General features: G+C 37.4%; 55 protein-coding genes and 1 riboswitch (2 of these 56 running past the window's edge). Of the genes, 26 read left to right on the forward strand and 29 right to left on the reverse strand.

Annotated elements, in window-relative coordinates; all coding sequences use genetic code 11:
• The 8 genes from R4Z10_RS01140 to R4Z10_RS01175 form a co-directional block, all read right to left on the reverse strand.
• Nucleotides 1–273 carry the 5' portion of a multidrug efflux SMR transporter gene (locus R4Z10_RS01140; RefSeq protein WP_338471414.1) on the reverse strand. The gene continues 42 nt to the left of window position 1, outside the view, so the window shows 273 of its 315 coding nt (coding positions 1–273); the start codon lies at nucleotides 271–273; the stop codon falls past the left edge of the window.
• The gene (locus tag R4Z10_RS01145) at nucleotides 273–614 is read right to left on the reverse strand and encodes an SMR family transporter (protein WP_338471415.1); all 342 of its coding nucleotides are present in this window, start codon (nucleotides 612–614) and stop codon (nucleotides 273–275) included. Before R4Z10_RS01145 ends, R4Z10_RS01140 begins: the two co-directional genes overlap by 1 nt.
• 228 nt (nucleotides 615–842) lie before the next feature.
• Nucleotides 843–941, reverse strand: a riboswitch (guanidine-I (ykkC/yxkD leader).
• A gap of 188 nt (nucleotides 942–1,129) precedes the next feature.
• Nucleotides 1,130–2,890, reverse strand: coding sequence for a glycoside hydrolase family 3 N-terminal domain-containing protein (locus R4Z10_RS01150; RefSeq protein ID WP_338471416.1), 1,761 nt, complete (start codon nucleotides 2,888–2,890; stop codon nucleotides 1,130–1,132).
• 231 nt (nucleotides 2,891–3,121) lie between these two features.
• Nucleotides 3,122–4,018, reverse strand: coding sequence for a glycine betaine ABC transporter substrate-binding protein (locus R4Z10_RS01155; protein WP_338471417.1), 897 nt, complete (start codon nucleotides 4,016–4,018; stop codon nucleotides 3,122–3,124).
• A 62-nt stretch (nucleotides 4,019–4,080) separates the two neighbouring features.
• A complete protein-coding gene (locus tag R4Z10_RS01160) occupies nucleotides 4,081–4,938 on the reverse strand; it encodes a proline/glycine betaine ABC transporter permease (protein ID WP_338471418.1) in 858 nt (285 codons plus the stop codon).
• The gene (locus tag R4Z10_RS01165) at nucleotides 4,931–6,130 is read right to left on the reverse strand and encodes a glycine betaine/L-proline ABC transporter ATP-binding protein (protein ID WP_338471419.1); all 1,200 of its coding nucleotides are present in this window, start codon (nucleotides 6,128–6,130) and stop codon (nucleotides 4,931–4,933) included. The genes R4Z10_RS01160 and R4Z10_RS01165 overlap by 8 nt, the downstream gene beginning before the upstream one ends.
• A gap of 396 nt (nucleotides 6,131–6,526) precedes the next feature.
• Entirely contained in the window at nucleotides 6,527–7,075 is a 549-nt protein-coding gene (locus R4Z10_RS01170) for a GbsR/MarR family transcriptional regulator (protein WP_338471420.1), read from the reverse strand.
• 151 nt (nucleotides 7,076–7,226) lie between these two features.
• Nucleotides 7,227–8,057 (reverse strand): TetR/AcrR family transcriptional regulator, encoded by an 831-nt coding sequence (locus R4Z10_RS01175; RefSeq protein WP_338471421.1) that lies wholly within the window; start codon nucleotides 8,055–8,057, stop codon nucleotides 7,227–7,229.
• A 97-nt stretch (nucleotides 8,058–8,154) separates the two neighbouring features.
• Between R4Z10_RS01175 and R4Z10_RS01180 the strand changes: the two genes are divergently transcribed.
• The 3 genes from R4Z10_RS01180 to R4Z10_RS01190 all read left to right on the forward strand — a co-directional run bounded on the left by R4Z10_RS01180 (nucleotide 8,155) and on the right by R4Z10_RS01190 (nucleotide 12,635).
• A complete protein-coding gene (locus tag R4Z10_RS01180; RefSeq protein WP_338473134.1) occupies nucleotides 8,155–11,244 on the forward strand; it encodes an efflux RND transporter permease subunit in 3,090 nt (1,029 codons plus the stop codon).
• A gap of 288 nt (nucleotides 11,245–11,532) precedes the next feature.
• Nucleotides 11,533–12,036, forward strand: a complete 504-nt coding sequence (locus tag R4Z10_RS01185) for a DUF1648 domain-containing protein (RefSeq protein ID WP_338471422.1) — start codon at nucleotides 11,533–11,535, stop codon at nucleotides 12,034–12,036.
• A 158-nt stretch (nucleotides 12,037–12,194) separates the two neighbouring features.
• Nucleotides 12,195–12,635, forward strand: coding sequence for a flavodoxin (locus tag R4Z10_RS01190; protein ID WP_338473135.1), 441 nt, complete (start codon nucleotides 12,195–12,197; stop codon nucleotides 12,633–12,635).
• A 349-nt stretch (nucleotides 12,636–12,984) separates the two neighbouring features.
• On the opposite strand, the gene R4Z10_RS01195 is transcribed toward R4Z10_RS01190, so the two are convergent.
• Nucleotides 12,985–13,449, reverse strand: a complete 465-nt coding sequence (locus R4Z10_RS01195; protein ID WP_338471423.1) for a MaoC/PaaZ C-terminal domain-containing protein — start codon at nucleotides 13,447–13,449, stop codon at nucleotides 12,985–12,987.
• A 238-nt stretch (nucleotides 13,450–13,687) separates the two neighbouring features.
• Between R4Z10_RS01195 and R4Z10_RS01200 the strand changes: the two genes are divergently transcribed.
• The gene (locus R4Z10_RS01200) at nucleotides 13,688–14,113 is read left to right on the forward strand and encodes an SRPBCC domain-containing protein (protein ID WP_338471424.1); all 426 of its coding nucleotides are present in this window, start codon (nucleotides 13,688–13,690) and stop codon (nucleotides 14,111–14,113) included.
• Nucleotides 14,114–14,500 carry a metalloregulator ArsR/SmtB family transcription factor gene (locus R4Z10_RS01205; RefSeq protein ID WP_338471425.1) on the forward strand — a complete coding sequence of 129 codons (387 nt, stop codon included), beginning with the start codon at nucleotides 14,114–14,116 and terminating at the stop codon, nucleotides 14,498–14,500.
• A gap of 240 nt (nucleotides 14,501–14,740) precedes the next feature.
• On the opposite strand, the gene R4Z10_RS01210 is transcribed toward R4Z10_RS01205, so the two are convergent.
• From R4Z10_RS01210 to R4Z10_RS01220, 3 genes are all read right to left on the reverse strand, one after another.
• Nucleotides 14,741–15,349, reverse strand: coding sequence for a flavin reductase family protein (locus R4Z10_RS01210; RefSeq protein ID WP_338471426.1), 609 nt, complete (start codon nucleotides 15,347–15,349; stop codon nucleotides 14,741–14,743).
• Between the two features lie 15 nt (nucleotides 15,350–15,364).
• On the reverse strand, nucleotides 15,365–16,303 hold the full coding sequence (locus R4Z10_RS01215; RefSeq protein ID WP_338471427.1) for a ring-cleaving dioxygenase: 939 nt from the start codon (nucleotides 16,301–16,303) through the stop codon (nucleotides 15,365–15,367).
• 152 nt (nucleotides 16,304–16,455) lie between these two features.
• On the reverse strand, nucleotides 16,456–16,875 hold the full coding sequence (locus R4Z10_RS01220; protein WP_338471428.1) for a MarR family transcriptional regulator: 420 nt from the start codon (nucleotides 16,873–16,875) through the stop codon (nucleotides 16,456–16,458).
• A 162-nt stretch (nucleotides 16,876–17,037) separates the two neighbouring features.
• Here R4Z10_RS01220 and R4Z10_RS01225 point away from each other — a divergent pair, with 162 nt between their 5' ends.
• The gene (locus tag R4Z10_RS01225; RefSeq protein ID WP_338471429.1) at nucleotides 17,038–17,784 is read left to right on the forward strand and encodes an ATP-binding cassette domain-containing protein; all 747 of its coding nucleotides are present in this window, start codon (nucleotides 17,038–17,040) and stop codon (nucleotides 17,782–17,784) included.
• Nucleotides 17,781–18,530: an ABC transporter permease gene (locus R4Z10_RS01230; RefSeq protein ID WP_338471430.1), complete on the forward strand. Its 750-nt coding sequence runs from the start codon at nucleotides 17,781–17,783 to the stop codon at nucleotides 18,528–18,530. Before R4Z10_RS01225 ends, R4Z10_RS01230 begins: the two co-directional genes overlap by 4 nt.
• 42 nt (nucleotides 18,531–18,572) lie before the next feature.
• Here the strand turns inward: R4Z10_RS01230 and R4Z10_RS01235 are convergent, their stop codons facing one another.
• Nucleotides 18,573–19,553 (reverse strand): ABC transporter substrate-binding protein, encoded by a 981-nt coding sequence (locus R4Z10_RS01235; RefSeq protein ID WP_338471431.1) that lies wholly within the window; start codon nucleotides 19,551–19,553, stop codon nucleotides 18,573–18,575.
• 11 nt (nucleotides 19,554–19,564) lie between these two features.
• Nucleotides 19,565–20,311: a polysaccharide deacetylase family protein gene (locus R4Z10_RS01240; RefSeq protein WP_338471432.1), complete on the reverse strand. Its 747-nt coding sequence runs from the start codon at nucleotides 20,309–20,311 to the stop codon at nucleotides 19,565–19,567.
• A gap of 220 nt (nucleotides 20,312–20,531) precedes the next feature.
• Here R4Z10_RS01240 and R4Z10_RS01245 point away from each other — a divergent pair, with 220 nt between their 5' ends.
• The 4 genes from R4Z10_RS01245 to pdxS all read left to right on the forward strand — a co-directional run bounded on the left by R4Z10_RS01245 (nucleotide 20,532) and on the right by pdxS (nucleotide 24,719).
• Entirely contained in the window at nucleotides 20,532–21,344 is an 813-nt protein-coding gene (locus R4Z10_RS01245) for a phytoene/squalene synthase family protein (protein ID WP_338471433.1), read from the forward strand.
• Between the two features lie 326 nt (nucleotides 21,345–21,670).
• Complete coding sequence (codY, locus tag R4Z10_RS01250) at nucleotides 21,671–22,444, forward strand: GTP-sensing pleiotropic transcriptional regulator CodY (protein ID WP_338471434.1); 774 nt, start codon at nucleotides 21,671–21,673, stop codon at nucleotides 22,442–22,444.
• Between the two features lie 159 nt (nucleotides 22,445–22,603).
• Entirely contained in the window at nucleotides 22,604–23,692 is a 1,089-nt protein-coding gene (locus R4Z10_RS01255) for a mechanosensitive ion channel family protein (protein WP_338471435.1), read from the forward strand.
• 145 nt (nucleotides 23,693–23,837) lie between these two features.
• Nucleotides 23,838–24,719, forward strand: a complete 882-nt coding sequence (pdxS, locus tag R4Z10_RS01260) for a pyridoxal 5'-phosphate synthase lyase subunit PdxS (protein WP_338471436.1) — start codon at nucleotides 23,838–23,840, stop codon at nucleotides 24,717–24,719.
• Nucleotides 24,720–24,857: 138 nt separating this feature from the next.
• Here pdxS and R4Z10_RS01265 read toward each other — a convergent pair whose 3' ends face one another.
• Nucleotides 24,858–26,288 (reverse strand): PLP-dependent aminotransferase family protein, encoded by a 1,431-nt coding sequence (locus R4Z10_RS01265; protein ID WP_338471437.1) that lies wholly within the window; start codon nucleotides 26,286–26,288, stop codon nucleotides 24,858–24,860.
• 198 nt (nucleotides 26,289–26,486) lie between these two features.
• Between R4Z10_RS01265 and R4Z10_RS01270 the strand changes: the two genes are divergently transcribed.
• Entirely contained in the window at nucleotides 26,487–26,912 is a 426-nt protein-coding gene (locus tag R4Z10_RS01270; protein WP_338471438.1) for a DUF2935 domain-containing protein, read from the forward strand.
• A gap of 100 nt (nucleotides 26,913–27,012) precedes the next feature.
• On the opposite strand, the gene R4Z10_RS01275 is transcribed toward R4Z10_RS01270, so the two are convergent.
• The gene (locus R4Z10_RS01275; RefSeq protein ID WP_338471439.1) at nucleotides 27,013–27,405 is read right to left on the reverse strand and encodes a hypothetical protein; all 393 of its coding nucleotides are present in this window, start codon (nucleotides 27,403–27,405) and stop codon (nucleotides 27,013–27,015) included.
• A 236-nt stretch (nucleotides 27,406–27,641) separates the two neighbouring features.
• Between R4Z10_RS01275 and R4Z10_RS01280 the strand changes: the two genes are divergently transcribed.
• The 4 genes from R4Z10_RS01280 (at nucleotide 27,642) to R4Z10_RS01295 (ending at nucleotide 32,865) form a co-directional block, all read left to right on the forward strand.
• Nucleotides 27,642–27,869 carry a DUF1858 domain-containing protein gene (locus tag R4Z10_RS01280; protein ID WP_338471440.1) on the forward strand — a complete coding sequence of 76 codons (228 nt, stop codon included), beginning with the start codon at nucleotides 27,642–27,644 and terminating at the stop codon, nucleotides 27,867–27,869.
• A 24-nt stretch (nucleotides 27,870–27,893) separates the two neighbouring features.
• Nucleotides 27,894–29,144 (forward strand): DUF438 domain-containing protein, encoded by a 1,251-nt coding sequence (locus tag R4Z10_RS01285; RefSeq protein WP_338471441.1) that lies wholly within the window; start codon nucleotides 27,894–27,896, stop codon nucleotides 29,142–29,144.
• Nucleotides 29,145–29,517: 373 nt separating this feature from the next.
• Nucleotides 29,518–30,522, forward strand: coding sequence for a 2-oxoacid:acceptor oxidoreductase family protein (locus tag R4Z10_RS01290; protein WP_338471442.1), 1,005 nt, complete (start codon nucleotides 29,518–29,520; stop codon nucleotides 30,520–30,522).
• 24 nt (nucleotides 30,523–30,546) lie between these two features.
• Complete coding sequence (locus tag R4Z10_RS01295) at nucleotides 30,547–32,865, forward strand: thiamine pyrophosphate-dependent enzyme (protein WP_338471443.1); 2,319 nt, start codon at nucleotides 30,547–30,549, stop codon at nucleotides 32,863–32,865.
• 126 nt (nucleotides 32,866–32,991) lie between these two features.
• Here the strand turns inward: R4Z10_RS01295 and R4Z10_RS01300 are convergent, their stop codons facing one another.
• The 9 genes from R4Z10_RS01300 to R4Z10_RS01340 form a co-directional block, all read right to left on the reverse strand.
• Nucleotides 32,992–33,150, reverse strand: a complete 159-nt coding sequence (locus R4Z10_RS01300) for a hypothetical protein (RefSeq protein ID WP_338471444.1) — start codon at nucleotides 33,148–33,150, stop codon at nucleotides 32,992–32,994.
• Between the two features lie 19 nt (nucleotides 33,151–33,169).
• Entirely contained in the window at nucleotides 33,170–34,012 is an 843-nt protein-coding gene (locus R4Z10_RS01305) for an undecaprenyl-diphosphate phosphatase (protein ID WP_338471445.1), read from the reverse strand.
• Between the two features lie 26 nt (nucleotides 34,013–34,038).
• On the reverse strand, nucleotides 34,039–34,650 hold the full coding sequence (locus R4Z10_RS01310) for a DedA family protein (protein ID WP_338471446.1): 612 nt from the start codon (nucleotides 34,648–34,650) through the stop codon (nucleotides 34,039–34,041).
• Nucleotides 34,651–34,899: 249 nt separating this feature from the next.
• On the reverse strand, nucleotides 34,900–35,880 hold the full coding sequence (locus R4Z10_RS01315; RefSeq protein WP_338471447.1) for an ABC transporter permease: 981 nt from the start codon (nucleotides 35,878–35,880) through the stop codon (nucleotides 34,900–34,902).
• Nucleotides 35,873–36,781: an ABC transporter ATP-binding protein gene (locus tag R4Z10_RS01320; protein ID WP_338471448.1), complete on the reverse strand. Its 909-nt coding sequence runs from the start codon at nucleotides 36,779–36,781 to the stop codon at nucleotides 35,873–35,875. The genes R4Z10_RS01315 and R4Z10_RS01320 overlap by 8 nt, the downstream gene beginning before the upstream one ends.
• Nucleotides 36,774–37,574: an SGNH/GDSL hydrolase family protein gene (locus R4Z10_RS01325; RefSeq protein WP_338471449.1), complete on the reverse strand. Its 801-nt coding sequence runs from the start codon at nucleotides 37,572–37,574 to the stop codon at nucleotides 36,774–36,776. The genes R4Z10_RS01320 and R4Z10_RS01325 overlap by 8 nt, the downstream gene beginning before the upstream one ends.
• A 212-nt stretch (nucleotides 37,575–37,786) precedes the next feature.
• On the reverse strand, nucleotides 37,787–39,472 hold the full coding sequence (gene ilvD / locus R4Z10_RS01330) for a dihydroxy-acid dehydratase (RefSeq protein WP_338473136.1): 1,686 nt from the start codon (nucleotides 39,470–39,472) through the stop codon (nucleotides 37,787–37,789).
• A gap of 184 nt (nucleotides 39,473–39,656) precedes the next feature.
• Complete coding sequence (locus R4Z10_RS01335) at nucleotides 39,657–40,256, reverse strand: DNA-3-methyladenine glycosylase (RefSeq protein ID WP_338471450.1); 600 nt, start codon at nucleotides 40,254–40,256, stop codon at nucleotides 39,657–39,659.
• Between the two features lie 124 nt (nucleotides 40,257–40,380).
• Nucleotides 40,381–43,413, reverse strand: coding sequence for an efflux RND transporter permease subunit (locus R4Z10_RS01340; protein ID WP_338471451.1), 3,033 nt, complete (start codon nucleotides 43,411–43,413; stop codon nucleotides 40,381–40,383).
• Between the two features lie 579 nt (nucleotides 43,414–43,992).
• Here R4Z10_RS01340 and R4Z10_RS01345 point away from each other — a divergent pair.
• Nucleotides 43,993–44,784 carry a TIGR00266 family protein gene (locus tag R4Z10_RS01345; RefSeq protein WP_338471452.1) on the forward strand — a complete coding sequence of 264 codons (792 nt, stop codon included), beginning with the start codon at nucleotides 43,993–43,995 and terminating at the stop codon, nucleotides 44,782–44,784.
• A 58-nt stretch (nucleotides 44,785–44,842) separates the two neighbouring features.
• Here the strand turns inward: R4Z10_RS01345 and R4Z10_RS01350 are convergent, their stop codons facing one another.
• Entirely contained in the window at nucleotides 44,843–45,205 is a 363-nt protein-coding gene (locus tag R4Z10_RS01350) for a metalloregulator ArsR/SmtB family transcription factor (protein ID WP_338471453.1), read from the reverse strand.
• 42 nt (nucleotides 45,206–45,247) lie between these two features.
• The gene (gene sulP, locus R4Z10_RS01355) at nucleotides 45,248–47,017 is read right to left on the reverse strand and encodes a sulfate permease (protein WP_338471454.1); all 1,770 of its coding nucleotides are present in this window, start codon (nucleotides 47,015–47,017) and stop codon (nucleotides 45,248–45,250) included.
• 244 nt (nucleotides 47,018–47,261) lie between these two features.
• Here sulP and R4Z10_RS01360 point away from each other — a divergent pair, with 244 nt between their 5' ends.
• The 5 genes from R4Z10_RS01360 to qoxD all read left to right on the forward strand — a co-directional run bounded on the left by R4Z10_RS01360 (nucleotide 47,262) and on the right by qoxD (nucleotide 53,250).
• A complete protein-coding gene (locus tag R4Z10_RS01360; protein WP_338471455.1) occupies nucleotides 47,262–48,905 on the forward strand; it encodes an AarF/UbiB family protein in 1,644 nt (547 codons plus the stop codon).
• 555 nt (nucleotides 48,906–49,460) lie between these two features.
• Nucleotides 49,461–50,351, forward strand: a complete 891-nt coding sequence (qoxA, locus tag R4Z10_RS01365; RefSeq protein WP_338471456.1) for a cytochrome aa3 quinol oxidase subunit II — start codon at nucleotides 49,461–49,463, stop codon at nucleotides 50,349–50,351.
• Nucleotides 50,352–50,424: 73 nt separating this feature from the next.
• Nucleotides 50,425–52,371, forward strand: a complete 1,947-nt coding sequence (gene qoxB / locus R4Z10_RS01370) for a cytochrome aa3 quinol oxidase subunit I (RefSeq protein ID WP_338471457.1) — start codon at nucleotides 50,425–50,427, stop codon at nucleotides 52,369–52,371.
• Nucleotides 52,371–52,967 (forward strand): cytochrome c oxidase subunit 3, encoded by a 597-nt coding sequence (locus R4Z10_RS01375; protein WP_338471458.1) that lies wholly within the window; start codon nucleotides 52,371–52,373, stop codon nucleotides 52,965–52,967. The genes qoxB and R4Z10_RS01375 overlap by 1 nt, the downstream gene beginning before the upstream one ends.
• 1 nt (nucleotide 52,968) lies before the next feature.
• On the forward strand, nucleotides 52,969–53,250 hold the full coding sequence (gene qoxD, locus R4Z10_RS01380; RefSeq protein WP_338471459.1) for a cytochrome aa3 quinol oxidase subunit IV: 282 nt from the start codon (nucleotides 52,969–52,971) through the stop codon (nucleotides 53,248–53,250).
• A gap of 35 nt (nucleotides 53,251–53,285) precedes the next feature.
• Here the strand turns inward: qoxD and R4Z10_RS01385 are convergent, their stop codons facing one another.
• Nucleotides 53,286–53,501 carry a hypothetical protein gene (locus R4Z10_RS01385; RefSeq protein WP_338471460.1) on the reverse strand — a complete coding sequence of 72 codons (216 nt, stop codon included), beginning with the start codon at nucleotides 53,499–53,501 and terminating at the stop codon, nucleotides 53,286–53,288.
• A gap of 123 nt (nucleotides 53,502–53,624) precedes the next feature.
• Nucleotides 53,625–53,897 (reverse strand): hypothetical protein, encoded by a 273-nt coding sequence (locus R4Z10_RS01390; RefSeq protein ID WP_338471461.1) that lies wholly within the window; start codon nucleotides 53,895–53,897, stop codon nucleotides 53,625–53,627.
• A gap of 360 nt (nucleotides 53,898–54,257) precedes the next feature.
• Between R4Z10_RS01390 and R4Z10_RS01395 the strand changes: the two genes are divergently transcribed.
• The 4 genes in view from R4Z10_RS01395 to R4Z10_RS01410 are tightly spaced (each overlapping or abutting the next) and all read left to right on the forward strand, a layout consistent with a single transcriptional unit that may run on beyond the window.
• Nucleotides 54,258–55,358 (forward strand): ABC transporter ATP-binding protein, encoded by a 1,101-nt coding sequence (locus tag R4Z10_RS01395; protein WP_338471462.1) that lies wholly within the window; start codon nucleotides 54,258–54,260, stop codon nucleotides 55,356–55,358.
• Nucleotides 55,351–56,157: an ABC transporter permease gene (locus R4Z10_RS01400; RefSeq protein ID WP_338471463.1), complete on the forward strand. Its 807-nt coding sequence runs from the start codon at nucleotides 55,351–55,353 to the stop codon at nucleotides 56,155–56,157. The genes R4Z10_RS01395 and R4Z10_RS01400 overlap by 8 nt, the downstream gene beginning before the upstream one ends.
• Entirely contained in the window at nucleotides 56,154–56,951 is a 798-nt protein-coding gene (locus tag R4Z10_RS01405) for an ABC transporter permease (protein WP_338471464.1), read from the forward strand. The genes R4Z10_RS01400 and R4Z10_RS01405 overlap by 4 nt, the downstream gene beginning before the upstream one ends.
• Nucleotides 56,948–57,671, forward strand: the 5' portion of a protein-coding gene (locus R4Z10_RS01410; RefSeq protein ID WP_338471465.1) for an ABC transporter substrate-binding protein. It continues 350 nt past the right edge of the window; only the first 724 of its 1,074 coding nucleotides appear in the window; its start codon is at nucleotides 56,948–56,950; its stop codon lies beyond the right edge, outside the window. The genes R4Z10_RS01405 and R4Z10_RS01410 overlap by 4 nt, the downstream gene beginning before the upstream one ends.

The raw sequence follows: 57,671 nt of genomic DNA on the forward strand, positions 1-57,671 counted from the left end.
TGCGATAAAGACCAGTCTCTTCCAGTCCTTGGATTCCCCGTAAAAAAACATTCCGACTAAGGCGCCGCCAACCACACCGATTCCTGTCCATATCGCATAGGCTGTACCCATTGGTAAAAATTGCATGGAGTAACTTAATAAAGATAGACTTAACCCAAAACCAATAATTAATAAAAGTACAGTCTGCCAATTTTTCGTTTTTGACAATTGATTAATCATTGCTACACCAAATGTCTCCAATAAACCTGCTAAAATAAGCGCAAACCAAGCCATTAGGATGCCTCTCCTTTCTCAGCGTTTTCATCTGTAACTAACTTCAAACCAATCACTCCTATTAGTAACACTAGGATTAAGAGTATTTTTTCCCATCTAAAAGGTTCACCAAAGAAGAGAATTTCTGAGATAACTGTACCTGCTGTTCCTAACCCTACGAAAATAGCATAAACGGTACCGGCCGGGAGGACTTGGGCCGCTGTTATCATTAAATAGTTGCTCACGATGATACAAATAATCGTTCCAGTCCAAGTCCAAAAATCATATGAATGAGATAATCCAATTACCCAGAAAATCTCCAAAAAAGCTGCAACAAATACTTTTATCCAATGTCGATTCATTGATAGACACCTCCAAATATTCAAATTTGCCTTGGCGAATTTGCGCCCAGATTTTCTCGAGATATCCTGAAAAATCTATCCGCCGTAGGCTTTAACTTAACTCAGCATTATAAACTCCTACTAAATTTCGCAAAGGTGGATTCAAATTATTCATAGACAGGACTTCTGCTGGGTTAAATTAATGATAACAAAAACAAAAAAGCCCTGGGTGAAAACTGTTTAATCAGTTTCTCCCGGGCTTTTATCCCTCCGTGACACAGCCATGCACTGTGGGTTTTCTCTCGGACCAGACCAACCATTCGTTGCGGAACCCTAGAAAACGCTAAAAAATGTAATTAACTTTTATTATATACCGTTTGAGTACTTTTACAAGGTTAATGAACTGGAAAATAAATAAATGCTTTGTGAGCTAGTATGTTAAATCTAAAATAAGAATAAATCTACCTCGAATGTTGAAAAAGCCCAACGCCTTGTTTTTTTAGGTGGTTGGGCTTCTTCTTTATAGAATAATTGGATTAGATTCGTGTATCAACAAATCCGCAGAATGGATCTGCTGGGCTTTCGCCTTTAAATTCAGAACGTCCCATTAATTTTTCAACAAGCACTTCTAAGTTCGCTTTTCTGCTGTCATACGCATTGATGTACGTTTTCACTTGAGGTACATCTGGGAGATGATATGGGTATTGAACAGAAACGAAGATTGTCGGAACTTCATGAACATAGAAAGGAATATCTGGTGTTCCTTTACTTGCTGGCCATACGATTCGTTGAACCGTTCCTGGGTTAACGTTGGCAAGGTTGATGATAAGATCATAACTACCAGTTAACTCATGGATCGGTCTCTTTTGAGCATAGACATTTGCAATGGCTGCCGCTCTTTCATCTTCTGGAAGTTTCATGATTCTTTCTTCTGTTGATTCCCAGATCGTCACTTCAAATCCTTGTTCTTCTAATAATTCTTTCATAATATCGACAACTTTTTCTTTACCACCGAGCATTGCGCCGAATCCGCCTTGCACACCTTTTACATCAACTAATAAAACACGTTTATATTTCTCAGGAGTGACAGGCCAAATATCTTGTTTGTCTTTTACTAAAGTGATGGCATGGTCAGCAACTTGTTTGAAAAGTGCTTTGTTTTCAGGAAGGCCAATTTTTGCTAGTGCTTCTTCTTTAGGTAGTAAAATTTCTGTTTTTGACTTTTTGTGAAGACCAAGCATTGCTTTTAGACCTAAAATACGTTCTAATGCTTCTTGCAAACGTTCTTCAGTGATAATTCCTTCTTTATAACCATCCATCATATAACCGAAATCTTCATCTGGATCATTAAAGAATAAGAATAGGTCACAACCTGCTGCAATCGATGTAGGAAGGACTTTGCTTCGCTTCATTGCACCTGTTAAACCAACCATATGGCTGGCGTCTGTAACGACAACGCCGTTAAAGCCTAATTTTCCGCGTAATAGATCTGTAGTGATTTCTTTAGAAAGGGTAGCTGGCATTAGATCTTCGTCTTTTATACCTGGATTAAAATGTCTTTCATATGCAGGTAAATGAATATGTCCAGCCATGATTGAAGGGAGGCCGGCATCAATTAAGCCTTTGTAAACTTTACCAAATGTTTTATCCCATTCTTCTGTTGAATAGCTGTTAACACTAAAGGATAAATGTTGGTCACGCTCATCAACACCATCACCAGGCCAGTGCTTTGCGGCAGGGGCAATTCCGCTTTCTTGGATTCCCTTCATATACGCTAAGCTCATTTCTAAAACTAAATCTGGATCAGCACCGAATGAACGGCTTGAGATAATAGGGTTACGCCAGTTGTAATTAATGTCAACGATCGGGGCAAAGCTCCAATTACAGCCAATCGCAGATGCCTCAACACCAGAAACACGGCCCATTTCATAAGCCCATTTCGGATCATTGGTTGCACCAATTTTTACTTCAACACCAACTTCTGTGCCATCTGTACAAGCTCCATTACCGCCAGCTTCTGTATTAGCTGCAATAAGTAAAGGAATTTTACTTTTTTCTTGAAGAATTTTATTTTGATCATATACTTCTTCGGCTGTACCAGGATTGTAACGAACCGCACCAATATGGTATTTATTGACCGTTTCCGTTAAGTATTCTTCTGTACGACTTGATCCCATATTAACGAATAACTGCCCAATTTTTTCCTCAATCGTCATTGTATTAATCGTATCTTGTACCCACTTTATATCTTCATCAGTAAGATTGAATGGTTTTGCTTTTAAATCAACTTTAGTCATATGTACTCTCCTTTTTAATGAGATAAAAACTCTTATAATGATAGGTTTTCCTATAAACAATGCGTTATTCGCAAAAGCTGCTAGAGTAGTTATAATTAACTAACTCTTGTATACTAGTATATCACAATTTGAAAAGGATATCATTTATCAGCTTAAATGTTAAAATAAAAGTCACAATTTGAAATAAAAAAAGCAAGTAGAGAGCGTGTTCTCTCCACTTGCTTTATCTAATTATTCGATTCCTTCTGTCCACTCAGCTACACGATCTTGGTTAGCTTCAATCCATGCAGCCGCTGCATCTTCTGGGTTTTCTCCATTTTGAACAGCAAGCATGATTTCTTCCATCTCTTCTGGTGACCAGTAAAAGTTATCAAGAATTTGGTAAGCTTCAGGCATGTCTTCTTCTAAGCCTTGACGTACCATTGTATGAATCGATTCCGCTTCACCAAATGTTCCCTTTGGATCTTCTAAATATTTTAATTCATATTGTTGGAATTTCCAGTGTGGAGTCCATCCTGTTACAACAATGTCCTCTTCATTTTTATAGGCTTGACCTAAAGTTGTTGCCATGGCACCACTTGAGGATGTCTGCACTTTCCACCCCTCAAGGTTTGGATATTCTTCTACTGCTCGTTCAGAGGCTGCAACAACCCCAGCACCAGGTTCAATTCCTGTAATTGTTTTATCCGCATGGTCAGCTAGATCCTCAATGGAATTAACATCTTCCATATAGGTTGGAACGACAAGTCCAATTGCTGCACCTTCTAAGTTTGGACCAAGGTCAATTACTTGATCCCCATACTCTTCATATTGAGAAACGTGAGTTCCTGGTAACCAAGCTGATACCATTGCATCTGCTTCACCCTTTGAGACAGCTTCCCACATAATAGCATTATCAAGTGGAGTTAATTTAACATCATAACCCATATCTTCTAATACATGTCCGATCACATGTGTTGCTGCAACTTCTGAATCCCACTCTACATAGGCTAATTCAACTTCTTGACCGTTACCAACAGAATCAGCTTTTTCTGAATTACTTTCCTCAGAAGATGAACAACCTGCGATGAATAATGATAATGACAGGCCTGCTGCCATACTTAGACGTTTCCAATTCCATTTAATCATAAATTTACATTCCCCTTTTCATAATAATGTGAACTGTCTCTTCATCTAGAAAAGATAGTAACTTAGGATTTTTTTCGATTAATGTTTTGGGTTAAGCGGTCAATAATAATCGCTAAAATAACAATCCCAAGACCAGCGACAAATCCTGTTCCGACTTGAGCTCGTTGTAGGGAAGAAAGAACTTCTCTCCCAAGACCTGGAGCACCAATCATTGAGGCGATAACAACCATGGACAGGGCCAACATGACAGTTTGGTTAATGCCCGCCATAATTGTTGATTTAGCCATTGGAAGTTCAACTTTGAACAACTTTTGCACGCCTGTACTACCAAATGCATCTGACGCTTCCACCAATTCATTTGGAACTTGTCGAATTCCTAAATTGGTAAAACGAACGGTTGGCGGTGTAGCGAAAATTAAAGAAGCGAATACACCTGGTACCATCCCAATTCCAAAGAATGCTACAGCTGGAATTAAATAAACAAAGGCTGGCATGGTCTGCATAAAGTCTAGAATCGGTTTAATAATTGCATTGGCTGTATTGCTTTTCGACATTAAAATTCCGATTGGCACTCCAATAATGATCGACAAGATACTAGCAATCAACACAAGAGTTACCGTATTCATTAAATTTTCCCAGTGTCCTTGGTTATAAATTAACCACAATCCAACAATTGAGAAAGCAGCCAATCCAAATTTTTTCCCAGATACAAAAAATGCTAATAAGGCCACAAGTAGGATGAAAATAATAGGTGGAATGGCTAGCAATACGTCTTCTGCCATAAATTCCATAAAGTTACCAAAATGTTTATTGATTGGATCAAATATAAAGGCAAAGGTTTCGGTTAACCAATCGGTTACCTTTTCCGTCGCTTTAGCAATTTGAATTTTGGGTATAAATTCTAATAATCCATTAAGCATGACTTAGATTCACCTCACTCTCACCAGCAAGGGCCCCAATAACCGTCCCCCGAACAATGATTCCAGCTAATTTTCCATCTTCAACAACAGCTACCGGAATAGGGGAGCCATAAATAATCGAGAAGATATCATGGATTGTTGTGTCTTTTTCAACTGTTGGTACATCCGTTTTAATAATCGTTTTTAAATCTGTTACTCCATTGTTTCTTGCATCTAACGCATCATCAGCTGTAACATAACCCATTAGTTTTCGCTGATTATCGAGAACAAAAATGGAAGAAATTCCTTCTTCACGCATTCTTTCCAAGGCAACCCTTGGTCCGTGTCTTTCGATATTGATGGCTTCAGGACGTTTCATAATATGATGGGCGGTCAATACTTTTGAACGATCGACATCTTCAACAAATCGCTCAACATAAGAATTTGCTGGATTGACAAGGATTTCTTCAGGTGTACCGATTTGAACGATCACCCCGTCCCTCATAATTGCAATCCGATCGCCAAGACGTAATGCTTCATCTAAATCATGGGTAATGAAAAGAATCGTTTTTTGCATAGTTGATTGTAATTCGAGGAGTTGATCTTGCATGTCTTTACGAATCAGCGGATCTAATGCAGAGAATGCTTCGTCCATCAAAAGTACCTTCGGGTCATTGGCAAGGGCACGTGCAAGTCCTACACGCTGTTGCATTCCACCAGATAGTTGTCCAGGTTTTTGGTGAAGGTAATGACCTAAACCAACTAATTCTAGAGCTTCTGTCGCTCGTTTTTCCCGTTCCTCTTTTGGTACGTTTTGAACCTCTAATCCATATTCTGCATTTTGTAGAATGGTACGATGTGGAAATAAGGCAAACTGCTGAAATACCATACTTAGTTTTTCTCTTCTCACCTTACGAAGGGAAGCTTTATCAAGTTTTGCTAAATCCTCATCATCAATAAAAATATTTCCTATTGATGGTTCTATAAGTCTATTAACTAATCGGATTAATGTCGACTTCCCACTTCCTGAAAGCCCCATAATGACAAAAATTTCTCCTTCCTCAACGGAAAATGAGGCCTTGTTGACACCGACTGTACAGCCAGTTTCTTTTAGGATGGTTTCTTTAGACTTTCCTTCCTCTAAAAGTTTCATCGCTTGCTTGGTATTCTTACCAAAAATCTTTGTTAGGTCTTTCACTTGTATAATGGGCAAAATCATCACCTCTTCATAAGATTATAGATTATTAATCTATTTTTAACGTAATCTATCGTTTTATCTCCATCTAGATACCCAGGTAGAAATGACTTACTTGATTACTATACATGATTAAAAAAACTTTTTCAAACTGCATATACCGTTCGTAATTTACGTACAGTTTATTCTGTATAAAAAATAATCAGAAATCCTTCACTTTTCGCCAAAATCCTCGTAAATCCTTAGAAATATTATTGTGCAAACATTTAACTACTATGAAAAATGATCTGTTTAAATGGTATTTTGATATTTTTATTTTTTAGAACTTGGAAAAAGGGCAATAAAAAAAGAGAACCGATTTCGTTAAGGACAGATATAACCTGACCTATTAACGTTCAATTCCCTTGATACATGCTATTCATTTTTTGGAACAAATTGAAAAATTTCCCCCGATTCAATGACCTTAATAAAATTCATTAGCCATTCGTAATAGCTTTTTGCATAATAAAGCTTTTCTAAATCAAGATTAATTTTATGAATTAATGATTCATCATCTGTTTCCTGCAATAGTTGTTTTAATTTTTCGATCGCCTCGTCAGCTTCTTCCATATTTGTCTCTGTTTGGTTTCTCCAGCGAATGCCAAACAAAGAGGTGAAAGCTTTATACCAATCCTCTTCGGTTTGATATAAATCTTTACGCACGCCTTTTTTGTGAACGGACTCTACCATCTTCATATCGGATAATGCACGAACACCAGTAGACATACTAGTTTTGCTCATTGACAATGCTTCGCGCATATCATCAAGCGTCATGGCGTGATCTGAAAAATATAAAACCCCATAGAGCCTTCCGACTGATGGGTTAATCCCGTACAAATTCATATTTCTAGCAATGGTTTGTATAAAAGTTTCAACAATATACTCATGCTTTTCCCAGTTCAATGAATCCTTTTCTTCTGACAATAGATGTCCCTCCATCTACATATAATCTGAAAATAGTTTAACACACTTGTCAAGTTATGCGAAAATGGTAAGAAATTGATTGGGATAGGGAAATGCGTCTAAAAATGATCTAGAGGCAAAGCGTTAGCTTAGATTTAAGAAAAAAATAGCTTTAAAATTGATAATATTGAAGCAGTAAATAAGCGAACCATTTGCAGTTCGGGTGGTTCCTGATGTTTTCAATTAATCCTTTTACAATCGCAGGAGGATAGGTATGATTTTCTAAATTATTCTTTAATAAAATCAATGACTCTTTTTCGATGGACTCCTCTAATTCATTAACTTTCTGCTCGATAAGGTCAAGAAGGTAATCTTTTGTTATTTTTCCATTATTTGGCTGAAGTAAAAGTCGCATCTCTTCAGTCATAAAAGGAATACGTGAATGCTTGGCAAGAAGGGTTGTTTTTTCCACAAGTGATTGACACAACAAATGTAAATCGACTGGTACGTTATAATACAAAAATAGCTCAGAGTAAAGGTTTAAAAACCCTTTAATACAGTACATTAAATCAAACTTACACTCAGTTACCTTTTCACCGTATATTCGGTGGATCATTGTCATGATAATCTTTTCGATCCTCTCATTATAAGACCGAAACTTTGTTAATACTTCTTCGTTTATGGATTTCATTTGTTCATTAATAAAAATTCTTGCAAAATCTAAATGCTGTTGAAAAAAGCGGTAAGAAGTGTAATAAAAATCAAAGAGGATATCTTGTTCATTTTGTGAACGGTTGACTATATAGTCAATATCAGAAATAATTTGGATCATAAATTGATCGATGAGTGTCTCTATCAATTCATCCTTTGACTTGAACGATAAGTAAAAGGCCCCTTTAGAAATGCCGCAATAATCCGTTATTTGTTGAATGGAAGTAGCCCCAAAACCCTGCTTGGCAAATAGTTCTGTTGCTTTTTCCATAATTAATTGTTTCTTAGTCATCTATACATTCTCTCCTAGTATCATTCGTTGACAAATGACTGGCTAGTCATTATTATAAAAAAGTGAGTCAAAAGAGTCAATAAGGGTAGGTGTAATGGTGAGAGGTTTAGTTGATTTTGTTTTGAAGAACAAATTAGCCGTTTGGTTGCTTACGATTATTATAACCGTTTCTGGGATTTATTCTGGTACTAGGATGAAAATGGAAACGATACCTGATATTTCAATTCCATATTTAATGATTATGGACGTGTATCCAGGGGCAACACCAGAAAAGGTAATGGAAGATGTGTCTATACCAATTGAGAAGGCGGTTGAAGGGCTTGAGGATGTAAAAGCCGTGTACTCGAATTCATACTCGAATATGTCAAATATTCAAGTAGAGTATGAATATGGCACAGATATGGACGAGGCAAAACGGGCATTGCAGTCTGCGTTAGAAGTAGTCGAACTGCCTGAAATAGCACAAGAACCAGTAATTACTGCACTTAGCATGAATATGATGCCAGTAGTGGCCTTAAGTGTAAGTAGTGGTACCGAGGACATTGTTGAATTAACCTCGACAGTTGAAGAGGTTCTTTTGCCAAAAATTGAAAAGTTAGATGGTGTCGGAAATGCTACGATTACTGGACAGCATATTGAAGAGGTAGAACTTCAATACAACCAAGAAAAGTTAGAAGAGCTTGGCTTAACAGAGCAAGATGTGAAGGATATGATCCAAGCGAGTAACTTAGGTGTGTCACTAGGATTATATGAGTTTGAAGAAGGGGAGCAAGCTATAAGAGTTGACGGGAAGTTCATGACTGAAGAAGAATTACAAGAAATGCTCATTCCAGTCACACCAAGCGAAACAAATCCTGCTCCATTTGTTAAATTAAGTGATATTGCCGCAATTGAATTAGTCGGTAAAGTAGAATCTGTCGCAAGAACAAATGGCGAAGATGCCATAGCGATTCAAATAGTGAAAGAACAACAAGCCAACACAGTAGATGTCGTAAATGATGTTAAAGAATTAGTTGCAGATGAAGAAGAAAGAATTGAAGGCTTAAAAGTCGATATTTCTCTTGATCAAGGAGAACCGATCGAAGAAGCTGTGTTTACTATGGTAGAAAAGGCCGTATTTGGTGGTTTAATCGCTGTATTGATCATTCTTTTATTCCTTCGTGATTTTAAATCAACGATTATTTCAATAATTTCCATCCCGGTATCAATCTTTATGGCATTCTTACTTTTAAATTGGCTGGATATTACGTTAAATATTATGACATTAGGTGCAGTCACAGTAGCGATTGGACGGGTGATTGATGACTCGATTGTTGTTGTTGAAAATATTTATCGAAGACTCCATTTAAAGGGAGAAAAATTATCGGGTCGTGCATTAATCCGTGAAGCGACCATTGAAATGTTTAAACCCATTTTATCCTCTACATTAGTAACAGTAGCTGTATTTGCTCCATTAATTTTTGTAGGTGGGATGGTCGGCGAATTGTTCAAGCCGTTTGCATTAACAATGACATTTTCATTAGGTGCATCTCTATTAGTTGCAATTACAATTGTACCGGCTTTATCACATACTTTATTTAAGAAAAAGCTATACAGTGAAAAGACTGAAATTAAGCATAAGGAAGCTGGGAAACTAGCAAACTCGTATAAGAAAGTCTTGAAATGGTCATTAAACCATAAAGTGATTACCTCATTGATTTCGGTCATTTTATTAGGCGGAAGCATTGCGTTAATGCCATTAATTGGTTTTAGTTTCTTAGGTTCTGAAGAAGAAAAGGTTATGTATTTAACCTATACTCCTGCAGCTGGGGAGCTTGAAGAAGAAACATTGAAGAATATCTCTATAGTTGAAGAAGAATTGCTTAAACGAGATGATATTGAAATTCTTCAATTATCGGTTACAGACAGCAGTGATCCGATGGCTGCCATGATGGGTGGAGGAGCAAACGGTGCACTCATGTACCTGATTTTTGATGATGAATTGGAAAACTTCCCAGAAGTACGCAATGAAATAGAAGAGTATGTCTTTAATATGGAACAATCTGGGGAATGGAAAAACCAAGACTTTGCTTCTATGGGCTTTGCTTCAAATGAGGTAAGTTACACATTTTACAGTGAAAATTTAGTTAGATTAAATGAAGCTGTGAAAATGGTTGAAGAAGTTATGAATGAAAATAATCGCTTAGAAGATGTATCATCAACCGCAAAGGATGCTTTTGTAGAATATACCTTTAAAGTGGATCAAGAAGAATTACTGCAATATGGTTTAACAGCAGGCCAAATTGTCATGATGCTAGCTCCAGATCATTCAAAAGATGTATTAACTACCATTGAAAAAGACGGCGAATCTTTAGATGTTATAGTGAAGAAAGAGCAAGCTGCTGGAGAACAGCCTAAATCAATTGATGAAATGCTGGAAAAGCAAATACCAACTGCATTAGGAACAATGATGCCGTTAAAAGAGCTTGTAACCGTTGAAGAAGGGACAACATTAAATACATTATCTCGGAGTGCTGGAGAGTATTATGCAACCGTTTCAGGAAAAATTTTAGACAAGGATATTTCAAAAGCGACAGCAGAAGTGGATGCAGCGATAGAGGAACTTGATTTACCTAAAGGTGTAACAGTGGGTATAGACGGGGTTGCTGCAGATATGCAAGAAACCTTTACACAACTTGGAATTGCTATGATCGCAGCAGTAGCGATTGTCTACTTTATTCTCGTTGTTACATTTGGTGAAGGACTTGCTCCATTTGCCATTCTTTTCTCATTGCCATTTACAATCATTGGTTCATTTGTCGGGTTATGGATTACAGGGGAAACCATTTCTGTACAGGTAATGATGGGTCTCTTAATGTTAATTGGGATCGTTGTTACGAATGCGATTGTACTGGTTGACCGAATTATCCGCATGGAAAAGGCTGGAATGAGTATGCGTGAAGCCATCTTAGAAGCGGGAGCAACCCGTCTGCGTCCAATCTTGATGACGGCGATTGCTACAATTGGTGCATTGCTACCACTAGCATTCGGGTCAGGTGGCGGAGGTCTCATTTCCAAAGACTTAGGAATTACGGTTATAGGCGGATTAATCAGTTCAACTGCCTTAACATTGATTATCGTACCGATCGTTTATGAAATCTTATCAAAGCTTTTAAAGAAAAATCGTAAAGAGGTTCAGGAGAATTAATTGTGTTGAAAGCCTGACAAGAGGGGGACTTCTTGTTGGGTTTTTTTGTTAATATGGGCAAGTGTTTGCTGGAATACGATTAGTTTTACTAGAAATGGTGAAAAAGTGATAGTATTGGTCGGGAATACGATCAATTTTAATCGAAAAACGGGGAAAATGATTGTGTTAGGGGGAAATACCATTGTAGTTAATAATTAAAAAACGGTGATGTAACGGAGGTCTAAATTAAATTTAATTTTGTTAACTATTAAAATTAACTATATGAATGCAGTTAAAGGGGAGGAAAATATGAGTAAAACTTGGAATCGCTCCAAAATCAATATTCCAAAAACAAAGAGTGAATGGGTTTGGGATATCATTGGAGTGACTATTTTCGTGGTTACCACATTCTTTCTATTTTATGTTTGGAATCTCCTTCCAGATAAAGTGCCAGCTCATTATAATGCAGTTGGTGAGGTGGACCGTTGGGGTTCAAAGGCCGAGTTGCTTATTTTGCCTGGTATTGGACTATTTATGTTGCTATTTATGGGAGTACTTGAGAAGTTTCCCGAAATTCATAATTACCCAAAACGCATCAATGAATCAAACGCTGAACAATTTTATCTACACAGCCGGAAGTTATTAAATCAATTGAAAAATATTTGCCTAATTATCTTTTCGATTATATTATTCGAATCTGTATCTATTGCCTTAGGATGGAGTGGCTTTGGTATTTGGCTTATGCCGATTATCCTTGGAGGCACATTTATCCCAATTATTATTGGGTTAGTTAAGCAAAGAAAAATTAAATAATACCTTTAAAAAGAGGGAACGAATCATCGTCTTAATCTCACCCTATTCCAAGAAACATTGATGTAGGTCAATTTATCCAAACAAATATTAAAGTATGATCATTTTGTGAGATTTGAATGTTATTAACCTATTTTTGGGGTGAGGATAAAGTGAAAACGATGATTGTTTATGCAAGTATGACAGGGACAACAGAATTGATGGCGCAAACGATCGCTGATGAACTAATTAAAGCGGGGGATCAAGTGATCATAAAGGATGCCCTGGCGGTTTATGCAGAGGAGCTGCAGTCCTATGAGAGAATTCTAGTTGGGAGCTATACATGGGGGGACGGGGGTTTGTCCGATGAAATTCTTGCTTTCTATGATGAGTTAACGGAAGTTGATTTAACCGGGAAGGTTGCGGCAGCATTTGGTTCAGGTGATTCGACTTATGAACAATTTGCGAGAGCGGTGGATCTTTTAGAGGAAGCCCTTCAAAATCAAGGATGTACAATCCTAACAAAAGGTTTGAAGGTGGATAGTGGATTGGAGGACGAAGTAGAAATTGAATTGAAGTGTAGAGGATTTGTTAATAGGCTAATAGGAATGTTAAGTGCGTGAATGTTCCGGTTTGATGGTTGGAGTGATGAGAAGTTGAAATGAGTAGCGCGGGAACGTTCCTGTTAGCGATAGGAGTAATCGAAAGAGGTAATAATGGGAGCGTGAACATAGCCGATGGGCCCTCGTCAAAGATCCGTTGGACGTAGATTTTAAGGAAAAGAATAAGTGAACAAAGAAACTAACAATGGCACACGATCAAGAAACGAGATAATCTATGAGAGTTTTTTTATTGTGAAATATAAAACAGTTACGAAAGAAGTGGCGGTCTCCAAAAAAGTGAAAACATACATTTTATGGGATGGATTACTTTTTTGGAGATCAACTTTCTTGTGCCAAAAACAATACTAGATTAGTAGGATGGAGATGGTTCTAGTTGGGTAACCTTTGTTTTTAATAGGGCGTTTAGTTGGGCTAACATCACAACTTCATCTTTCTGATTGGTTACACTAAACTTTATGGTAACCTCCCCGCGGGTTGGTTTAGATGTCGATCTTAATCCAACAATTTCTATTTCAGGGGTTAATTCATCATTTGCCCTTACTGGATTTGTAAAGTTTATGTAATCAAAGTTTTTACCGACAATAAATTCATTTCCAAATACCCCTGAGCGAATCCACTGTCCCCACACAGCACTCACAGTTAAAAATCCAGAGCTAATAATCCCATTGAAAATAGAATGTTCATTGGCATAGTGTGAATCAATATGAATCGGATGAGGATCATATTGACTAGCAAAGGTATGAATTTCTTCAGCCGTCACAATAAACGGTTGACAACGGAATACTTGTCCTACTTCAAATTCTTCAAAATACATCCTTTTTCTCCTCCAAGGTTATTATAATTTCTATTTTTTCGAAATGTACAATAATTTTAAGGGATGCCCTTTCCATTGTAAATAAAAATACACTTTGAGAAAGTTAAGAGAACAGGGTAATTTTTGGGTTGGTTCTAGTGGCCTAAAGGCATTGTATGTTTGACATATAACCAAAAGGTGTTATATTAATTAAGGTAAAACCAAAAGGTGTTATTATGTAGCGATTAGGAGGAAGAGAATGCATACTAATGGACAAGAACTACCAGATATTAAACAAACGATTGTTTTAAATGCTCCTATACAAAAGGTGTGGGAAAAAGTATCAACTTCAGAGGGAATTTCCGCTTGGTTTATGCAGAATGATTTTGAACCAAAGGTTGGCCATGAGTTTCATGTACAATCACCATTTGGCCCTTCACCATGTAAAGTGTTAGAAATTGATGAACCAAATCTCATCAAGTTTTCTTGGGATACAGATGGTTGGGTTGTATCACTTATCTTGAAAGATTTAGGCGATCAAACAGAGTTCACGCTAATCCATGGAGGTTGGAGTACTGAAATGATTAGCAAGGCAAATAGAAAAGCTGCTGAGATCCGTGAAACGATGGACAAAGGCTGGGAACAAATTGTTCATGACAGGCTTAAAAAGGTTGTTGAGGGATAATTGTCAGCGGTTAAGCATGATGTCTTTCAGGCTATTGCCGATCCAACGAGAAGGAAAGTACTTCAGTTACTGGCTCAAGAGGAATTGTCTATTTCAAAAATAGCGGAGAACTTTTCAATAAGCCGTACTGCTGTTGTCAAACATTTAAATATCCTATCTGAAGCCAATTTAGTTCATGGACGTAAAGAAGGAAGGGAAAAAATTTATCAGTTAGACCCGAAACCTTTACAAGAAGTACAAGATTGGCTTACGTTTTACGAACGGTTTTGGAATAACAAGTTGTCGATTCTAAAGCATCTTGTTGAGAATGATGGAGAGAATATCAAGTTAGCAACTGTCCATTCTGAAAAGGTCAAAGCCAAGAATTATCATAAAGATAAGCACTAGCAAGAAGCCAATAAAATAAAAGCCTATTTCCTTGGTTTTATCCCACTCTTTACAGGCAATAAGAGCCTACTTCAAGTTTTCGAGTAAGGAAGTTGGGAGAATCAACTGCCAGTAAAGGCTTGAAAGTTTAACAAAGACTAAATAGGCCTGTGGCAGCGTCTGTGTGACTAGCATCCTGTGGGCTAAGGCTTCCATCAGTGGGGAATGGATGAAATCCTCCACTGATGGAAGTTTTCTTACTTATTTTGGTCGTTGGATTGAGAAAATCTCTCCAATTTTAGCATAGTTTGTTCCTGCCAAGCGGCTTACAGCTCCTAAGCCGACTGGGTCGATTCGGCCTTCTTCATAGATTTCATGATCGATATGAAACTGTACAATTTTGCCAATGATTAAGTCACAACCAGGAGATTCTTCTCCACCTAATACAACAGAATGCTCTAATTGACATTCAAAGCGAACCTTTGCTTCCTTAATTCCTGGAACAGAGATCTTGCTGCTAGGAACTGGAGTTAAACCTGCTAAATCAATTTCACTTTGGTTAGGAGGGAGACTTGCCGCTGTTTGATTGATCGGATCCACATTAAGATCGTCGACAATATGAATAACAAATTCCTTCGTTTCTAAAATATTTCGAGCGGTATCCTTTTGAATCCCCCCAGATCGTTGGATTGAGATAGACACCATCGGCGGGTTAGAGGAAACGATATTAAAGTAGCTGAAAGGGGCACCATTAAGAACCCCGTCTTTTGACACAGATGTTACAAATGCAATCGGTCTAGGGATAATACTTCCAATTAATAGTTTATAGTTTTCTCTTTCTGTATTTTGAGTTGGATCAATGGCTATCATCGTAATCAGTCCTTTTTAGTCTAATTTTCGCACCTCGAATGGCAGAATCGTACGCTCAATTTTGTCACGATGAGATTCATACTGAGCTGGTAACATTAATTTTTCACCCATCGTTTGCTGTGACTCATCATGAGCAAATCCTGGAGGATCTGTCGCAATTTCAAATAAAATATCACCATGTTCTCTGAAATAAATCGCATTAAAGTAGTTTCGGTCCTTAACAGGAGTAACGCCGTACCCATGTGTTTCTACATACTCTCGCCATTCTAATTGATCTTGATCATCACTCGCTCTCCAGGCAATATGATGAACAATGCCAACGCCCATCTCACCGCGAGGAAGGGTGGTCATGTTTAGGTCGATGATGTTGCCGATATCTGCAGTCGAACGGAAACGGGCAATATTTTCTTCTATTCCCACTTTTTCAAGTCCCATAACATCTTCTAATGCTTTTGCAGTCCCAGTCGGGTTTGCGGAAAAGAGAATGGCCCCTCCAAATCCTTTGATGGCTACCTCTGGTGTAACCTCACCAAAGCTCCAGGTGTTAATTTTTCCCGCTTTTCGTTCAACTAATTCTAAGTGTAGTCCATGAGGATCATCAAAGCTTACATATTGTTCACCAAATCGCTCCGTTTTTGTATAGGCAATATTGAATTTTTTGAGTCTATTTTCCCAGAAGGACATCGCTCCCACAGGGATGACATACGTTGTAACCCCAACTTGCCCGCCACCGTTCTTCCCTTTGTGTGCATTTGGCCAAGGGAAAAATGTAATAATGGTTCCTGGTTCCCCACCTTCATTGCCAAAGTATAAATGATAGGTTTCAGGGTCATCGAAATTAACGGTTTTCTTAACTAATCTTAATCCTAGTACACCAGCATAGAAGTCAACATTTTCTTGTGGATGCCCAACGATGGCGGTAATATGGTGAATTCCGGTTGTTTTTTTCTTCATCATGCTCGCTCCTTTAAAGTATTTTTTATTATTAGAAATAGCAAGTGCAAATATAGTGTAAAGCTTTCAAGTCGGCCGTATATCTTGAACTCAAGATATATGGTCGAAAAAATTTGAAAAAATTGACCCATGAACATTTTTATGAATCAATTTTATTCCTGTTTTACCTTTTGTAATAGACTAACCAATGACTGGGCTTCCTCATGATTTAAAGAATCGAACATTTTATTAATAAATGCCTGATATTCAGGCATGATTTTATCCATTAATTCTTCACCGGTTGGTGTTAATGTAATAAAAATAGCTCGTCTATCATTTGGGCAGTCGGTCCGTTTTAACAATCCTTTTTTCTCTAATTTATCAATAACATAGGTCATCGATCCACTCGAGATTAAGATGCTTTTGCCTATTTGGTGGATCGTTTGTTGTCCTTTATGGTAAAGAGTTTCCAAAACGGAAAATTCCGTAATATTTAAATTATGCTTGCTTATTTCAACTTTAATTTGGTCTTGGACATGTTTGGACGTTTCCATCAATAGTTTAAAAGGCTCACTTTTACAAGCTCTTTCCATTGAGAATCACCTCCTAAAGGTTTGTATCTCGAATTAAAATATCTTGAATATAAGATAATAATATAATGGATTATTAGTTTTGTCAATCGTTATCATGATTCCTGTTAAAATCTCCTAAAAACTTTGTTATCATGTAGCTATTCAAAATAAAGGATGGGTTAAATGAAGCAGAATGAAGAATTTGTAAGGTTAAAAGCGGTCACTTTTAAATTTAAAGAACAGACTGTCATAGAGAATGTAAATCTTTCGTTAAAACAAGGTTCATCATATGCACTAGTTGGTAAATCGGGAGTGGGAAAAAGCACGTTATTAAATTTGATTTCAGGCTTTTTGCACCCTAGTAGTGGGGAAATCAAGATTAATGGGAAATCGGTTAATAAAACGAGCAATGGGATTGCCTTTTTGTTTCAGGATTTAGGTCTTTTCCCGTGGCAGACTGTGTTTGAATCTGTATCCATGCCACTGAAGTTAAAGAATGTTCAAGGGATTGAACAGGAGATAATCGAGCTTTTGCAGGAGATGGAGTTAGATCATTTGAAGGACAAATATCCTCACGAATTGAGTGGAGGCCAAAAGCAGCGGGTTGGGATTGCGCGGACGTTAATCGGGAAACCACAACTTTTATTAATGGATGAACCGACCTCTGCTTTAGATGCAATGACAAAGGAATATATACAATTTCTGGTTTTGAAGCAGCAGCAAAAGCTGAGGACGACCATGTTATTTGTGACTCATGATATCGAGGAAGCTGTATTTCTAGGCAGAGAGGTCTTAATTTTAAAAGAGGATGGGAGCATTCAGCAGGTTGAAAATCCTTATTTTGCCCAAACGAATGCTAAGGAACAGCTTGGCTTTTACGAGGCTTGTATTAACATAAGGAAATTAATGAATGTGGGGATTCCTAAATGAAGATCTATAAAAAAATAGTAAATAGTCAAATTGTGATCGGATTTTTTAGTTTTGTACTATTCTGGGAAATCCTCCATCTTGCCATTCCTACTCATACGATTCCATCTCCATTGGAGACCTTCAAATACTTAGGGACGGTAGCAGGGGAATTAGTACTTCATTCACTAGGAAGTGTGTTGCGGGTATTGACAGCGATAAGCATTTCATTAGTTATTGGAATTCCCCTTGGCATTTTACTTGGTGTTAACAAGAGGTTCAATCGGATTTTTTCTCCCTTCTTATATTATATGTATCCGATTCCAAAGGTCGCATTCCTACCAGTGTTCATGCTTTTGTTTGGACTTGGGAATGGATCAAAAATTTTGTTGATCATTTTTATTATTATTTTTCAAATCATTTTATCGGTTCGTGATGGGGTTATGCAAATTCCCTCAACCTACTTTAAAGTCATGGACAGTTTCTCCGCGTCCAATAAGCAGCAATATCGGTATTTAATCATTCCGGCCGTCCTGCCACAAGTGTTCTCAGGGTTAAGGGTCAGTATCGGAATTTCACTTGCCACATTATTTTTTGCTGAAAACTATGCGACAACTTATGGAGTTGGATATTTTATATTGAGCGCCTGGTCGAAAATGAATTATCCAGAAATGTTTTCGGGAATTGTCGTCTTAGGGTTTATTGGATTGTTATTTTTTAAATTATTGGACTGGTTAGAGACACATTTTACACCATGGAATCAGAAATAAATGGAGGTTGTCCCCGGTTTGGATAACCTCCATTATTAGTTTTTACTTAATAAATGAGTAATCGGTTAATTCCTCATACGTATACTTATTTTTAATTTGGCCCTTTTCTTGTGTCCAAGCAATAATGCTGTCAAATTGTTGTTGGTCAATTTTACCAGCATGTTCAATATCATACGGCAAGTTCGTTAAATAGGTACTCATAGCTTCAGGGAATTGATAATCAGCCAAAATATCGCTGTATTCAGTAGCTTCTGTTTCATTTATATAATCGACAGCTTTATTATAAGCGCGGTAAAAGGCTTTAATATCTTCTGGTTTCTCCTTAATCATTTCTTCCGTAAATGAAATGGTTCCGCCTTTAATTCCAGCCTCTTTAGAACTTCCTAGTAAGTGTGCACCTTGTTGGACTAATAAACCAGCCTGTGGCTCTGTGAAAACAACTCCATCAATTCGGTCTTGAAGTAGTTGTTCGAATCGATCAGAGAAAGAGGCAATTTCAACAATTTCGTATGAGAAATTACCTTTCTTTGCAAATTCGTCCATGATGTATTCTAAAATGAAGTTTGGTACAAGTGAAACTTTTTTACCATCTAATTGATTCATTTCTGTAATTCCTGAATTAGGAGAAGAAAGGATTTTGAAATCTTCACTAATATCAGATGTGATTTTCATGTTAATGCCATTTTGTTTAAAAGAAGCGACTGTCATTACATCGCCAATCGTAGCGTCTAACTGTCCAGCTTGTACAGCAACATTTCGGTCCATCGGATTTGAAAAGGGTTGAATTGCTACATTCACACCTTCGTCTTCAAAAAAGCCTTTCTCCTTCGCAAGGATAATTGGAATCCCTGATTCTGCGGCAAGTATGCCGATTGCAAACTCCTCACCAGACGGTTCTGAACCTTTGTCTTGTTTTTTTGTGTCTGTTGGTTCGGACGTATTTTCATTTGTATTTCCATTTCCACATGCAGCTAGGAACACCATTGTTACCAGCATCATTAAAGTAACTAGTTTCTTTTTCATCTTAAAATTCCTCATTCTCCTAAAATTTTTGTAAAAGCATCCATGTCGATAAAATATGGAACCACATTTCTTCTTAAATGAAGGGGATCAGTTTCCTGCGTATTAGGTCCAGTTTCTGTAGTAAATGCCAACTTAAAGCCTTTTTCTTTTAGAACATTGACATTTCGATCATTGAATAATCCAAATGGGTAGGCAAATACATCTTTCACCGGAACATATTTATTACACTTATCCAAATCTTGAGCAAACTCTTCATCGGTTGTAGACATCATCATACTTGTCTTCACATCTGTTCGTTGATGAAAGGAATCGGTATGGTTTGCATATTGGAAGACGTCTGTCATTTCAGTTAAATCCTCTTTCGTTAAACAAACGGACCGTTCGGGGGTAAACCCTTTCCCGACCTCGTGAAGCCAGCCTGTTACGACAAAGGATACCGCATGAAATCCGTATTCCTTTAGAATAGGATAAGCATATTTTTTCATAGATTGGTAACAGTCATCAAAAGTAATTAATACAGACTTTTCGGGAATATCTATTCCAGCATAATAGTAATTCTTCACTTCATCCACGGTTAAGATATGAAAACCTTCATTATGTATATATCTCATTTGTTCCTCAAAATGTTCTAAAGTGACAAACAGTGGCGACGGGAGAATATCGTTATAATCTTGTGTTACATCAATGGCAGATGGGCTTTCTGGATTAAACTCTGCTTTTTTCCTAATTTCGTGATAGACTAATGTAGTAAATCCCATAGTTTGCTCCTTTTTAAAAAAGTTATATTAATTGATTTATTATATGGATTTACTTTTTTATAAGTCAATGAACAATTTAAGAACTTTTACATTGGAAAACATAATAATATTGAAAATGTCCTAAATGTCACTTTAATATGATATGACAAAAAGTAAACTTTCTTATAAAATAGAATTTAAAAGATTTTTTGTAAAATAGGATTTATAGGAGGCAATCAGGGTGAGTGAAGCAAAATTTATTAATAAAGAGGCAAGACAGGCATTGAAGAAGACCAGCCGGACATTCTATATTCCAATTACTCATTTAAGTAAAGGATTACAAGAAGCGGTTGCGTCTGCCTATTTATGTATGAGAGCGATTGATGAGATTGAAGACCACCCCCAGCTTCCAGCCAAGGATAAAATTGATTTGCTGCTCTCCGTCCACAAAATCCTTCAAAAACCTACTCACGAGGATTTAGCAAAGTTATTTGAACCTTACGAGTCTATCCTTCCAGCTGTTACTTTAAAATTATCTGATTGGATTGAAGTTTGCCCGTCTGGTATTGTCAATAAAATGTTGGAAGCCACTGCTACAATGGCAAAAGGGATGGCTAAATGGGTGGAAAAAGATTGGGTGATCGAATCAGAAAATGATTTAGATGATTATACTTACTATGTGGCTGGTTTAGTAGGTCTTATGCTTAATGATATTTGGAAATGGTATGATAACACGGAAACAGATGAGCATTTAGCGATTGCGTTTGGTCGTGGCTTACAAGCAGTTAATATCCTCCGTAATTATAAGGAAGACGAAACCCGAGGTGTAAGCTTTTTTCCAAAAGGGTGGGGTTTAGAGGAAATGTTTGCATACGCACAGAAAAACTTAGAAATGGCTGACCTCTATATAAAAGATCTGCAAACCGATAGCATTATCAAATTTTGTGAAATTCCATTGGCGTTGGCACACGGAACGCTCAAAGCCCTTATGGAAGGTAAGGAAAAAATGAGCAGAATTGAAGTCTTAAAAGTCGTCGGTCGAGTAGTGAACTAAATATAAGGGTGTAAGGAATCCTCAGAAGAGAAGATACCTTGCACCCTTTTTTCTTTTGACTACGTTTTTTTTTCTATAGTAATATTCGGGAATTAACAAAATATAGAATTCTGATAATTGCAAGAAAAAAATCAAATGAACATAAAATAGTTAGGGAATTTATTAACATTTTGTAACAATTTGTAGAATTTTGTTGAAAATTGTATAATATCAATTATGATGTTATTATAGATATTAGAAAAGTTATATATTTTAGAACATTAAAGGTAGTTAAGCCTAAATAATAAAAAAGATGTCGAAAATGACTTTAACTATAGGAGGAAACTATGGAATTATTAGCGAAGGTTAGAAGAATAAATACAATGTTACAAAATACAAGAGGTACTTCCGTAAACTTCACAGATGTGGCTGAGCTATTAAGTGAAATCATTGATACCAATGTTTTTATCATCAGTACGGACGGTAAAATTCATGGCCATGCACTTGCTTACCAAATTGAAAGTGACCACATGAAGCAAGTATTAGAGAGCGGAGAGGCGTCCGAGTCTTATAAGAAAGCATTATTAGATCTTAATGAAACAATTGCTAATGAAAATGTTGATAGTGAATACAGTGCATTCCATGGCGAAAATAAAGACTTATTTGCGAACGGTCTGACCACTTTAGTACCAATTATTGGCGGTGGGGAAAGATTAGGGACACTTATTTTATCCCGTGTTGATAAAGCGTTTGATAATGATGATTTATTATTAACGGAATACAGTGCAACAGTAGTTGCGGTTGAAATTATGCGTGAGCGCTCAGAGGCGGCAGAAAAAGAGGCACGCAGTAAAACTATTGTACAAATGGCAATCAGCTCGCTATCCTATAGTGAGTTAGAAGCAGTAGAGCATATTTTTGAAGAGCTAAATGGAAATGAAGGTTTGCTCGTTGCATCTAAAATAGCCGACCGCGTGGGAATTACTCGATCTGTTATCGTAAATGCTCTTAGAAAGCTAGAAAGTGCAAGTGTTATTGAATCTCGTTCACTAGGAATGAAAGGAACCTTTATCAAAATCCTTAACGACAACTTCCTTGCTGAACTTGAAAAAGTGAAATAAGACAGTCTCAATTAGTATTTGGTCTTAAAATGTAAAAGGCCCAATCTACTTTCTTGGAGAAATAGATTGGGCCTTAGACTTTATTTTAACGGATTTCTATAGCGTGATTACTTATTAGGGTATGATAAAGGATAGTTTTTATTTTGAGGTGAATCTGTGATGACATATGAGATATTTATTTCAGAGTATTTAACAGAGACAGCTATTGCGATTGGGATCTTCCTTTTATTTTTAGTGTTAAGGAAGCTATTTGCAAAATATGTGTTTAATTTACTATTAAGGTTTAGCGACAAGATAAAAACAACGGTGTTAACATCAATTTTTACAGCTTTTGAAAGACCTGTTCAATGGTTATTTGTTGTAATTGGATTGTATGTTGCTGTACGCTATTCTTCAATATTGGATCATAATAATATACTGTTTTTAGATATCGTGCGCTCAGGGGTTGTCATTATCATTAGCTGGGGATTATACAACTTAACAGCGTCTACTTCCAATATTTTCGACAAGCTTACTAATAGATACAGTCTTGAAATTGATAAAATACTAATTCCATTTATTTCAAGAATTTTAAGAGTCATTATTGTTTTAATCACAATTAGTATTGTTGCTCAAGAGTTTGATTACAATGTGTCAAGCTTTGTAGCGGGGCTTGGCATTGGAGGCCTTGCGATTTCCTTAGCTGCCAAAGATGCAATCGCAAATTTGTTTGGTGGCTTTATCATTATTACAGAAAAGCCGTTTACGATTGGTGATTGGATTAAAACGCCTGCAGTCGAGGGGACCGTTGAGGAAATCACTTTTCGTAGTACAAGAGTTCGAACAGCAGCAGATGCTGTTGTGACCGTGCCAAATGCGACATTATCAAATGATACGATTACTAACGTGAGTAAAATGGAAAAAAGACAAGTCAATTTTCAATTAAATATTTTATACAATACTTCAAAAGAACAATTAGGACGGGTCGTTAATAAAATCAGGGAATTGTTGATGAATGACCCAGGGATTCATCAAGATGCGATTACAGTCTCTTTTGACCAATATCAAGAAAATGGATATGGAATCTCTCTTAATTTCTTTACCATAACAACAGAATATGTTGATTATGTAAAAGTGAAGGAAGAAATTAATTTTAAAATTATGGAGATCCTTGAGCAAGAAGGTGTTAAACTGGCCATTCCAAGTAGGAATCTAGCATTAGGCGAGGAATTAGAGAAGCAATTGAAAAAAGGAAATGTACAAGGTTAAACCTCTTTCGGTTATTGAAAGAGGTTTTTGTTTTGAAAAATATGGACTGATTTATTATTTAGTTATGGATATAGTGGAAAGTCCATATTCCTGATATATTATTTTTACACAATTAAGTGAAGAAAGAATAATTGGGGGAATAAGAATGTTACAAACAAGTACAGACAGAGAAAAGCGTGGAGTAGAGATACAAAAGGGCGGCGTAATTATGGATGTCGTAAACGCTGAGCAAGCAAAAATTGCTGAAGAGGCAGGCGCAGTTGCGGTTATGGCGTTGGAGCGTGTCCCTTCTGATATACGTAAAGCAGGCGGAGTCGCTAGAATGGCAGATATCTCAATTATAGAGGAAGTTATGAATGCGGTAAGTATCCCGGTTATGGCAAAAGCTAGAATCGGTCATATTGTTGAAGCTAGAGTCCTTGAAGCTTTAGGGGTTGACTATCTTGATGAATCCGAAGTATTAACACCAGCGGATGAAGAATTTCATTTAAATAAAAAGGATTTTACGGTTCCATTTGTTTGTGGTTGTCGTGACCTAGGTGAAGCCGCCCGTCGAATTGGTGAAGGGGCATCCATGCTTCGTACGAAAGGGGAGCCTGGAACAGGTAATATTGTGGAAGCCGTTCGACATATGCGCAAGGTAAATGCTCAAGTTCGTAAATTGGTGCATATGAATGAAGATGAAATTATGACCGAAGCAAAAATACTTGGAGCTCCATATGAGGTCCTTTTACAAATTAAAGAGCATGGGAAGCTTCCTGTTGCCAACTTTGCTGCAGGTGGAGTAGCAACACCTGCTGATGCTGCGCTTATGATGCAATTAGGTGCCGATGGGGTCTTTGTTGGTTCTGGAATTTTCAAATCGGACAACCCGGCTAAATTTGCAAAAGCGATTGTCAAAGCAACGACTCATTATCAAGATTATAAGCTAATAGCTGAGCTTTCAAAAGGATTAGGTGAACCAATGAAAGGGCTAGAGATCTCATCAATCGCTCCTGAACATCGCATGCAGGAACGCGGCTGGTAAGGAATTTTCAAGGATATAAAAGTACAGGTTGTTATGTATTAATATAAGTAGACCCGCCATGCTATGCCTGGCGGGTTATGTTTGTTAATCAAACGTTTGATTGAAAATTATTTTAGAGATGTAAAAGCAAAAAATGAATTAATTTAAAGCTTTAGCCAAACGCTCAACCCCTTCAATGATCTGGTGTGATTCTAGGTGAGCAAATCCCAGTAATAAACCTCTTCGGTTACTATTTAAACAATAAGGACTGAGAGGGAAAACGCCAACGCCAGCTCTTAATGCAGTTTGAACGGCTTTATACTCATCAAAGCCTTCATTCGCTTCTAAAAGAACATGAAGTCCTGAGTCGGTTCCTTGTATTTGAAATTCTTGTGATAAGCTAGATGTGTTTAATGTTTGAATAATATCACGATGGCGTTTACTGTAAATCGAACGCATACGTCGAACGTGTTTTAATAACTCACCTGTTTCAAAAAATTGTCCTAGTGTGAGTTGTTCCATAATCGGAATATGGCGGCACACAAATTCCTGTACCTTTGCCAATCTCTCTATTGCTTCCTTGGGACCAATAACTGCTGCTAAACGAATTCCAGGAGCCAGAAGCTTGGTAAAGCTTAGGAAATACAAAATATTTGTCGGCATTTGTGAGTATAAACTCGGTATTGGACCACCACGGTAACGGAATTCTCCATCATAGTCATCTTCAATAATCCACGTTTGATTTTGGCGGGCAAATTGAATTAATTCTTGCCTGCGATTAGCTGACATTAATACACCGGTAGGGAATTGATGGGATGGTGTGGTAAAGATCATTTTAGTGTGTGGTGAAATTTGGTCAACACAAATTCCTTGTTGGTCAACAGGAACCGGTTCAATTTCCATTTTGCGATATTGCATGGAGGACCAAGCAACTGGAAATCCAGGATCCTCAACGGAGACTAAATCTCCTTCTTGAAGCAGAGCTTGTGCAATAATATCCATAGTTTGTCTAGCACCTAGTGTCAACAAAATTTGGTCGGGTTCTACATGGATTCCCCTTTCAATTGCTAGATAACGAGAAATTTGTTCTCTTACAGAATACAGCCCATATGATGAGCTGTAGCCCCAATCAAATAAGCTGTTCTCCTTCAAAGCAGTATTGGATGCCTGCCGCCAAGCCTTTTGGAAAGTAGAATCAATAAATGGGGCATGGAGACGGAAATCAATTTCTGCCTTTTCTTCTGCTTTCATATCAGGCCAGTGTTCCGCTTGCCTCGACTTATCCTCTAATAGAGGATTACTTGGAATAACAGGAGGATCGTCCTGGGTATCAGCTGATACATGATCTCCCATGATATCACAGACCCTTGTTCCGCCACGTCTGGATGTAGTTACATAGCCCCGTGATTGCAGCTCTTCATAAGCAATTTGCACACTGGATCTAGAAATCGATAATTCACGAGCCAGTTGACGAGTAGGTACTAATGGATCACCTGGTGAGAGTTGTCCTTCCTCGATATATTCAATAACATGGTCAACAATCTGTAACCAAAGCGGACGCTTATCCTTTTTGTCAATTTCTATATACATTGCTATAACTCCTATCGAAATTATGGATTACTATTTTTATAGTAATATAGTAGTAGGGATAAGTCCATAAGTATATTAAACAATGAAATGCTAATGGTGCCTATGACATCTAGTAGATCCCTTTAAACCCCAGTAAAAATCATAAATACTTGTTCCCTCCCATATATTCTTATGAATAGAAAAAGGGAGGGATCTGCTTTGCAATTTTATTACGGTGGACAAATGCCGTTAAGGATTTTAGATGAGGCTGAGTTTTGGAAGCATCAGGAGGAAGAACATACGGTTGTCATTAGAGAGTTGACCCCTGATCTAGAAACAGAGTATGTGAATGCATTACATGAGTGGGAACGAGCTTTAAGTGAAACACATAAACAAGTGATTCGTTTTATTGAATCTGTTATTCGATCAGGCTACCAGCTCACAAATGCACTCTATCAACAGGTACTGCAATTGGTTACCTTTTGCTTACAACAAAGCTTGGAGTTTATTAAGCTTTGTCAACTAATAAAAACAGAAAGTGTAGCCGTAAGCGCAAATCCAACGGCTAAAGTAGTTATCGACCATATTATTCGTGAATCGGAGTATTTTGTCGGGATTGCTCAAGCGCTTTTATATAATCAATGAGAGGATAGAGGCTGTCTCAGATGTGTTACATACTTTAACGATCTATCTAGGGTCAAAGAAGACCCTGGAGAGATCGTACACAAGTGAGACAGCCTTGTTTTCATTGTTTATTATAATAACGCAAATAATCAAAGTTGGAGGTTGGAACCGATTTAATAATCTCTCCATCTAGACCTCGATACACTTCGTATTCACGATATTCCTCAATGATATAATCCCCATCAACTGTTTTTTCCTCTAAAAGCATTTCTAACGTATAATCTGCAAAGGCTTTTTCGACTTCCTCTAGATTTTCAGCGCCTTCATTCTCTTTGGAATCAGAAGATACCGTTTCCGATACTTCTTCCAACGCTTCTACTTTTGCTAGAATAACTTCATTCGGAATACTTGTTACTTCAACGTACTCCTTATTTAGTAGTGAATAAGGCGAATCTAAATAAATCATCATCATAATTACAATAATAAAACCAAAGAGGGGAAGTATTTTTCTCACGGTCTCCTACTCCTTTAAAATCATCCTTACACTCCATATATATCTATGCATGTCCAAATAGCGATAGAACTGAGCCTTAAGCATTTTGTTCACAAAAAGGATGCAATTTATTGTGAACAATAGTGATTAATATCACATTGTTAATTTCATAAAACACTATACTTCAAGTATGATAATCATTCTCAACTTAGGAATGAATCAGACAACCTAAGTCTCATTATAAGAGGTGGGTTTAAATGAAAAAGATGGTTGATATGACAAAAAGTGTTTATGAATTATGTACAGAAGACCCTTTTATTATAGAAATTATGAAAGAACTAGGTTTTGAAAGAATTACCAGACAAGGAATGCTACAAACTGCAGGACGGGTAATGACGATCCCAAAAGGGGCCCGCATGCAAAACATGGAACTCTCTACGATCATTGAAAACTTTGAGAAGAATGGATATACGGTCAAACATTAATCGACCTTTAAGGGGGAGAAATACATGAGCGAACTAATTAATAATCGTGAAAGCTTTACAGAAACGAAAAATGAACGTCAACAAATGTTAAAGGAAATCATTAAAGAACTTCACGCAGGAAAAGATGTTGATGAGGTAAAGGCGAAATTTGAGGAAGCGGTTGGGGATGTAACAGTTGCGGAAATCTCACAAATGGAACATGACTTAATGGTCGAAGAGGGGATTCCAGTTGAAGAGGTGCAACGTTTATGTTCCGTTCATGCAGCGATATTTAAGGGGTCGATTGAAGAAATTCATCGTTCAGAAAGGCCAGAAGATGAACCAGGACACCCTATTCATACATGGAAAGTAGAAAATAAAGAATTCGACATGCTCGTTAACTTCAAGCTTCAACTTCATAAAGAACGTTTTGAAAAAGATGATTCTGATGAAAATCGTTTTAAGCTATTAGAAGATTTAAATCTGTTAATGGATTTAGATAAACATTATTCAAGAAAAGAAAACCTTCTCTTCCCATTCCTTGAGAAGTATGGAATTGATGGTCCCACTAAAGTAATGTGGGGCGTTGATGATGCGATTCGCCTCGCCATTAAAGAGACAAAAAATAATTTAATAGAATATCATGGAAATAAAGAAGAGATAATTGCTGATTTAGAACTAGTCATTAAAGAAGTAACGGAAATGATTTTTAAAGAGGAAAATATTTTATTTCCAATGGCTCTTGAGACATTAACTGAAGATGAATGGATAAAAATTGCTGCAGAAAGTGAAGAAATTGGTTTTTGCTTAACTGCCCCATCTGGAGTATGGAAGCCGGAACGCCATCCATTAGCAATTGAAGAGACAAAGGAAGAGGTCAAACCAGAAGATGGATTTATTCGATTTGATACAGGGATTCTATCAATTAAACAATTAGAATGCATCATGAATCACTTACCAGTTGACCTTACTTTTATTGATAAGAATGATGTAGTACGTTACTTCTCACATGGACCTGATCGAATCTTTGCGAGAACGAAAGCAGTGATTGGACGCACGGTTCAAAACTGTCATCCCCCTCAAAGTGTTCATGTAGTTGAAAAGTTATTAAAAGATTTTAAAGCAGGGGTAAAAGATACTGAAGATTTCTGGATCCCTGTAAAAGGTATGTTTGTCTATATTCGTTATTTTGCTGTTCGAGATGAAGAAGGAAATTATTTAGGCACACTTGAATTTACACAAAATGTCAAGGGCATTCGTGAATTAGAAGGGCAAAAACGAATTTTATCAGAATAATAGACAAAAACCCCCTAATTTCCAGGGGTTTTTTGTTACATAATATTGCATGATATCTTGAAATCAAACTGTCCTAGCTAAGAAATTTTTCTGTTTTATAAAAAGTTTGTTTAAAATGGTTAGTCCGCTAAATAACTTTGTAATGGTAGGAATAAAGCCGATATATTTGATTTTATTTTGGATATCTTGCTTTTCTATTTAAAAAACTTTTAATAGAAAAATAAACTTAATGCATTTAATAAAAAACTGTTGTACTAATTTTTAGATGTTGTTACAATAAAAATAATATTTGATGAATATTCTAAATTTTAGCTGTTTATTACAAATTTCTCACTTTATCGACAAATATACTGTTTAGAACGGAGGAATTACTTTGACAAGGTTACCCAAAGTAAATGAATTAGGATTTTTTGAAATTCGCCTCGAATCAATCGGAGGCTTAGGTGCAAACTTAGCTGGAAAATTACTTTCAGAAGCTGGTGTTGTTGGAAACGGATTTAATGGTCTTAGTTTTTCATCTTATGGTTCTGAGAAAAAGGGATCGCCAGTAAAAGGTCATATTCGTTTTTGTGAACCTTATACAAATATTCGGGATACTACACCTGTTGAGCGTCCGCATGTAGTGGCAATTTTCCATGATGAGCTTTATAAAACATTAGATTGTACAAGCGGTACTTATCCAGATAGTACGATTCTAGTAAACTCTAAGAAATCACCTCAAGAGCTGAAGGAATTAATGGGAGTAGATGGCGGAGTTATGGCCGTCGTAGACGCTACAAAAATTGCATTAGAAGAAAAAACAAAGGTTAATACGGCAATGTTAGGGGCACTCTACCGTATTCTAGATTTCCTAGATGCAGATTCCATGAGAGACACCATTCGCCGTACATTTGAAAAGAAATATCCTCATCTAGTAGAATCTAACATTCGTACATTTGATAGAGGGTATAACGAGGTTGAGTTTAAAACAATTGAGTCAAGTCCAGATGCAGCATCAAAACCATTTGTTCGTGAAGAACCGGTTCTTGGTTATGAAACACAGCCAATGGGTGGACTTGTTATCGATCCAGGTAATAGTATTTTCAAAGATTTAAGTATTTCCCGTGCAGGGATGCTGCCGCATTACCATGCAGACAGCTGCATTCATTGCGCTGCTTGTGATACAGCGTGTCCTGACTTTTGTTTTGTGTGGGAAGAAGGAGCCGATAAAAGGGGCCGTCCACAAATGTTCCTTCAAGGAATTGATTATCAATATTGCAAAGGCTGCTTAAAATGTGTACATGCCTGCCCAACAGATGCATTATCAAGTGAAGTTGAAACAAACGATGGTTATGCAGAAGCAAACCGAGTGCCACATCTATTTGAACTTGTAAAATAATCTATAGTGAAAGGTGAATACGTCATGTCAAAAGAGATCATTATTGATAAAGAAAAAGCAGGGCTATCAGAAGGCTCAGTTGAACAAGCAATCGTATTTGAATCAGGAAATGAAATGGCGGCCTATGCGGCCCACCAAATTAATTATCATATTATGGGGTACTACCCAATATCCCCTTCAACAGAAGTAGCTCAATTCCTTGATGGAATGAAAGCAAGAGGACAGCACGATATTAAATTAATTGCTGCTGATGGTGAGCATGGTTCTGCAGGGATTTGTTATGGCGCAGCTACTGGTGGCGGCCGTGTATTCAACGCAACTAGTGCAAATGGTTTCTTATATATGATCGAGCAATTGCCGGTTCAATCAGGAACTCGTATGCCAATGGTTCTGAACTTGGTTAACCGCTCTGTATCAGGTCCGTTAAATATCCATGGGGATCACTCCGACCTTTACTTTGCTTTAAATATTGGCTGGCCAATCTTAATGGCTCGTGACCCGCAAGTTGTATACGATATGAATATCATGGCCATTAAACTAGCAGAAGATCCTGAAGTTCGCTTACCGGTTATTGTTTCTTATGATGGTTACTTCACTTCTCACCAAAAGAGACGTGTACAAGTGGTTAAAGACAATGATGAAATTCGGAAATTTATTGGCCCAGTTCCAACGAACTATCCGCATGCATTAGATCGTGATAACCCAGTATCAATCGGTGCATATATGAATGAGCCTGATACGATTAATAACCGTTATCAACAATCTCAAGCCATGTATAATGCAGAGAAAGTATTTGAAAGAATTTCAAAAGAATATGCTGAATTAACAGGTCGTGAATATCCAATTCTAGATCTATATAAAATGGAGGATGCTGAAGTAGCTGTATTTATGTTAAACTCCGCTACTGAAGTATGTAAGGACGTTGTCGATCAATTACGTGCAAAAGGGATTAAAGCAGGGGTTATTTCTCCAAATATCCTTCGCCCATTCCCTCAAAAGCAAATTGCAGAAGCATTGAAAAATGTAAAAGCCATTACAGTGGGTGACCGTGGAGATTCATACGGTGCACACGGTGGAAATATGGCACTTGAAGTAAAAGCAGCACTACACACATATGGAAATACGGATATTAAAGTAATCAACCGTGTTTATGGTTTAGGTGGTAAAGACTTTTATGCAGATGATGCAGAACAGTTCTTCCAATTAGCGATTGATGCAGTAGAGGCTGAAAAAGTAGAAGTTCCATTTGATTATTTTGGACATACTCCTGGTAATCCTGAATTTGCACCAAAACGTCGTGTAGAACCGTTGAAAAAAGAAGATGTTCGTACAGGTCTTATCACTGTAACACCTGATGAAGAAACCGGCGAATTAAAAGTTAAGATTCCACCACTACGTGCATTAACGAAGAAACCAAAACGTATTTCTTCCGGTCATGGAGCATGTCCTGGTTGTGGAATTTTCTCCGGACTCGAATTATTCTTTAAAGGAATCGAAGGAGACATTGTTGCTCTATTCCATACTGGCTGTGGGATGATTGTTACAACTGGATATCCTTACAGTTCACATAAAGCAACTTATATTCATAACTTATTCCAAAACGGTGCCGCTACTCTATCTGGACTTGTTGAAATGTTCCATGAAAGAAAACGCCGTGGTGAATTTGAAGAATTAGGCCTAAGCGATGACTTTACATTCGTTATGGTTACTGGTGACGGTGGTATGGATATTGGTATGGGACCTGCAATTGGTACAGCTTTACGTAACCACAAAATGATTATCCTTGAATATGATAATGAAGGTTACATGAATACAGGAAGCCAATTATCTTATTCAACTCCACTTGGCCATATGACAAGTACATCTGGGGTTGGACCGGAACAACAAGGTAAAACGTTCCACCATAAGGACACCGCTCAAATTATGGCTGCAACACATATTCCTTATGTGTTCACTGGCTCAGAAGCATTTGACCGTGACCTATTGAAAAAGGCTGCTAAAGCACAATGGTATGCAAACAATGTAGGATTGGTTTATGGTAAAATCCTAATTGCTTGTCCGTTGAACTGGAAGTCTAATGAAACATTAGGTCAAGAAATTGTAGGTGCTGCTGTTAACTGTAATTTCTTCCCGCTATATGAAGTGGAAAAAGGAATTACAACGATTACTCATGATCCAGAAGCTAAAAAGAAAAAGGTTGAAGTGCGTGATTGGCTGAAACATATGGGTAAAACAAAACATATGTTAACAGAAGAAAACAGCGAGCTATTAAAAGAGTTTGAAAACGAAGTAGAACGCCGTTGGAACCAATTAAAAGCAAAACACGAAAGTCCATATCTATAAGATTAATACAAATGGCCCCAGTTTTTGAAACTGGGGTTATTTTTAGTGATAAAACTAGGTGCTTTCATAGGAAAGGGGACCATCACTCTTACTATAAGAGGTAAGTTAAATGTAAGACTTTCGATCTTACATCAAAATCGGAATAATTGCACTAGAATCGAGGTTAATTGCACCAAAATCGGAGTTAATTGCACCAAAACTGCGGTTAATTGCACCAAACTCCACTCGAATTGCACCTATCCCCTTTCTTCTGGAAAAAGCCACAATAAAAAGACGGTTCTGCAAGGGAGAACCACCTTAGATTTTACAAATATATAATAAAGATCAACAAAGCCACAATGATCCGATAAATCGCAAATGGGACGAGTTTAATTTTATTAATCAACTTCAAGAAGAAACGAATCGAAATTAAAGCAAAAATAAACGCGCTTATAAAACCAGCAATGAAAAACGGTAAAGCATCCATACTAAAATACTCTAGGTTTTTAACTAGTGAAATGAAGCTAGCACCGGCCATAATTGGCACAGCCATAATAAAAGTAAAATCAGAGGCGACACGGTGATTTAAGCCAGTTATCACCCCACCTGAAATGGTTGCACCAGACCGCGAGAATCCGGGCCATAATGAGAAACATTGTATTAAGCCTACAATCATCGCATGCTTATATGTTAGCCCATCTAGGCTATGAACCGTAGGAGGGTGTTTTTTACTCTGAATATCAGCATAAATCATTAGAATAGCACCTAGAACCAATCCGATTGCTACGGTTTCCGTAGAAAACAGGTACTCATCAATATAATCTTCAAATAGCACACCAAGAATACCAGCTGGAATGAGTCCTACAATCACATGAAGCAGTGTAAAGCGGCCTTCTCCAGGCTCTTGTTTACGCTCTTTATGGAAAACGCGATTTAAGCCAAGAATATCGATAAACCGATCTTTAAAAACAATGACAGAAGCCAAAATCGATCCAAGTTGAATCATTACCTTAAAGGTATTTGCCGGATACTTTCCTAGAAACTCTTCTGATTGCAACCATAAATCATCAACAATAATCATATGACCGGTAGAGGAAACAGGAGCAAATTCGGTTAATCCTTCAACGATCCCTAAGATAATGGCTTTTAATATTTCAATAAAATCCATTGTATAAAGTTCTCCTCACTAAATTATTAAGATTTCTTTCTTTTTTTGCTAAAAAAGTAGAATAGGAAAATAATGATCCCCATGCCAATAATCGCATAGGCAAAGTTAGAGTAAACATCCATGAAGCTTAAAATGGAAGCCCAGTTTTCCCCTAATGTAGCACCAACAGAAACGAGAATAATATTCCAAATTAACGTTCCAATCGTGGTGAAAATAAGGAATAATCCAAATTTCATGTTTGACATCCCAGCCGGAATGGAAATCAAGCTGCGAATCAATGGGATCATCCGACAAAATAATACAGTCCAAATTCCGTATTTATCGAACCATGCATCAGCTTTATAAATATCTTCTTTTGTTATCCGTAAAACATGACCGTATCGGTCGATAATTTTTTCCAAACGTTCCACATCAAGTAACAGCCCAATCCCATATAAAATGACAGCTCCAACAACCGATCCTGCTGTTGAAGCAATTACTACACCTGTTACAGTCATACTCGTATAGGTCGTCATAAAGCCACCAAAAGTAAGAACAACCTCTGATGGAATCGGGGGGAAGACATTTTCCAAAGCAATCATGAGGAATACGCCTAAATAGCCATATTGCTCCATAAATTGTGTTATCCAGTTTTCCATTACGAACCTCCATTACTATGTAAATACTTTAGCTATAATCTATTGCCAAAGATTAGGTTGTCCTAATCCATTATATGTTCAATAAAAAAGTCCATGCAGAAAGATTACCATAAATTATGGATATTGCCCATTCCTTTTAGAATAATAGGCAGTTTGTCATCATAAAAAATGGAGCCCAATCTTATATAAACTGGACTCCAAATATATGGAAGGAATGATGTTATTCAACAGGGTGGAAATCTTTGCTATTTAATAAACATCCTGTCTTGTAAAAACAAGGAAGGAGCCAGCAAGTCCTATTAGCCACCAAACAGCTAAGATTATAATGGAGAATTGTAATGTCATGCCTTCAACAGGTGGGGCAGTTCCATTTAAATAACCAGTTAAGTTCAAGTTCACCATAAATAAGTATTTGGCAGAATCCCAGGAAGAGACCATTGAACTTAAAATTGAACCTGAAATTAACGCAGCAAGCATAATCCCCATGCCAGCGGCTGTGCTGCGGATTAACACTGAAATCATAAATGAAAGTGTTCCGACTACAACAGCGACAAACCAAACAAGGCCAAAGTCCATTAGGAGAAATTCCCATTGGCTAATCATCCTTACATTCGATAAGTCTAATTCTCCATTTGCAGCAGTGAACCCTGTAATCACGGGTGCGTTCAATCCTTTATATCCGAACACTAGCCCTGAAATAAGAAAGGAGAGGACGCCTACAATGGCAACGATGAGCGAGACCGCCATAATTAAAGTAATATACTTGCTCAGGAGAATTCGCCATCGTTGGACAGGCCTTGTTAGCAGTAGTTTGATTGACCCTAATGTATGTTCCGAAGAAACTAGATCGCTAGCAATAACCATGACCAGTAATGGAATAAACATGGGTCCAGCGTTCTCAATGAACATTCGAACAAAAGTTGGCGCGCCTGGTTCTGCTGGATTAATGTCATGATCCAAATAATATTGTTGTTGCTGTAGTGTTATTTGAAATCTCTCACGCTGTTCATCTGACATTCGATTGGAACTCAAGCGATTCGTAAGATCGATAATTCGAGTCTGTACAGCAACCCGCCAATTAGTTGAGCCAAGCTTTTCTTGTTGTTCTAACGTTTCCTTAAATTGTGCATATGTAAATAAACCAACGAGAACGGAAACGATAATCGCGATAACAATAAATCTTCTTCGTGCCATCAGTTTCATCATTTCATTTTGTACCAGCTTAATCATGGCTCTCACCACCTGTCAGCTGTAAAAATAGTTCCTCAAGGACAAGAACTTTACGATTCATTTCAAAGATAGAAACTCCTTCTTCGATCAGTGTCTTGCTCCATTCCGCTGCTTTTTTTTCATGGTATGAAGTAATGAGGGTTTCACCATCGACGATAACATCTGTGTACCTTTCCAAAATTTGTTTACCCGTTGATAAGGGAGAAACTCGCCAAACAATCCTTTCCTGTTTAGTCAGTAAGTTTTCTACAGAATCGACTTGAATAATCTCGCCATTTTTCATAATAGCGACACGGTCGCATAGAAGTTGAATTTCACTTAACAGATGACTAGAGACGAGGACACTTAATCCTTCGCTCTCTGCCAGGTTTCGGATGAATTCACGCATCTCCCGTATCCCTGCAGGATCAAGACCATTCGTAGGCTCATCTAAAATCAAGACTTGTGGACGATTCAGCAGCGCTTGAGCAATGCCAAGTCTTTGGCGCATGCCTAGAGAATAAGTTTTTACTTTATCGTGAATTCGTTTATCAAGCCCCACAAAATCAACCGTTTCTTTTATATCCTTCTCTGTTACGTTTTGCAGCATATTGGCAAAGTGTAAAAGGTTATTCCAACCAGACAGAAAGGGATACAGTTCTGGATTCTCAACAATGCAACCTAAATGTTGCATCGCATTCGTAAAGTCTTTTCGCACATCGTATCCACAGATCGAAATCGTTCCTTTTGTCGGCTTTATAAGTCCTGTTAGCATCCGGATTGTTGTTGTTTTTCCAGCTCCATTTGGTCCAAGAAAGCCAAATACTTCTCCTCTTCTTAACTCAAAATTTAAGCCTTTAATAATTTCCTTCCGGCCGATAGTTTTGCGTAAATTTTTAACAGAAAGAGTTATATCATTCATTGCTTTCGACTTCCTTTTCCCAAGTAATTAGCGGGGCTAATCTTTCGCCAATTAGTTCATACCCGGCTTGGTTTGGATGGAAATAATCCGTATATAAATAGTCGTTCACCGACAACTGAAATAAATCAAAGGTTGGAACAAACACGATGTTTTCAAACTTTCCAGTCAGAGCTTCTGTCGCATAATTCCATCCACGGACGACATCGTTCGTAACTTTTGTTGAATCCAGCTCAATAAATGGATTATAAAGACCAAGTATAAAAATCGTTGCTTGTTCATTATGAGTCCGAATCGTTGAGAAAATTTGTTCGAGGTTTTGTATATATTGATCCTGCAGCCCTTTAATTTTTTCAACGTTTAAATCGACAAGAGTGTCTCCGCCTTGGAAAAGGTCATTACCTCCAATTGTCATTAAAATAACATCTGCTTGTTGTATTTGATCTACGACATTTTTTTCACTTAGTTGCTGGAGTAATTGGGTGGATGTTTGGCCGTTAATGCCCAGGTTTTGGACGAACACATTGTCTAGTTCCTCTTTTAATTGCTTAGTTACAAGACCAACATAACCTTCTCCTGTTTCATCCCCAGTACCTCTTGTCAAGGAATCTCCTAGAGCCAAGACTGTTAAATCTAAATTTTCCTTTTGCTCCAATTCAGATGCCGACTGATTTTCTTCAATCCCTTCAGCCTGTCCAAAACTGGAGTCCTGAATCGTCCAAGCAAATCCAAACAGCCACAAAAAAGAGAGCAAAACTGCGATGATGGTTGTAATTCGCACGGCCGTATTTTTCAAACAATCATCTCCTTGAAATCATATATAGTCGAGTCTACTATATCCAATTTAATTATTTCTATTGTTCATTAAGATTAGACTAGTTTAAATAAGGAATTTAGAAAAGGAGTACATGGTGTGGGAGTCTGCGTGAGATTATAGTTATTGTAACAAAGTAATTAACCAGTTGTACATAAAAAATGAACCTCTCAAGAGAGAGGTTCATTCCAATATTAGATTTTCATTACTCCGCCTGAACTTGCATTCGTTACAAGTTTAGAATAACGAGCTAAGTAACCTTTTTTCACTTTCGGTTCAAAGCCTTTCCAATTTGCCTTACGTTTTTCCATTTCTTCATCAGAAACTTCAAGGGTAATCTTACGGTTGTTCATATCTAATTCAATGATATCACCGTCTTGAACGAATGCGATTGGACCGCCTTCAGCCGCTTCAGGAGAGATATGGCCAATTGAAATTCCGCGAGAGGCACCTGAGAAACGACCATCTGTAATTAATCCAACTTTAGCACCTAAGCCACGACCAACAATTTGTGAAGTTGGAGCAAGCATTTCTGGCATTCCCGGACCGCCTTTAGGACCTTCATAACGGATAACGACAACATGTCCTTCTTCAACTTTACCAGTGATAATTCCAGAAAGAGCATCTTCTTGAGAATCAAAGCAGATTGCTGGTCCTCTGTGGTAACCACCAACTGATTCATCAACGGCACCGACTTTAATAATTGAACCTTGAGGAGCGAGATTTCCAAATAATACAGCTAGTCCTCCACGCTCATCGTGTGGATTATCTAATGGACGGATGACATCTGTGTCCTGAATTTCAGCGCCTTCAACATTTTCGCGTAATGTTTTACCTGATACAGTTAAGCAGTCTCCATGCATAGCACCTGGCTTTTTCAATACCTCATTAATGATCGCACTTACGCCACCGGCTCTATGAACATCTTCAATGTGATAGTCTGAAGCAGGAGCGATTTTTGCAAGATGTGGTACGCGTTCTGCTACTTCATTGATACGTTCGATCGGGTAATCAATTTCAGCTTCATTTGCTAATGCAAGAGTGTGAAGAACCGTGTTTGTTGAACCACCCATAGCCATGTCCAATGCAAATGCATTATCGATTGCATCAATTGTTACGATATCACGAGGCTTAATATCTTTTTTAATAAGCTCCATCAATTGTTTTGCTGATTTTTTCACAAATTCACGACGCTCTGGTGCAACTGCTAGAATCGTACCGTTGCCTGGTAGTGCTAGTCCTAATCCCTCTGCTAAACAGTTCATAGAGTTTGCTGTAAACATACCAGAACATGATCCACATGTTGGGCAGGCAACTTGTTCGATTTCTTGTAATCTTTCAGCTGAAATGTTACCAGCTTGATAGGCTCCCACGCCTTCAAAAACGGAAGTTAAGTCAAGTGCGTTACCTGCAGCATCAGTACCAGCCATCATTGGGCCACCGCTGACAAATATTGTAGGAATATTCACACGAAGGGCCGCCATCATCATTCCAGGTGTAATTTTGTCACAGTTTGGAATACATACCATTCCATCAAACCAGTGTGCTGAAACAACTGTTTCAATTGAATCAGCAATAATTTCACGGCTTGGTAATGAGTAGCGCATACCGATATGGCCCATTGCAATTCCATCATCTACACCAATTGTATTAAATTCGAAAGGTACGCCACCCGCTTCACGGATTGCTTCTTTCACGATTTTTCCAAATTCTTGTAGGTGAACGTGTCCTGGAACAATATCAATATATGAGTTACAAACCGCGATAAACGGTTTACCGAAATCCTCCTCTTTAACGCCGGCTGCTCGAAGCAAACTACGATGCGGCGCACGATCGACACCTTGGGTGATCATACTACTACGTAATTCTGTCAATCTAATTCCCTCGCTTTCTTTTAACAAAAAAATTCTAAGTGAATTTTTGAACTTTTAATTATTTTAGCACTAGATATAAAAATTTGGTAGGTTTTTTGATTGGTAGAAAGTGGGGAGATCCATTTTTGAGTAGATATATAGATAAAATAATGATTATATTAGGGTAAACAAGGCTTTTAGAGGTTTTTCTCTAAAAGCTTTGTTTTTTCCGGGTACGGGAAACATAGGGATTCCCTTCAATGAAAAAACGCCATGGGTAATCTTTGGCTTCACCAGTATTTTCAATGCCTATTCTAGGGCTTGTAGAAATATCTGCTGGAATGATTCCAGAAGCAATATAAAGCGGCGGAGTTATGAATGAATGTCCGTAATCTTCCATTGTAATACCAAGGGCTTTTGAAAGTTTTCCAGGACCGTTCGTTAAATTTATTAGATTGGGTAAATTACGCCTTCTTTGCATTAAATCAATTCCAACTTTTGGTTCAATTGCTCTAATGAGGACCGCTTCCGGCTTTTCAATTGCACCGCTGACTACGTTGACTAATGTATGGGTATGCATTTGGTATGTATAGACAAGACCAGGCTCATGAAACATAATTTCCGTTCGTTTCGTCCTCCGGTTCCCAAAACTATGGGCTGCCCGATCCTCCGGTCCCATATAGGCCTCAGTTTCAACTATATAACCTGCAGCAGTACCTTCATCTGTTTCTTTAACAAGAAGACAACCTAATAGACTTTTAGCCAGTTCCAATGTTGACTTTTGATAAAAGTTAAGTGGTAATGGTTTCATATCTAGACACTCCCAAAAAGTTGTTTTACCTAGTTTAACAAAGAACATAATTGTATCAAAGTGAGGAAGGGGATTCATATGTTTGTTCAAAATGAAAAAAAACGAGCCGAAGCCCGTTTTTTTGCTACATCGTAATTTCATTTTCAATATTTGCAGCCATTCGTTGCTTTTTCGACTTCCTGAAATACAGCAGTTCATAAACACAAGGAATAACAATTAAGGTTAACATTGTTGCCATTGCCAAACCACCAATGACAACGATCGCTAGACTTTGTGAGACGAGGCTACCGGTTTCTGTTTGTTTAAGTAAAAGCGGGAGCATTGCACATATGGTTGCAATAGCTGTCATAAGGATTGGCCTTAATCTTGTCGCTGCTGCCTCAACAATCGCATCACGAATAATCATTTTTTGTTCATTCTGTCTGACGCGGTCTAATAAAACAATTGCATTAGTAACAACAATACCGATTAGCATTAATGCACCTAGCAGGGCTGTAATATCGACTGAAATTCTGCTAATTACAATTCCTAAGATCGCTCCGATTGCTGCGAGTGGGAGGGAGCAAATAATTGCAATGGGTGCTCTTATGGATTTGAATGTAATGACCATGATTAAAAAGACAACCCCAATCGAGACGAGCATGATTAAGAATAAGTCGGTAAAATCTTCAGCCTGTTGGGTGCTTGCTCCTCCGATCGCTACTTCAATATCTTTGGGAATATCGATCCCTTTATTATTAGCCTGATCACCAAATATAGCTGCATTTACCTTCGTAGTTATTTCGGAAAGCTTTACAGGATCAACGGATGCCGTTACCTGAAGATAAGGTTCTCCATCTTTATGAAATTGGGTTGTAGAACGGCTTTCGCTCTCAAGTGTGGCAACCTGTGAAACAGGAACCATTCCCGTATCGGTCATTACAGGAATATTTTTAATATCCTCCGGTGTTTTTGTATCTAGTACTGGTTCTAAGATAACTGGTGTTTGTCGGTCATTCAGGTTGACGGTACCAATTGGGGTTTTATTTAACATAACAGCTAACTGTCCAGCCACTTGTTCAGTATTTCCTTTTGTCGGATCAACTACTAAAGAATAGACGGTTTTCTTTTCATCCTGGTTTGTCGTAACCTTTTCAACACCATCAATCTCTACAACCTTTTCTTTAATTGTACCCGCTACTTCTTCAAGTTTAGCAAGATCATCACCAATAACGTCAATCGTAATGTTCGTACTTGAACCACCCATCATGAACGAAGCAGCTGTTACTTCTAATGTAGCATCAGAATATTGATCTTTTTTCTTCTCGATTTCTTCAATGACCTTATCTGTATCCTTTTTGTTACTTAGTAAAATACTGAAGCTTGCTTCTGTCGGCGATCCAACCCACCCGTATTGCGCAGCTTCTGAAGGAGAACCAACCTGCATGAAGAGATCTTTCACCTCATCCATATCGCTAATAGAAGCTTCAAGTTCGATTGCATTTTCTTTTACGGTTTCAATAGGTGTTTCGTTTGGATAACTTAGTGTAGCTACCACATAGTCAGCGGAAGAATTGTCAACTGCACCCTTTGGAATTGCGAAGTAGGTTACAATCGATCCAGCAAAAAGTAAAATCGAAATCGTGAATACAATCCATTTATGGTTTAAAGACCAAGTCACCATTTTAGGAAAACGGACCGCTGGTTTAGGTTCGCCCAGTTTTGTGTTTTTCAGTAACCCTGCACTCATTAGTGGAACAACAGTTAGAGCAACAAGTAAAGATGCAAGCAATGAGTAAGTAACTGTTAAAGCAAATGGTAAAAGAAATTCCTGTAAGCCACCATTTAATAAACTCATTGGTAAAAAGACGGCAACCGTTGTTAAAGTGGAGGCTGTAATCGCTACACCGACTTGTTTTGTGGCATCAATGATCATTCCTACTGAAAGCTTCTCTTTTTGCATTTTACGGAAGATGTTTTCAATAACAACGATTGAATCATCAACAAGACGACCGACAGCTACGGCTACTCCACCTAGTGTTAAAATGTTCAAAGTGACTCCAGACAGCGATAATAAGAATAATGTTAAGCAAAGTGAAAGTGGTATAGAAATAATGGTAATAAAGGTAGACCGTATATTTCGTAAAAACAGCATAATGACAATGGTTGCGAAAAAGGCGCCAAGAAGCACTTCTTTAATCATGGTGTGGACTGAATTCTCTACTAGATCGGCAGAGGAAACATAAATAGTTGATTCTTGTAGATCGTATTTCTCGTTGATTTCATCAGTTAGCCGTTCTACTTCTTTACTCACGTCTACAGCATTTGAATTACTGTCCTTCGTAATGCTGATATCTAAACCTTCTTTTCCATTAAAACGGCTAATGAAATTAGCATCACTTGTTTCTTCGACAGATGCAATATCTCCAAGTTTCACATCAGGGGCAATCGTAAGACTCTTTAAAGCATCAATGCTAGATAAGTCCCCAATCACTTTGATATTACTTGTTTTTCCATCAATCACTTTTTCGCCAATAGCTAAGGCAGTATTTTGTCCTTGTAATACACTCATAATAGTTTGAAGAGGAACTTGTTTTTCTGCTAATTCATCATTATTAATTTTTACAGAAACAACAGAATCTGTAGCCCCGTATATATCAACGTTTGCTACCCCCTTGATATCATCATATAAAGGCTTAATTGTTTCTTGCATAAATTCTATATTTTCGGTTGTTAATCCATCGGAGAAAGTGACCGCAATGTTTGCGATCGGAATCATAGAAGTATTAAGTTGAGAAACGATCGGTTTGGATATGTATTGCGGCAGGTTGGTAGAATTTAGAGCTTCTTGTACGTCTAATTTTGCTTGTTTCATATCAGAGCCGGCTTCAAAGAATAAATCCACCTTTGAAAAACCATCACCTGTTGTAGAAATAACAGATGTTTTTCCGTCAATCCCTGCAACAGCCCTTTCAATAGGTTCGGTAACTTCATTTTCCATTGTCTTTGAGTCTGTGCCTTGTCCCATGGAAATAATCGTAACCTGAGGGTTATCAGCACTAGGCAAAAATTCCATCGGGAGTCTAAAATAGCTGACAACACCAATAACTAAAATTAGAATCGTCATTAATGAAACTGCGGCTTTATTACTAAAAGCCCATTTTGTAAAAAATGACATGAACAAATCCCCTTCCTTAGCACTAATTGAACACTGCTTAAAATCATAGCACAACTTAACGGAGAATTTTGTAATTATTTGACTTAATTTAAATTTTACAAATATTTAAAAATACAAATATAAAAAGTGTTTTATCCCTTCCTTTACTAGATCCATTCTAAATTCAATTCGGCTTTTCAGAAATGAACTTAAAGCGTATTTAATGTGAGACTTAAGGCTGATAAGGAAAAGAATAAAAGCAATCGAAAGTGTAATTAACAAATAATTTACAAAAATATCCACAATGAGATTGAAAGGGAGAATAGCCTTCCGTACAATGGTTATAGATCTAACTTCATTCAGCAGAGCTTTTTGTACCAATAATTACGACAGGTATAGAAGGACCCACTTCTATAAGAGGGGCTCAGCTTGGCTGAATAAGTTAAACCTCCTGAGAATGCCGCGGCTCTATTTAGGAATTTATCAGGCGAGCATGAAAGAGTCTGGTGCGAATTCGGCAGGCGAATTCAGAGGGGTGAACGCCCTCATTGGTGGAAGTTTCACTTTATAATAGGTTGAATCGAAACGGAGGAAAACCATATGAATAATCATGAAATTGATTACAAGATTCATGGAGACGACATGCAGTTTGTTGAAGTGGAATTAGATCCAGGCGAGACCGTCATTGCAGAGGCTGGCGGGTTGATGATGATGGAAGACGGTATTAAAATGGAAACGGTCTTTGGGGATGGCTCCAATGCTAGTGGCGGATTTATGGGTAAGCTTATTAGCGCCGGGAAAAGAGTGGTTACAGGTGAAAGTCTGTTTATGACGACTTTTACAAATGAAGACCACAGTAGCAAAAAGCACGTATCCTTTGCCTCACCATACCCAGGAAAAATCATCCCGATGGATTTAAGTGAGCTCGATGGGAAAATTATTTGTCAGAAAGATGCATTTCTTGCAGCAGCCAAGGGAGTATCGGTTGGAATTGAGTTTCAACGAAAAGTTGGAGTGGGTTTCTTTGGTGGTGAGGGCTTTATTATGCAAAAGCTTGAAGGGGACGGTCTATCCTTTGTTCATGCAGGCGGAACAATTATTAAAAAAGACCTTTCACCAGGAGAAGTTCTTCGTGTAGATACGGGATGCTTAGTTGCAATGACAAGTGACGTAAACTATAATATCGAAATGGTTAAAGGGATTAAAACTGCTTTATTTGGTGGAGAAGGGCTGTTTTTTGCGACACTCCGCGGCCCGGGTTCCGTTTGGGTTCAATCGCTGCCATTTAGCCGATTAGCAAGCCGTGTGTTTGCTGCTGCTCCACAAGGGGGAGGGTCCTCAAAAGGTGAGGGCGGGATCGGTGGTTTCTTTAATATGTTTAGTAATGATTGAGTAACATTATATAATAGAAGAAAAAGGATGTACGGCCAAGCCCACACATCCTTTTTCTTTAAGACAATTCATCTGTTGTTTCTTTCACATCATCTTCATCATCTTGGAACTTATCTAGTATTTCAATGGTGTCGATAAGATGGTTGTTAAATATCTGTTTCGCAACAGCAAGCAAATCAATAATTAATGGATCACGTAAAGAATAAATGACACGATTTCCATTTTTAGTACCAACAACAATATTTTTATTTCTTAATACCATTAATTGTTGAGAAACAGTAGACCCTTCACTGCCTATTGCATTTTGAATTTCATTAACACCAAATTCACCTTGTGTCAGTACTTCTAATATTTTAATTCTCAGTGGATGGGCAAGAGCTTTGAAAAATTCTGCTTTAAATTGTTGCAATTCCAGATTCATATATCCAACTCCTTAAGAGATGGACGTCTAATATTGAACGTCCTAATATTGACTAATTGAAGTATATCCCTTTTTACCTTCAAGTACCAATTCTTTCGTGCTAGAAAGATCTTTACACTCACTAAAAGCAAAGTGTTTGCAGCTTTTACATTTGGTTGTATCCAGTAGGTTGAGGGAGTATTGAATAGCATGACCAGTATTTTGGAAAAATTTCTCTTCACCTATGATATCATATAAACCAGTTTTCTTTAACATCTCTTTTGGTTGTTCATTTAAGCCCGATATCAGGACCGTTCCGTGTTTTGAAAAGTTTTTAACGATACTGGCTAAATGAGCCTCTCCGGTAATATCAATAAATGGTACTTTTCCCATTCGTAATAGAAGAACCTTTGGCTGATGATTGATTGTATTCATGACCGTTTGTTGAAACGATTGCGCTACCCCAAAGAATAAAGGTCCCTCAATATTATATATGGTGATTTGTGGGCAGTCATGCCCATCGGCAACCATTTGTGTTTCAATCTTTTGATTGACTGTATTTAAGTTAGGCAACGCTCTTTCCACGACTTGTGAATCCACCATTCTTTTTGTGAAAAGAACCACAGCGAGCAGCAGGCCTACTTGTACAGCGGTAGTTAAATCAACAAGAACGGTCAATAGAAATGTGACAACTAATACGAGTGAATCAGATGTTTTTGTTTTTAAAATATATGAAAACACATATCTCTCGCTCATATTCCAGGCAACAATCATTAGAACAGGAGCTAGACTTGCCAGTGGAATATGGGAGGCGTATGGTGCAAATACCATTAGTACAATTAAAACAACGATCCCATGAATCACCCCTGATAAAGGTGAAACGGCTCCGCTTTTAATATTTGTAGCAGTTCTTGCGATGGCTCCAGTAGCTGGAATTCCACCAAACAGTGGTGTAATTACATTGGCGATCCCTTGACCGATAAGTTCTTTATTACTATTATGGCGGCTATTTGACATTCCATCCGCTACAACCGCAGACAGTAAAGATTCTATACCACCTAATAGGGCTATCACAAAAGCTGGTCCAAGGAGTTTACCGATTGTTGCTAAATCAACCTCAGGAAATGAAATCTGCGGCAATGAGTTTGGAATTTCACCATAAGCAGTACCAATTGTCGCAACTTCACCAGGATAGAGAATGGCTGCAACAAAAGTCGAGATCAACAAGCCAATTAAGGGTCCAGGTACCTTAGGGAATAGTTTTGGTGTAAGTAAAATGGTAACTAAGCAGATGACGGCTGTAATGATGCTGTATAAATTAACTGTATTTAAATGTACAAAGATTTCCGCCATATTTTCATGGAAGTATTCCTTTTGCTCAATTCCTGTAAGGCCTAGGAAATTGGTAATTTGTCCAGTAAAAATTGTTACGGCAATACCAGTTGTAAACCCTATTGTTACAGGGCGGGGAATATATTTAATGAGTGATCCGAGTTTGAATATTCCCATTAAGATTAGGATAACTCCGGCCATGAATCCGGCAATTAGCAGGTTTTCATAACCATAGGTAATGACAATGCCGAAAAGGATCGGAATGAACGCACCAGTTGGCCCACCAATTTGGAACTTGGAACCACCAAAAAGTGATATGAGAATCCCTGCAATGATTGTTGTATAAATACCATACTCAGGTTTCACTCCAGATGCGATCGCAAAAGCCATGCCTAAAGGGATTGCAATAATTCCAACAATAATACCTGAAATGAGGTCCTTTTGCAAAGACTTCCAATTGTAATGTTGAAACCTTTCATCGATAAGAAGTTTTCCAAACATTATTTACCTTATCTCCCTTTTATATATATTTATATATTTATATATTTGAATATAACAATATATAAGATACATTGATTTTATTTCTTTGTCAAAGGTTTTATCCCAATTAGACATAAGTTACAAAATAATGACGTTTTTCGATAAAAATCGAATAGAAATTTAAACATAAATTATATTTGAAAAATGCCATTAACGTTATAATGGTTTAAAATGAAGGTAATATCATTTAGGAAGGGGCATAATTATGAAGTATTTCTCCCTCTATCGGATTTTTACTATTGTATGGATGGCCGTTAGAATTTTTATAGAGATCATTTCGTTTCGGAAAAAACATCGTCGCAATTGGACCGATCAAACGGATAAGCGATGGGAAGCTCTGCTAAGGAGACAGGCAAAGAGATATAAGGAGAAGGCTCTTTACTTAGAAGGTGTATTAATAAAGCTCGGTCAATACTTAAGTACACGTAAAGATATCATGCCTGATGCCTATTTAGAAGAACTTACGGACTTACTTGACCAAGTTCCAGCCGTTTCCTGGGAGAGGGCTAAAGTGGTATTGGAAGAGGAATGGGGAGAGCCTTATACAGCAGTATTAAAGGATATTAGTAAAGATCCTATTGCCTCAGCTTCAATTGGTGAAGTTTATAAAGGGATATTACATAATGGACAATTAGTGGCGGTAAAAATCCAGCGGCCTAAGATTGGAAAAATTATTTATAGTGATTTTAGAGCGGTACGTATTGTTTTATGGATGCTAAAACGTTTTACTAAATTGGAAAACTCAATGGATCTTTCTCTGTTTTATCGTGAATTTGTTCGTACAATCGGGGATGAACTTAACTTCGAACTCGAGTTACAAAACGGACTTTATTTTAAAAAGAAGTATGAAGACTTCCCAGGTATTGAGATACCAGACTATTACTCCGAGTATTCTACAAAAAGGGTACTTGTTATGGATTGGATGGAAGGAAGCCGGCTTACAGATATCAATTTTTTAGCAAAACATCGCTTAGATCGGTATAAAATAGCCAATGTTTTATTGGAGGCTTTCTTAGGACAACTTCTTCAAGAAGGGAAATTCCATGCGGATCCACATCCAGGTAATATTATGGTCAAGGCGGATGGAACGATCGTGCTGATTGATTTCGGAATGGTTGGAGAGATTAAAAAGAAAGATGCGATGCATATTCGTGATATTGTCATTGGAATTATGATCAAAGATTATGATCGAGTCGTGCATGCGTTGGAAGGGATGAAATTTCTACTCCCTCACGCAGATAAAGACGAAATTGCTAGAATCATTAAGATGTTAGTAGATACATATAGTGACAATGGAATAAAAGCAGGGGATACAAGAGTTGTCGAAGAGATCATGACCGATATTGAGAAACTCGTAAATGAACAACCCATTCAACTTCCAAGTGAATATGCATTTTTAGGACGAGCGATTTCTACCTTCATTGGAAATTTATACACATTAGATCCTAAAATGGACCTATTGGCTATGTGTAGCCCGATTATTAAGAAATGGCTAAAGGAAAATATGGGAAGTGCAAAGGATACCGTCTTAAACTTTGCTAAGTCTACTCTTAAACCGCTAGTATCTTTACCTAATCAATTGCAACAAATTTTGGACGAACCAAAGAAATATCGAGAATGGCAAAAGAGTAGTCAATTACTCCGTATGAAACATGAAATGGTGGTCTCTAGAAAAAGAGATGCCTTTCTATTAGTTTTATTAAGTCTCATTCTTACCTATGTAAGTTACTTTTTAAATCAAACTTACCTTTTATATGGAAGTATTGGAGTATTTGTGATTAGTTACCTTTATTATTTAAGAATGCTTTTACGGCATCGTAAATTAGTCAAACATGGATTTAAATCATAAGGCACAACAAATCGACGATATATGTCATATTATTTACTACATTGAAAAACATGATGATAAGAAGGTGTAAACAACATTAGTTGGTTTCATCTTCTTTTTTTCTAGAAAAGTTAAAAAGAGATGTTGAGATTTTGTAAAGCGTTTAATTTCCATTTTTTTAAAGTTTCTGTTTAAATAAATGTGAATCATATATTAGTATATTTATTAAATTATGAAGATACCATATGCGAGAAAGTTTACAAATTGAGAATTAAGTTGTTTAATATAGAAGGTGACCCTACTTTGCAGAAAACTCGAAAAATATAAATTGGTAAATTTTTATTCACAAATTTGTAACAAATATCTTCGGTAAACTGTGTTATCATCGTAACTATAGTGTTAATATAGATGTGCGAAAGGAGCAGGTTCAACATTTGTGACAATTATTTGAATAATATTTGTATAATTTGTGAACTTTTCAACGAGGTAAGGTTACGAATCTAGCTTAACATCTTAGTTTTGCTTTCAGTATAACCAAATAATTATTTTAGTATATTTAGGGAAAGGGGTATTCTAATGAAGTTAAAAGCGGCTTTCCTCATGGTGTTATTCACGATAGCCACTATACTTTCAGGTTGTGAACCGTTATTAGTACTAGATCCTAAAGGTCCACAGGCTGAGAGGCAAGCTCACGACATTATGATTTCAATTGGAGTTATGTCGTTTATTGTCATTTCTGTATTTATTGCTCTAATCATTATCTTATTTAAGTATCGTGCTTCAAAACAAAGCCCGGATTACGAACCACCTGAAATTGAGGGACATCCTTGGCTTGAGGCTATTTTATTTGGTATTCCAATTGTAATCGTAGCTTATTTATCTGTCGTAACTGTACAAAGTAACTACATCGTTGAGGCAACACCTAAAGGATATGAAGATCAAGAACCATTAGTTATTTATGCATCTTCTTCTGACTGGAAATGGCATTTTAGTTATCCTGAAGAGGATATTGAAACAGTAAACTATCTATATATTCCTACAGACCGTCCACTTGAGTTTAAATTATATTCATATGGACCAATCACAAGCTTCTGGATCCCACAATTAGGTGGACAAAAATATGCGATGGCAGACATGTTAACAACACTTCATTTGGCAGCTGATTCTCCGGGTGAAATGGTGGGCCGAAATGCGAACTTTAGTGGTAAAGGATTTGCTGAAAATACATTTAATGTCACTGCTATGACTCAAACTGAATTTGATGAATGGGTTGAGGAAGTGCACGATAGAGCGGAACCTTTAACAGAAGAAAAATTCGAGGAATTATTAGAGCCTGGACATCTTGGACAACTGACCTTTACAGGCACGCACTTAGAGTTTTCACCACCGCCAGCTCCTCATAGCATGCACAATGATTCTGAGGAAATGGATGAGGAGAATATGACTGAGGGTCATAATAATCATTAATAACTAGTTTTATATTGAATGAGATTGTACGAATATAGATTTATAAATTTCTCTCGAAAGGAGTTCTTTAAGGATGGAGTTCTTTGAACGATTTGCCGTACCACATCCAAGTCCTGCGATTTATGCTTCAATGGTTGCCATTGCCTTAACAATGATTGCGATTTTTGCAGGGTTAACCTATTTTAAAAAATGGGGTTACTTATGGCGTGAGTGGTTGACAACGGTTGACCATAAACGTATCGGTATTATGTATATACTTTCCGCCATATTAATGTTATTCCGTGGTGGAGTTGATGCGGTTATGTTGCGTGCACAGCTTTCAGCACCGGAAGCTAAATTACTAGATGCACAGCACTATAATGAGATTTTTACTACACACGGGGTTGTCATGATTATATTCATGGCTATGCCATTCATTATGGGTTTTATGAACTATTTGATTCCCCTACAAATCGGAGCGCGTGACGTTGCGTTTCCACGAATGAATGCTATTAGTTTCTGGTTATTCTTCTTTGGTGCAATGTTATTTAATATTTCGTTCGTTGTCGGTGGTTCACCAGACGCTGGTTGGACATCATACTTCCCACTAGCAGGAAATGATTTTAGTACATCTGTTGGGACGAACTATTATATGTTGTCAATTCAGATTGCAGGTCTTGGTACATTATTGACAGGTATTAATATGATCACCACGATTGTTAAAATGAGAGCACCTGGTATGACATTGATGAGAATGCCAATGTTTACTTGGACAACATTCATTACAAATCTAATCATTGTGACAGTTTTCCCGATCTTTGCTATTGCATTAGGAATGGGAACAATGGACCGTTTATTTGGAACAAACTTCTTTACATCAACAAATGGCGGTATGGACATGCTTTGGGCCAACCTATTCTGGATTTGGGGACACCCTGAAGTATATATCTTAATCCTACCCGCTTTTGGATTATACAGTGAGATTGTTCAAACATTCTCAGGACGTAACCTATATGGTTATAAATCAATGGTTGGTTCGGTTGTAATTATCTCAGTTTTATCCCTACTTGTTTGGGCGCATCACTTCTATACAATGGGTCAAGGAGCACTTGCAAACAGCTTCTTCTCAATTACAACAATGATGATTGCTGTACCAACAGGGGTCAAGATCTTTAACTGGCTACTGACGATGTGGAAAGGAAAAATCCGCTTGGCAGTACCAATGCTTTACACTGTAGGATTTATTCCGTTATTTACAATTGGTGGGGTAACAGGGGTTATGCTAGCGATGTCAGCTGCTGACTATCAATACCATAATACAATGTTCTTAGTTGCTCACTTCCATAATACAATTATTCCTGGTGTTGTTTTCGCAATGCTTGCTGGACTAACGTATTACTGGCCAAAAATGTTTGGATTTATGCTAAATGAAAGAATTGGAAAGTGGACGTTCTGGTCCTTAGCAATTGGATTCTGTCTATCTTTCTTCCCAATGTACATTACTGGTTTAGACGGGCAAGCTCGTCGTATGTACACATATTCTGAAGCAACTGGCTTTGGACCATTAAATATGCTTTCGTTTGTTGGAGCAGGAATTATGGCTATTGGATTCGTGTTGCTTGTATACAATGTATATTACAGTATTCGTTACTCACCAAGAAATGTTGGAGCCGATCCATGGGATGCTCGAACACTTGAATGGGCGACACATACGCCAGTTCCAGTTTACAACTTTGCGATTGAACCACAAGTTGCTTCAAGACAGCCATTATGGGATGAAAAGAAAAAGGGACACGAACTATTCCCAGGAGAGTATAAAGAGATCCATATGCCAAATAGAAGTGGCGCACCATTTATATTTGGAGCAATCTTCTTTGTATGGGGCTTCTCGTTCGTATTTGCGATCTGGCCGCTAGTTATAATCAGTACAATTGCCTTCTTTACAGTTATGGCTATCCGTTCATTTGAAAAAGACGATGGACATCACATTACTGTGGAAGAAATTGAAGAAACTGAAACGAAATTGCGAGGTGCTAACTAATGAAAATGGATCACTCGCTCCCACTTGAATATAGTACACATGAAAACGATCTGAAAATTTTCGGGTTCTGGGTATTCCTTGCAGCTGAAATTATGCTGTTTGCAACATTATTTACCGTTTATTTTACGTTAGAACATCGAACAGGATCTGGACCGTCAGGAGCGGAGATTTTTGAAATTACTCCAATACTAATTGAAACGTTTCTTCTTTTAACTAGTAGTTTTACGATTGGTCTTGCTGTTCATGCAATGCGCCTAGGAAGAAAAAAGGCAATGATGACATTCTTTGGAGTTACACTTCTATTAGGCTTAACTTTCTTAGGTGTTGAGATTTATGAATTTGTTCATTATGTAAATGTAGGTGCAGGACTTCAAACGAGTGCCTTTACAGCAATTTTGCTGTCAACGTTAGCAACACACGGCGCCCACGTTACATTTGGTTTGTTCTGGGGTGTTATGATCATGATTCAAGTGAGAAAGTACGGTTTGACTGCTAGAACGACGAATAAATCATTCATTTTCTCACTATATTGGCACTTCCTTGATGTTGTCTGGATCTTTATCTTCAGTTTCATCTACTTGAAAGGACTGATGTAGAATGAAAGAGTTATTTCCGGTTAAACAGATAAATGGCTTTGTTGCATCGATCCTTTTGACAGTAATTGCACTATCCGTGATTTACTTTGATCTATCATTTAATACGGCTATGGCAATATTACTTATTACTGCTTTTACTCAGGCTTTCCTTCAATTTGTTGTGTTCATGCATGCTGGGGAAACGGATGACAAAGGATTTATTTTTGGTAAAGTTGCCTTCATGATGTTTGCTTCCATTGTTACAATTTTAGGTACTTTACTTCTCTTCCTTTGGGACATGTAATGAGAAACTAAGAGAGCGTCTACTAGACGCTCTCTTTATTTTTTGCTCTTAGTTAACATTTCTTCTGCTGCAATGAGGAACATGCTAATAATGAAGATAAAAACAGCCCCCATAACCGCTCCGACACCAATACCACTAATAAAGACATAATCGTTTACAATCATACCGTATAGAAAAGTAGCAATTCCAATTGTGAGAATAATTGCACCTACCGTTTTTGTTGCAGTTAACATTCTAGCAAATGGATTCATTCGTTCATCCCCCCTATAGAATATGGTATTCAAATATGTTCACAAAATTGTCAAAAATTTAGTGGATTTTTCATAAATACTTGAACTTATGCAATATTCTAAGGCTGGAAGTAGAACCTTTATTTATCTTTTTACTAAATATAAGTGAGGCCGCTTTTCCTTTGCGATAGGGCTGATTACAACACCTTTGTAGGTAGTTTCCACCATTTCCTCTGATGCCACAAGGAACATCCCCAAAATAACAATAAAAATCGCCCCAACTTCTACACCAATTCCAATTCCGATCACTGAACTGTAATCGCTTACAATTCCGTATGCTAATGTTGCAGCTCCAATAAAGAATAGGAAGATGGCGATAAGTTTCGTTACAGTTATGATTTTTTTGTGTGAGTTCATTTATTGACGACCCCCTTAACTAAATCATATTTGTATATCTATTATTGATAATGTTCACAAAATTGTCAAATATTTTTTAGGATTTAGACTATCTTTTTGTTGTTAATTATGTAGATATAGGATTTTTATCAGTATTGCCTTTTTTTACAAAACCATTCAAGAGTCTATATTATTCAATACCCAAAAAAGGTTGACATAAAACAATTATAGTTAGATATTATTAAATATTTTTGTTTAATTTTTAGATTAATAAAGGTACACTAGAGGACGTATGGATTTTATTCAGTCAAGAGTATACGAGAAATATGAACGATAATTGTATCCATACCTAGAAAAAATTCATATTGGGAGGGAACAAGAATGGGAGATCAAACAATCATTCGCTTTGAAAATGTAACAAAACAATACGACCAGGATCCAGCCATCTTAAAGAATGTTAGTTTTGAAGTTGAGCGCGGAAAATTTTATACCTTACTTGGCCCATCTGGATGTGGAAAAACAACCATTTTAAGATTAATTGCAGGCTTTATTGAACCAACAGAAGGTAATATTTTTATAAATGATAAATTAATTAATCATGTACCAGCCAATAAACGACAGGTGAATACCGTTTTTCAAGATTATGCTCTATTTCCTCATTTAAATGTATTTGAAAATGTTGCATTTGGTTTGAGAATTAAGAAAATGAATCAAAAACATATCAATGAAAAAGTGAAAGAGGCCTTGAAGTTTGTCAACTTAGCAGGCTTTGAAAATAGAGAAATCAAAGAGATGTCTGGCGGACAAAGACAAAGGGTTGCCATTGCTCGTGCGATTGTGAATGAGCCTGAAGTGATTCTTCTCGATGAGCCGCTATCAGCTCTTGATTTAAAATTACGTACTGAAATGCAGTATGAATTAAAAGAGCTTCAACAACGCCTTGGTATTACCTTTATTTTTGTTACTCATGATCAAGAAGAGGCGCTTGCGATGTCGGATGAAATCTTTGTTATTAATAATGGGAAAATTGAGCAAAGCGGAACACCAACAGATATCTACGATGAACCAATCAATCGGTTTGTGGCAGACTTTATTGGTGAATCCAATATTGTATCTGGAATTATGAAGAAAGACTTTTTAGTAGAGTTTGTTGGAAGGGAATTCGAATGCGTAGACCAAGGTTTCAATCGCGATGAAAAGGTTGAAATCGTAATCAGACCAGAGGATTTAGAAATAACTACAGCAGAAAAGGGAAAGTTTGTTGCTCGCGTTGATTCATTGTTGTTCCGCGGGGTTCATTATGAAATTTCCTGCCTTGACCAAGACGAAAATGAGTGGCTTGTACACTCTACAAAAAGGGTGCAGGTGGGTGACAGGATTGGCTTAGACTTTGATCCTGAGGCCATCCATGTGATGCGACTTGGTGAAACGGAAGAAGAGTTTGATAAACGACTAGAAGCATATGGTGATGATCATGAATAATCACAATACGCGTAACTTCTATCTAGTTCCTTATATGTTTTGGATTGCATTTTTTGTTGTAGCACCGATTCTACTCGTCATTTATTATTCTTTCTTAGATATTAACGGGAATTTTACTTTATCCAATTACGTTAATTTTTTCACACCTGTTTATATCCAAATGACGATTAGTTCTTTTTGGTATGCCTTTTTAATTACCGCCTTTTCGTTATTAATTGGGTATCCAACGGCTTATTTTCTGACAAAAACAAAGCATAAGCATTTGTGGTTATTGCTCATTATTTTGCCGTCCTGGATAAACCTGCTTTTAAAGGCGTATGCGTTTCTAGGAATTTTCGGTGCTTATGGAATAACGAATAACTTTCTGGAAATGATCGGGATTGGCGCTAGACAAATTCTTTTCACTGATTTTAGTTTTGTATTTGTATCTGTATATATATTTATTCCGTTTATGATTCTGCCTATTTTTAATTCATTGGATAAATTAAATCCAACGTTAGTTGATGCATCGTCTGATCTAGGGGCATCGAAATGGACAACCTTCCGCCGGGTTATTTTTCCGTTAACATTAGACGGGGTTAAGTCTGGCTGTCAAGTGGTCTTTATCCCTGCATTATCCTTGTTCATGTTAACGAGATTGATCGCTGGAAACCGGGTGATTACTTTAGGGACAGCGATTGAACAGCATTTTCTCGTTACACAGAACTGGGGAATGGGTGCCACCATTGCTGTATTCTTAATCATTGCCATGTTCCTAATCATGATGATCACAGGGAATAAAAGGAGGGGGAGAATTTGAAGCTTAAACTATCAACGATTTATTTGATTGTCGTTTTTTTCGTCCTCTATGCACCAATTTTTTATTTGATTTTTTACTCGTTTAATAGTGGTGGAACTATGTTCGATTTTGAAGGGTTTACTCTGGATTGGTACAAAGAGCTTTTCAGTAATACGAGAATGTTAATCATTGTCTTGAATACAATCATCATTGCTCTTTTGTCAGCAGCGATATCTACGATTATTGGGGTCATTGGGGCACTAGGAATCGCTTATGTCAAAAAAAGACAAACTCGAAATACTCTTTTATCTTTAAATAATGTCTTAATTGTTAGTCCAGATGTGATTATAGGTGCTTCATTTTTAATTACGTTTACGATTTTAGGGATACAATTAGGGTTTACATCTGTTTTATTATCACATATTGCATTTAGTGTTCCTATTGTTGTAATTATGGTGTTGCCAAAGATACAGGAAATGAGTTCAACCCTTATTGATGCTGCAAGGGACTTAGGGGCAAGTCGCTGGGATGTATTAACGAAGGTTACGATCCCCTACATTTTTCCAGGGATCTTTGCAGGGTTCTTTATGGCGTTGACTTATTCACTTGATGACTTTGCGGTAACCTTCTTTGTGACGGGAAATGGTTTTACAACCTTATCAGTTGAAATCTATTCGATGGCAAGAAGAGGGGTTTCCTTAGAAATTAACGCATTGTCAACCCTGTTGTTTCTATTCACAATGCTGCTTGTTATCGGGTACTACTTTATTAATCAACGTTATAAACGCTCATCCAAAGTGGGGGTACGAAAATGAAAAAGCTCATTCAGGCGTTTGTAGTCATTCTCATCGTATCTTCGTTGCTCATGTTTTGGGTTTCAAGATTAAATTCCTCTGAAGGCTATTCATCAGGTAATACGCTTACGGTTTTTAACTGGGGAGACTATATTGATGAAGCCTTGGTCGATAAATTTGAAGAGGAAACTGGGATAAAAGTGATTTACGAAACTTTTGACTCCAATGAATCAATGTTAACGAAAATCCAGCAAGGCGGAACCAGTTATGATATAGCCGTTCCGTCAGAGTACATGATTGAAAAAATGAGAAATGATGATTTACTTATTCCACTTGATCATTCGATGTTACCTAATTTAAAACACATTGATTCAAGGTTTATGGACCTTCCCTTTGACCCAGGGAATCAATATTCGGTTCCTTATTTCTGGGGAACAGTTGGGATTGTTTATAACCCGGAAATGCTAGGTGATGTAGAACTAAAGAGTTGGAACGATTTATGGAATCCAGAATTGAAAAATGAGATATTGATGGTCGATGGTGCCCGTGAAGTGATTGGGATCGGGTTAAACAGCCTTTACTATTCTTTAAATGATAAAAATAAAGATCATTTGCTTGAGGCGAAGGCTAAGTTAGATACTCTAACCCCTAACTTAAAGGCGATCGTCGGTGATGAAATTAAACTCCTGATGGCCAATGAGGAAGCGGCCATTGGAGTCGTGTGGTCAGGCGATGCTGCTG

It is taken from the genome of Niallia sp. XMNu-256, from assembly GCF_036670015.1.
GTDB lineage: Bacteria > Bacillota > Bacilli > Bacillales > Cytobacillaceae > Bacillus_BD.

Bases quoted from the DNA above. Each gene is read 5' to 3' on its own strand.
- R4Z10_RS01145 (WP_338471415.1), bottom strand. From the start codon at position 614: ATGAATCGACATTGGATAAAAGTATTTGTTGCAGCTTTTTTGGAGATT.
- R4Z10_RS01150 (WP_338471416.1), bottom strand. From the start codon at position 2,890: ATGACTAAAGTTGATTTAAAAGCAAAACCATTCAATCTTACTGATGAA.
- R4Z10_RS01155 (WP_338471417.1), bottom strand. From the start codon at position 4,018: ATGATTAAATGGAATTGGAAACGTCTAAGTATGGCAGCAGGCCTGTCA.
- R4Z10_RS01160 (WP_338471418.1), bottom strand. From the start codon at position 4,938: ATGCTTAATGGATTATTAGAATTTATACCCAAAATTCAAATTGCTAAA.
- R4Z10_RS01175 (WP_338471421.1), bottom strand. From the start codon at position 8,057: ATGACTAAGAAACAATTAATTATGGAAAAAGCAACAGAACTATTTGCC.
- R4Z10_RS01185 (WP_338471422.1), top strand. From the start codon at position 11,533: ATGAGTAAAACTTGGAATCGCTCCAAAATCAATATTCCAAAAACAAAG.
- R4Z10_RS01190 (WP_338473135.1), top strand. From the start codon at position 12,195: ATGATTGTTTATGCAAGTATGACAGGGACAACAGAATTGATGGCGCAA.
- R4Z10_RS01195 (WP_338471423.1), bottom strand. From the start codon at position 13,449: ATGTATTTTGAAGAATTTGAAGTAGGACAAGTATTCCGTTGTCAACCG.
- R4Z10_RS01200 (WP_338471424.1), top strand. From the start codon at position 13,688: ATGCATACTAATGGACAAGAACTACCAGATATTAAACAAACGATTGTT.
- R4Z10_RS01210 (WP_338471426.1), bottom strand. From the start codon at position 15,349: ATGATAGCCATTGATCCAACTCAAAATACAGAAAGAGAAAACTATAAA.
- R4Z10_RS01215 (WP_338471427.1), bottom strand. From the start codon at position 16,303: ATGAAGAAAAAAACAACCGGAATTCACCATATTACCGCCATCGTTGGG.
- R4Z10_RS01220 (WP_338471428.1), bottom strand. From the start codon at position 16,875: ATGGAAAGAGCTTGTAAAAGTGAGCCTTTTAAACTATTGATGGAAACG.
- R4Z10_RS01225 (WP_338471429.1), top strand. From the start codon at position 17,038: ATGAAGCAGAATGAAGAATTTGTAAGGTTAAAAGCGGTCACTTTTAAA.
- R4Z10_RS01230 (WP_338471430.1), top strand. From the start codon at position 17,781: ATGAAGATCTATAAAAAAATAGTAAATAGTCAAATTGTGATCGGATTT.
- R4Z10_RS01235 (WP_338471431.1), bottom strand. From the start codon at position 19,553: ATGAAAAAGAAACTAGTTACTTTAATGATGCTGGTAACAATGGTGTTC.
- R4Z10_RS01240 (WP_338471432.1), bottom strand. From the start codon at position 20,311: ATGGGATTTACTACATTAGTCTATCACGAAATTAGGAAAAAAGCAGAG.
- codY (WP_338471434.1), top strand. From the start codon at position 21,671: ATGGAATTATTAGCGAAGGTTAGAAGAATAAATACAATGTTACAAAAT.
- R4Z10_RS01255 (WP_338471435.1), top strand. From the start codon at position 22,604: ATGACATATGAGATATTTATTTCAGAGTATTTAACAGAGACAGCTATT.
- pdxS (WP_338471436.1), top strand. From the start codon at position 23,838: ATGTTACAAACAAGTACAGACAGAGAAAAGCGTGGAGTAGAGATACAA.
- R4Z10_RS01265 (WP_338471437.1), bottom strand. From the start codon at position 26,288: ATGTATATAGAAATTGACAAAAAGGATAAGCGTCCGCTTTGGTTACAG.
- R4Z10_RS01280 (WP_338471440.1), top strand. From the start codon at position 27,642: ATGAAAAAGATGGTTGATATGACAAAAAGTGTTTATGAATTATGTACA.
- R4Z10_RS01285 (WP_338471441.1), top strand. From the start codon at position 27,894: ATGAGCGAACTAATTAATAATCGTGAAAGCTTTACAGAAACGAAAAAT.
- R4Z10_RS01295 (WP_338471443.1), top strand. From the start codon at position 30,547: ATGTCAAAAGAGATCATTATTGATAAAGAAAAAGCAGGGCTATCAGAA.
- R4Z10_RS01305 (WP_338471445.1), bottom strand. From the start codon at position 34,012: ATGGATTTTATTGAAATATTAAAAGCCATTATCTTAGGGATCGTTGAA.
- R4Z10_RS01310 (WP_338471446.1), bottom strand. From the start codon at position 34,650: ATGGAAAACTGGATAACACAATTTATGGAGCAATATGGCTATTTAGGC.
- R4Z10_RS01315 (WP_338471447.1), bottom strand. From the start codon at position 35,880: ATGATTAAGCTGGTACAAAATGAAATGATGAAACTGATGGCACGAAGA.
- R4Z10_RS01320 (WP_338471448.1), bottom strand. From the start codon at position 36,781: ATGAATGATATAACTCTTTCTGTTAAAAATTTACGCAAAACTATCGGC.
- R4Z10_RS01335 (WP_338471450.1), bottom strand. From the start codon at position 40,256: ATGAAACCATTACCACTTAACTTTTATCAAAAGTCAACATTGGAACTG.
- R4Z10_RS01340 (WP_338471451.1), bottom strand. From the start codon at position 43,413: ATGTCATTTTTTACAAAATGGGCTTTTAGTAATAAAGCCGCAGTTTCA.
- R4Z10_RS01345 (WP_338471452.1), top strand. From the start codon at position 43,993: ATGAATAATCATGAAATTGATTACAAGATTCATGGAGACGACATGCAG.
- R4Z10_RS01350 (WP_338471453.1), bottom strand. From the start codon at position 45,205: ATGAATCTGGAATTGCAACAATTTAAAGCAGAATTTTTCAAAGCTCTT.
- sulP (WP_338471454.1), bottom strand. From the start codon at position 47,017: ATGTTTGGAAAACTTCTTATCGATGAAAGGTTTCAACATTACAATTGG.
- R4Z10_RS01360 (WP_338471455.1), top strand. From the start codon at position 47,262: ATGAAGTATTTCTCCCTCTATCGGATTTTTACTATTGTATGGATGGCC.
- qoxA (WP_338471456.1), top strand. From the start codon at position 49,461: ATGAAGTTAAAAGCGGCTTTCCTCATGGTGTTATTCACGATAGCCACT.
- qoxB (WP_338471457.1), top strand. From the start codon at position 50,425: ATGGAGTTCTTTGAACGATTTGCCGTACCACATCCAAGTCCTGCGATT.
- R4Z10_RS01375 (WP_338471458.1), top strand. From the start codon at position 52,371: ATGAAAATGGATCACTCGCTCCCACTTGAATATAGTACACATGAAAAC.
- qoxD (WP_338471459.1), top strand. From the start codon at position 52,969: ATGAAAGAGTTATTTCCGGTTAAACAGATAAATGGCTTTGTTGCATCG.
- R4Z10_RS01385 (WP_338471460.1), bottom strand. From the start codon at position 53,501: ATGAATCCATTTGCTAGAATGTTAACTGCAACAAAAACGGTAGGTGCA.
- R4Z10_RS01390 (WP_338471461.1), bottom strand. From the start codon at position 53,897: ATGAACTCACACAAAAAAATCATAACTGTAACGAAACTTATCGCCATC.
- R4Z10_RS01395 (WP_338471462.1), top strand. From the start codon at position 54,258: ATGGGAGATCAAACAATCATTCGCTTTGAAAATGTAACAAAACAATAC.
- R4Z10_RS01400 (WP_338471463.1), top strand. From the start codon at position 55,351: ATGAATAATCACAATACGCGTAACTTCTATCTAGTTCCTTATATGTTT.